This window comes from Amycolatopsis sp. NPDC051061, assembly GCF_040682935.1.
Classification (GTDB): Bacteria; Actinomycetota; Actinomycetes; order Mycobacteriales; family Pseudonocardiaceae; genus Amycolatopsis.
This window is the reverse complement of the sequence record NZ_JBFBBZ010000023.1, coordinates 113485-168859: the sequence shown is the minus strand read 5'-3', so window position 1 is coordinate 168859 and position 55375 is coordinate 113485. Positions and strand designations below refer to the sequence as shown.

Annotated in this window: 62 protein-coding genes (1 of these 62 cut by a window edge); 35 read left to right on the top strand and 27 right to left on the bottom strand. The window is 70.2% G+C overall.

Annotated features, from left to right (window positions below):
• From AB0N03_RS29140 to AB0N03_RS29125, 4 genes are all read left to right on the top strand, one after another.
• Positions 1-664 carry the 3' portion of an ATP-binding protein gene (locus AB0N03_RS29140; RefSeq protein WP_364377976.1) on the top strand. The gene continues 527 nt to the left of window position 1, outside the view, so 664 of the gene's 1191 nt are visible here — the last part of the coding sequence; the start codon falls outside the window, past its left edge; it ends in the stop codon at positions 662-664.
• Between the two features lie 261 nt (positions 665-925).
• Positions 926-1075, top strand: coding sequence for a hypothetical protein (locus tag AB0N03_RS29135; protein ID WP_167379635.1), 150 nt, complete (start codon positions 926-928; stop codon positions 1073-1075).
• A gap of 230 nt (positions 1076-1305) precedes the next feature.
• The gene (locus AB0N03_RS29130; protein ID WP_364377974.1) at positions 1306-2223 is read left to right on the top strand and encodes a bifunctional helix-turn-helix transcriptional regulator/GNAT family N-acetyltransferase; all 918 of its coding nucleotides are present in this window, start codon (positions 1306-1308) and stop codon (positions 2221-2223) included.
• Positions 2224-2323: 100 nt separating this feature from the next.
• A complete protein-coding gene (locus AB0N03_RS29125; protein WP_364377973.1) occupies positions 2324-2926 on the top strand; it encodes a hypothetical protein in 603 nt (200 codons plus the stop codon).
• Here the strand turns inward: AB0N03_RS29125 and mctP are convergent.
• Positions 2923-4581: a monocarboxylate uptake permease MctP gene (gene mctP / locus AB0N03_RS29120; protein WP_364377971.1), complete on the bottom strand. Its 1659-nt coding sequence runs from the start codon at positions 4579-4581 to the stop codon at positions 2923-2925. The genes AB0N03_RS29125 and mctP overlap by 4 nt on opposite strands.
• Positions 4578-4856, bottom strand: a complete 279-nt coding sequence (locus AB0N03_RS29115; protein ID WP_364377969.1) for a DUF3311 domain-containing protein — start codon at positions 4854-4856, stop codon at positions 4578-4580. Before AB0N03_RS29115 ends, mctP begins: the two co-directional genes overlap by 4 nt.
• 188 nt (positions 4857-5044) lie before the next feature.
• Here AB0N03_RS29115 and AB0N03_RS29110 point away from each other — a divergent pair, with 188 nt between their 5' ends.
• The 3 genes from AB0N03_RS29110 (at position 5045) to AB0N03_RS29100 (ending at position 7876) form a co-directional block, all read left to right on the top strand.
• Positions 5045-6664, top strand: coding sequence for an alpha/beta hydrolase (locus tag AB0N03_RS29110; RefSeq protein ID WP_364377967.1), 1620 nt, complete (start codon positions 5045-5047; stop codon positions 6662-6664).
• A 116-nt stretch (positions 6665-6780) separates the two neighbouring features.
• On the top strand, positions 6781-7044 hold the full coding sequence (locus tag AB0N03_RS29105) for a helix-turn-helix transcriptional regulator (protein ID WP_364377965.1): 264 nt from the start codon (positions 6781-6783) through the stop codon (positions 7042-7044).
• Positions 7045-7054: 10 nt separating this feature from the next.
• A complete protein-coding gene (locus tag AB0N03_RS29100) occupies positions 7055-7876 on the top strand; it encodes a GNAT family N-acetyltransferase (RefSeq protein WP_364377963.1) in 822 nt (273 codons plus the stop codon).
• Here AB0N03_RS29100 and AB0N03_RS29095 read toward each other — a convergent pair.
• The 13 genes from AB0N03_RS29095 to AB0N03_RS29035 form a co-directional block, all read right to left on the bottom strand.
• Complete coding sequence (locus tag AB0N03_RS29095) at positions 7873-8451, bottom strand: hypothetical protein (protein WP_364377961.1); 579 nt, start codon at positions 8449-8451, stop codon at positions 7873-7875. The two genes, AB0N03_RS29100 and AB0N03_RS29095, sit on opposite strands and share 4 nt — an antisense overlap.
• Positions 8452-8481: 30 nt before the next feature.
• Positions 8482-9759 carry a hypothetical protein gene (locus tag AB0N03_RS29090; protein ID WP_364377960.1) on the bottom strand — a complete coding sequence of 426 codons (1278 nt, stop codon included), beginning with the start codon at positions 9757-9759 and terminating at the stop codon, positions 8482-8484.
• Positions 9753-10358 carry an ATP-binding cassette domain-containing protein gene (locus AB0N03_RS29085; protein ID WP_364377958.1) on the bottom strand — a complete coding sequence of 202 codons (606 nt, stop codon included), beginning with the start codon at positions 10356-10358 and terminating at the stop codon, positions 9753-9755. The genes AB0N03_RS29090 and AB0N03_RS29085 overlap by 7 nt, the downstream gene beginning before the upstream one ends.
• A complete protein-coding gene (locus AB0N03_RS29080; protein WP_364377956.1) occupies positions 10355-11230 on the bottom strand; it encodes an LLM class F420-dependent oxidoreductase in 876 nt (291 codons plus the stop codon). The genes AB0N03_RS29085 and AB0N03_RS29080 overlap by 4 nt, the downstream gene beginning before the upstream one ends.
• A 13-nt stretch (positions 11231-11243) precedes the next feature.
• A complete protein-coding gene (locus tag AB0N03_RS29075; protein ID WP_364377954.1) occupies positions 11244-12086 on the bottom strand; it encodes a TIGR03621 family F420-dependent LLM class oxidoreductase in 843 nt (280 codons plus the stop codon).
• Positions 12087-12148: 62 nt separating this feature from the next.
• Entirely contained in the window at positions 12149-13969 is a 1821-nt protein-coding gene (locus AB0N03_RS29070; RefSeq protein WP_364377952.1) for a phosphoenolpyruvate carboxykinase (GTP), read from the bottom strand.
• Positions 13970-14264: 295 nt separating this feature from the next.
• Entirely contained in the window at positions 14265-14975 is a 711-nt protein-coding gene (locus AB0N03_RS29065; RefSeq protein ID WP_364377950.1) for a hypothetical protein, read from the bottom strand.
• A 104-nt stretch (positions 14976-15079) separates the two neighbouring features.
• A complete protein-coding gene (locus AB0N03_RS29060; RefSeq protein ID WP_364377948.1) occupies positions 15080-16918 on the bottom strand; it encodes a dynamin family protein in 1839 nt (612 codons plus the stop codon).
• Positions 16915-17370 carry a nucleotide exchange factor GrpE gene (gene grpE, locus AB0N03_RS29055; protein WP_364377947.1) on the bottom strand — a complete coding sequence of 152 codons (456 nt, stop codon included), beginning with the start codon at positions 17368-17370 and terminating at the stop codon, positions 16915-16917. The genes AB0N03_RS29060 and grpE overlap by 4 nt, the downstream gene beginning before the upstream one ends.
• Positions 17371-17418: 48 nt before the next feature.
• Positions 17419-18033, bottom strand: a complete 615-nt coding sequence (locus AB0N03_RS29050) for a TetR/AcrR family transcriptional regulator (RefSeq protein ID WP_364377945.1) — start codon at positions 18031-18033, stop codon at positions 17419-17421.
• Positions 18030-18509, bottom strand: coding sequence for a hypothetical protein (locus tag AB0N03_RS29045; RefSeq protein ID WP_364377943.1), 480 nt, complete (start codon positions 18507-18509; stop codon positions 18030-18032). The genes AB0N03_RS29050 and AB0N03_RS29045 overlap by 4 nt, the downstream gene beginning before the upstream one ends.
• Before the next feature lie 45 nt (positions 18510-18554).
• Positions 18555-19202, bottom strand: a complete 648-nt coding sequence (locus AB0N03_RS29040) for a hypothetical protein (protein ID WP_364377941.1) — start codon at positions 19200-19202, stop codon at positions 18555-18557.
• A gap of 58 nt (positions 19203-19260) precedes the next feature.
• The gene (locus AB0N03_RS29035; protein ID WP_364377939.1) at positions 19261-20865 is read right to left on the bottom strand and encodes a dynamin family protein; all 1605 of its coding nucleotides are present in this window, start codon (positions 20863-20865) and stop codon (positions 19261-19263) included.
• Between the two features lie 115 nt (positions 20866-20980).
• On the opposite strand from AB0N03_RS29035, the gene AB0N03_RS29030 reads away from it, so the two are divergent.
• Both AB0N03_RS29030 and AB0N03_RS29025 read left to right on the top strand, forming a co-directional pair.
• Positions 20981-22135, top strand: coding sequence for a sensor histidine kinase (locus AB0N03_RS29030; RefSeq protein ID WP_364377988.1), 1155 nt, complete (start codon positions 20981-20983; stop codon positions 22133-22135).
• Positions 22132-22788 (top strand): response regulator transcription factor, encoded by a 657-nt coding sequence (locus tag AB0N03_RS29025; protein ID WP_364377937.1) that lies wholly within the window; start codon positions 22132-22134, stop codon positions 22786-22788. The genes AB0N03_RS29030 and AB0N03_RS29025 overlap by 4 nt, the downstream gene beginning before the upstream one ends.
• Here AB0N03_RS29025 and AB0N03_RS29020 read toward each other — a convergent pair.
• Together AB0N03_RS29020 and AB0N03_RS29015 are read right to left on the bottom strand one after the other, a co-directional pair.
• Positions 22785-23696, bottom strand: coding sequence for an SDR family NAD(P)-dependent oxidoreductase (locus AB0N03_RS29020; protein WP_364377935.1), 912 nt, complete (start codon positions 23694-23696; stop codon positions 22785-22787). The genes AB0N03_RS29025 and AB0N03_RS29020 overlap by 4 nt on opposite strands.
• The gene (locus tag AB0N03_RS29015; protein WP_364377933.1) at positions 23693-24280 is read right to left on the bottom strand and encodes a TetR family transcriptional regulator; all 588 of its coding nucleotides are present in this window, start codon (positions 24278-24280) and stop codon (positions 23693-23695) included. Before AB0N03_RS29015 ends, AB0N03_RS29020 begins: the two co-directional genes overlap by 4 nt.
• Positions 24281-24477: 197 nt before the next feature.
• On the opposite strand from AB0N03_RS29015, the gene AB0N03_RS29010 reads away from it, so the two are divergent.
• From AB0N03_RS29010 to trmB, 6 genes are all read left to right on the top strand, one after another.
• Positions 24478-25416, top strand: coding sequence for an ABC transporter ATP-binding protein (locus AB0N03_RS29010; protein WP_364377931.1), 939 nt, complete (start codon positions 24478-24480; stop codon positions 25414-25416).
• 16 nt (positions 25417-25432) lie between these two features.
• On the top strand, positions 25433-26182 hold the full coding sequence (locus AB0N03_RS29005; RefSeq protein WP_364377929.1) for an ABC transporter permease: 750 nt from the start codon (positions 25433-25435) through the stop codon (positions 26180-26182).
• Between the two features lie 98 nt (positions 26183-26280).
• Entirely contained in the window at positions 26281-27204 is a 924-nt protein-coding gene (locus AB0N03_RS29000; protein WP_364377926.1) for an ATP-binding cassette domain-containing protein, read from the top strand.
• Positions 27201-27956 carry a hypothetical protein gene (locus AB0N03_RS28995; RefSeq protein ID WP_364377924.1) on the top strand — a complete coding sequence of 252 codons (756 nt, stop codon included), beginning with the start codon at positions 27201-27203 and terminating at the stop codon, positions 27954-27956. Before AB0N03_RS29000 ends, AB0N03_RS28995 begins: the two co-directional genes overlap by 4 nt.
• A gap of 178 nt (positions 27957-28134) precedes the next feature.
• Positions 28135-28686, top strand: a complete 552-nt coding sequence (locus tag AB0N03_RS28990; RefSeq protein WP_364377986.1) for a hypothetical protein — start codon at positions 28135-28137, stop codon at positions 28684-28686.
• Between the two features lie 62 nt (positions 28687-28748).
• A complete protein-coding gene (gene trmB, locus AB0N03_RS28985) occupies positions 28749-29456 on the top strand; it encodes a tRNA (guanosine(46)-N7)-methyltransferase TrmB (protein WP_364377923.1) in 708 nt (235 codons plus the stop codon).
• Positions 29457-29547: 91 nt separating this feature from the next.
• Here trmB and AB0N03_RS28980 read toward each other — a convergent pair whose 3' ends face one another.
• A complete protein-coding gene (locus AB0N03_RS28980; protein WP_364377921.1) occupies positions 29548-31797 on the bottom strand; it encodes an ABC transporter permease in 2250 nt (749 codons plus the stop codon).
• A complete protein-coding gene (locus AB0N03_RS28975) occupies positions 31794-32495 on the bottom strand; it encodes an ABC transporter ATP-binding protein (RefSeq protein ID WP_364377919.1) in 702 nt (233 codons plus the stop codon). Before AB0N03_RS28975 ends, AB0N03_RS28980 begins: the two co-directional genes overlap by 4 nt.
• A gap of 173 nt (positions 32496-32668) precedes the next feature.
• Here AB0N03_RS28975 and AB0N03_RS28970 point away from each other — a divergent pair, with 173 nt between their 5' ends.
• From AB0N03_RS28970 to AB0N03_RS28960, 3 genes are read left to right on the top strand one after another with little or no spacing between them, the layout of a single operon-like run.
• On the top strand, positions 32669-34456 hold the full coding sequence (locus AB0N03_RS28970) for a histidine kinase (RefSeq protein ID WP_364377917.1): 1788 nt from the start codon (positions 32669-32671) through the stop codon (positions 34454-34456).
• Positions 34453-35103, top strand: a complete 651-nt coding sequence (locus tag AB0N03_RS28965; RefSeq protein ID WP_364377915.1) for a response regulator transcription factor — start codon at positions 34453-34455, stop codon at positions 35101-35103. Before AB0N03_RS28970 ends, AB0N03_RS28965 begins: the two co-directional genes overlap by 4 nt.
• Before the next feature lie 23 nt (positions 35104-35126).
• A complete protein-coding gene (locus tag AB0N03_RS28960) occupies positions 35127-36431 on the top strand; it encodes an amidohydrolase (RefSeq protein WP_364377913.1) in 1305 nt (434 codons plus the stop codon).
• On the opposite strand, the gene AB0N03_RS28955 is transcribed toward AB0N03_RS28960, so the two are convergent.
• The 5 genes from AB0N03_RS28955 to AB0N03_RS28935 form a co-directional block, all read right to left on the bottom strand.
• A complete protein-coding gene (locus AB0N03_RS28955) occupies positions 36428-37105 on the bottom strand; it encodes an SDR family oxidoreductase (protein ID WP_364377911.1) in 678 nt (225 codons plus the stop codon). The two genes, AB0N03_RS28960 and AB0N03_RS28955, sit on opposite strands and share 4 nt — an antisense overlap.
• A gap of 13 nt (positions 37106-37118) precedes the next feature.
• Positions 37119-38714: an SdrD B-like domain-containing protein gene (locus AB0N03_RS28950; RefSeq protein ID WP_364377909.1), complete on the bottom strand. Its 1596-nt coding sequence runs from the start codon at positions 38712-38714 to the stop codon at positions 37119-37121.
• An 87-nt stretch (positions 38715-38801) separates the two neighbouring features.
• Positions 38802-40859, bottom strand: a complete 2058-nt coding sequence (locus AB0N03_RS28945) for a PhoX family phosphatase (protein WP_364377907.1) — start codon at positions 40857-40859, stop codon at positions 38802-38804.
• 108 nt (positions 40860-40967) lie between these two features.
• Complete coding sequence (locus AB0N03_RS28940) at positions 40968-42185, bottom strand: MFS transporter (protein ID WP_364377906.1); 1218 nt, start codon at positions 42183-42185, stop codon at positions 40968-40970.
• On the bottom strand, positions 42175-42633 hold the full coding sequence (locus AB0N03_RS28935) for a MarR family transcriptional regulator (protein ID WP_360665334.1): 459 nt from the start codon (positions 42631-42633) through the stop codon (positions 42175-42177). The genes AB0N03_RS28940 and AB0N03_RS28935 overlap by 11 nt, the downstream gene beginning before the upstream one ends.
• Before the next feature lie 65 nt (positions 42634-42698).
• Here AB0N03_RS28935 and AB0N03_RS28930 point away from each other — a divergent pair, with 65 nt between their 5' ends.
• A complete protein-coding gene (locus AB0N03_RS28930; RefSeq protein ID WP_364377904.1) occupies positions 42699-43394 on the top strand; it encodes an HAD family phosphatase in 696 nt (231 codons plus the stop codon).
• Positions 43395-43429: 35 nt separating this feature from the next.
• Here the strand turns inward: AB0N03_RS28930 and AB0N03_RS28925 are convergent, their stop codons facing one another.
• Positions 43430-43927, bottom strand: a complete 498-nt coding sequence (locus AB0N03_RS28925) for a hypothetical protein (RefSeq protein WP_364377902.1) — start codon at positions 43925-43927, stop codon at positions 43430-43432.
• 31 nt (positions 43928-43958) lie between these two features.
• Positions 43959-44423 carry a helix-turn-helix transcriptional regulator gene (locus tag AB0N03_RS28920; RefSeq protein WP_364377900.1) on the bottom strand — a complete coding sequence of 155 codons (465 nt, stop codon included), beginning with the start codon at positions 44421-44423 and terminating at the stop codon, positions 43959-43961.
• Between the two features lie 177 nt (positions 44424-44600).
• Between AB0N03_RS28920 and AB0N03_RS28915 the strand changes: the two genes are divergently transcribed.
• The 16 genes from AB0N03_RS28915 (at position 44601) to AB0N03_RS28840 (ending at position 55132) form a co-directional block, all read left to right on the top strand.
• Positions 44601-44840, top strand: coding sequence for a transcriptional regulator (locus tag AB0N03_RS28915; RefSeq protein ID WP_364377898.1), 240 nt, complete (start codon positions 44601-44603; stop codon positions 44838-44840).
• Positions 44837-45742, top strand: coding sequence for a lambda-exonuclease family protein (locus AB0N03_RS28910; RefSeq protein WP_364377896.1), 906 nt, complete (start codon positions 44837-44839; stop codon positions 45740-45742). The genes AB0N03_RS28915 and AB0N03_RS28910 overlap by 4 nt, the downstream gene beginning before the upstream one ends.
• A complete protein-coding gene (locus AB0N03_RS28905) occupies positions 45739-46545 on the top strand; it encodes a recombinase RecT (RefSeq protein ID WP_364377895.1) in 807 nt (268 codons plus the stop codon). The genes AB0N03_RS28910 and AB0N03_RS28905 overlap by 4 nt, the downstream gene beginning before the upstream one ends.
• The gene (locus AB0N03_RS28900; RefSeq protein ID WP_364377893.1) at positions 46542-46910 is read left to right on the top strand and encodes a hypothetical protein; all 369 of its coding nucleotides are present in this window, start codon (positions 46542-46544) and stop codon (positions 46908-46910) included. The genes AB0N03_RS28905 and AB0N03_RS28900 overlap by 4 nt, the downstream gene beginning before the upstream one ends.
• On the top strand, positions 46907-47173 hold the full coding sequence (locus tag AB0N03_RS28895; RefSeq protein WP_364377891.1) for a hypothetical protein: 267 nt from the start codon (positions 46907-46909) through the stop codon (positions 47171-47173). Before AB0N03_RS28900 ends, AB0N03_RS28895 begins: the two co-directional genes overlap by 4 nt.
• Entirely contained in the window at positions 47152-47499 is a 348-nt protein-coding gene (locus AB0N03_RS28890) for a hypothetical protein (RefSeq protein WP_364377889.1), read from the top strand. Before AB0N03_RS28895 ends, AB0N03_RS28890 begins: the two co-directional genes overlap by 22 nt.
• Before the next feature lie 161 nt (positions 47500-47660).
• Positions 47661-47903 (top strand): hypothetical protein, encoded by a 243-nt coding sequence (locus tag AB0N03_RS28885; protein WP_364377887.1) that lies wholly within the window; start codon positions 47661-47663, stop codon positions 47901-47903.
• Positions 47900-48889, top strand: a complete 990-nt coding sequence (locus AB0N03_RS28880) for a hypothetical protein (RefSeq protein ID WP_364377885.1) — start codon at positions 47900-47902, stop codon at positions 48887-48889. Before AB0N03_RS28885 ends, AB0N03_RS28880 begins: the two co-directional genes overlap by 4 nt.
• A complete protein-coding gene (locus AB0N03_RS28875; protein WP_364377883.1) occupies positions 48886-49401 on the top strand; it encodes a hypothetical protein in 516 nt (171 codons plus the stop codon). Before AB0N03_RS28880 ends, AB0N03_RS28875 begins: the two co-directional genes overlap by 4 nt.
• Before the next feature lie 16 nt (positions 49402-49417).
• Positions 49418-49750, top strand: coding sequence for a hypothetical protein (locus AB0N03_RS28870; protein WP_364377881.1), 333 nt, complete (start codon positions 49418-49420; stop codon positions 49748-49750).
• Positions 49747-50256: a WhiB family transcriptional regulator gene (locus AB0N03_RS28865; RefSeq protein WP_364377879.1), complete on the top strand. Its 510-nt coding sequence runs from the start codon at positions 49747-49749 to the stop codon at positions 50254-50256. Before AB0N03_RS28870 ends, AB0N03_RS28865 begins: the two co-directional genes overlap by 4 nt.
• Positions 50257-51006: 750 nt before the next feature.
• A complete protein-coding gene (locus AB0N03_RS28860; protein ID WP_364377877.1) occupies positions 51007-51855 on the top strand; it encodes a hypothetical protein in 849 nt (282 codons plus the stop codon).
• Positions 51856-51866: 11 nt separating this feature from the next.
• Complete coding sequence (locus tag AB0N03_RS28855) at positions 51867-52604, top strand: hypothetical protein (RefSeq protein WP_364377875.1); 738 nt, start codon at positions 51867-51869, stop codon at positions 52602-52604.
• Positions 52605-52758: 154 nt separating this feature from the next.
• Complete coding sequence (locus AB0N03_RS28850; RefSeq protein ID WP_364377873.1) at positions 52759-53265, top strand: helix-turn-helix domain-containing protein; 507 nt, start codon at positions 52759-52761, stop codon at positions 53263-53265.
• Between the two features lie 9 nt (positions 53266-53274).
• The gene (locus AB0N03_RS28845; protein ID WP_364377871.1) at positions 53275-53859 is read left to right on the top strand and encodes a hypothetical protein; all 585 of its coding nucleotides are present in this window, start codon (positions 53275-53277) and stop codon (positions 53857-53859) included.
• 82 nt (positions 53860-53941) lie between these two features.
• Positions 53942-55132, top strand: coding sequence for a PBSX family phage terminase large subunit (locus AB0N03_RS28840; RefSeq protein ID WP_364377870.1), 1191 nt, complete (start codon positions 53942-53944; stop codon positions 55130-55132).
• Here the strand turns inward: AB0N03_RS28840 and AB0N03_RS28835 are convergent.
• A complete protein-coding gene (locus AB0N03_RS28835) occupies positions 55092-55370 on the bottom strand; it encodes a hypothetical protein (RefSeq protein WP_364377868.1) in 279 nt (92 codons plus the stop codon). The genes AB0N03_RS28840 and AB0N03_RS28835 overlap by 41 nt on opposite strands.
• Positions 55371-55375: the final 5 nt, after the last annotated feature.

The window sequence follows — 55375 nt, the reverse complement described above, 5'->3', positions numbered from 1 at the left end:
GTTCATCGACGAAATCCAGGACCTCCAGCCCGACGACGTCTCCGCGCTCTGCGCCGCCTGCCACGAGCTGTCGCAGTCCGGGGCGCCGCTGGTCGTCGTCGGCGCCGGGCTGCCGCACGTGCCCGCCGTGCTCTCGGCGTCCAAGTCGTATTCCGAGCGCCTCTTCCGCTACGCGCGCATCGACCGGCTCGAGCGCGAGGACGCCGACTTCGCCGTGATGGCGCCGATCGAACGCGAAGACGCCGGCATCGAGCCGGAAGCGCTCGACGCGCTCTTCGACGCCTCCGGCGGCTACCCGTACTTCATCCAGGCCTACGGCAAGGCGGCCTGGGACGCGGCGCCGTCCGACCCGATCACGGTCAAGGACGTCCAGGTCGCGGCACCCGAGGCGGAGTCGGAGCTGGCAGTCGGCTTCTTCGGCTCGCGCTACGAGCGCGCGACGCCGGCCGAGCGGGAGTACCTGCAGGCGATGGCCGAGCTGACCCAGGGGCGCGACGAGCCCGCCGGCACCGCCGACGTCGCCGTGTTCCTCGGGCGCAAGCCGTCCTCGCTGTCGCCGGCCCGCGACAGCCTGATGAAGAAGGGCCTCGTCTACTCCGCCGAGCGTGGCCAGATCGCCTTCACCGTGCCGCACTTCGGCCACTACCTGCTCGGCCGCGACTGACCTGGGCTTTTCCGGCTGTCTCGCGGTCTATGAGCATCACTACGCTTCTATTGGATATTCGCTATATCCATGTAGAGAGCCTTATCGGGTTGCTTCGCCGTGACCGCCGCCACCCGCGATCTCTCCGGCTCTTACCCAGATTTGCCGACGATTCATCGGCGAGTGCGCCAAGTCACCGGATATTCGTTGGAATCTTTGTGAAAAAAGGTGCATACTAGAAGCACAAGCCACCAAGACCCTCCGAAGGGGATGCAGAAACCGATGAACAACATCGCCGCCAAGCTCCGTGCCCGTCGCGCCGAGGTTCGCACTCGCCGGGCGCTGAACCGGGCGATCGACACCGCCGCGACCGCGACGGTCCGTCAGGAACTCATCGCGATCGCGCAGGCTCGCTCGGGCTACATGCGCTGACCAAGCCCCACCTGTGGCGGTCGCCCATTCGAGTGACCTATGCCACAAAGTGCTGAAGCTGTAACGCCACACAAAGTGGCGTCGATACCCCCTACGACCCCGTGATGCTGGCGGACCCCCGACCTGGCAGCATCGCGGGGTTTCCCATGTCCGGGGTACGAAAATCTGCTTGCCGTCGCCGGCTCGTGCAGTATTCTTTGACTTCGTCAACGAGTTGTTTGAGGTGGTCAATGAACGACGCACGGGTGGCCGAGGTCCGCGCCTTCAACCGGCTCTACACCGGAGTCATCGGCGTGCTCGACGAAGGACCGGCGGACGCCGAGTACTCGCTGCCGGAAGCCCGGGTGCTCTTCGAGCTCGCCCACCAGGACCCGCTGCCGGTGACCGACCTGCGCAAGCGCCTCGACCTGGACGCCGGCTACGCCAGCAGGCTGCTCGCCCGCCTCGAGTCCCGCGGGCTGATCGAGCGCGAACGGTCCGGCGAGGACGCCCGCCGCCAGCTCGTGCGCCCGACGCCGGCCGGCCGGGACGCGTACGCCCTCCTCAACCGCCGTTCCAGCGAGCAGATCGGCGGCCTGCTGGGCCGCTTCGCCGACGAAGACCAGCAGCGCCTGCTGGCCGCGATGCGCACGATCGGCGACCTGGTCGGCGAGCGCCGTCGCGACCCGGTGCTCGTCCTGCGTCCGCCACGACCGGGGGACCTCGGATGGGTGGTCGAGCGACACGGTGCGCTCTACGGCCGGGAGTACGGCTTCGACGATCGCTTCGAGGGACTGGTCGCCAGGATCGTCGCTGATTTCGTCGAAACCCGCGACGACCCGCGCCAGGCGTTCTGGATCGCCGAGCTGAACGGCGAGCGCGTCGGCGGCATCACGTGCACCCGCGGACCGGACGCCGGCACCGCGAAGCTACGGCTGCTGCTGCTCGAGCCGTCGGCCCGCAGCCACGGTGTCGGCAAGCGGCTGGTCACCGAGTGCGTTTCCTTCGCGAAGGCGCACGGCTACCGCGGGATGGAGCTGTCGACGGTCTCCATCCTGACCGCGGCGCGCTCGATCTACCGCGCGGCCGGGTTCGAGCTCGTCCGCGAAGAGGATTTCGACGGCTGGGGCCCGAAGCTGACCGACGAGATCTGGCGCCTGGAGTTCTAGCGCGGCTTCCGGGGGGCGTGCCCTTGTCCAGCGGCCGGGGCTGTGGACAACCTGCTCGCGCCGCTCATGGGCTTCACGCCGGCCGTGGTTGGCTGTGCTCGTGACGGACTACGTCGACGGGTACTGCGAACGGGTCGCGCCCGGGCTCTGGGGTGAGCCGCTCAACAGTCTCAGCAATCTCGCGTTCCTCGTTGCCGCCGTGCTCGTCTGGCGGCTGGCCGCCGGCGACCGGGTCGGGCGGCTGCTCGCCGTGCTGATCGGGCTGGTTTTCGTCGCCAGTACGGTGTTCCACCTGGTCGCGACGCGCTGGGCCGCCACCGCGGACTCGGTGAGCATCCTCGTTTTCGTACTGGTCTACGTCGTGTTGTTCGCGCGCGTCTTCCACCACTGGCGGTGGGCCTGGCTCGCGGCGCCGGCGTTCCTGGCGCTCACCGTCGTCACGGCCTTGCTGGGCGGCGGGCTGTACCTGTCCGCGCTGATCGGACTCGGGATCTTCGCCGTGCTTCTGGCCTTTCGCCGTGACGTCTACTGGACGCACTTCGCCGTCGCGGGCGCGGTCTTCGCGCTTTCGCTGAGCTTGCGCACGCTCGACCGGGACGTGTGCGACTACGTCCCGGCCGGCACGCACTTCCTCTGGCACCTGCTCAACGGGCTGGCGCTCTACCTCGTCTCCCGCACGGTGATCCGCAGACGCACCGCCTAGTGGGCCGCGCCGATCGGGCGCAGGTCCTTGTCGTGCTCGTCGGCCAGGTAGTCGCCCGGGTTGGTGTCGTCGGTGCCGTTGAACACCTTCATCTGCCGCGCGATCACCGTGACGATCGCCGCGACCACCAGGTTGGCGATCAGTGCGACGAAACCGACGTAGATCTGGACCTGGGAGCCCGAGAACGGGTGCCAGCCGAAGATCGACATGTTGCCCAGGGCCAGCGCCGAACCGCCGAAGTGCTGCTTGCCGTTGGCCGGGTTGGGGATGCCGTACAGCATGATCAGGCCCCAGCCGATGCCGACGACCCAGCCCGCGATCAGGCCCCAGCGGTGGAACCAGCGCGTGTACAGCGCGAGCGCGACCGCCGGCAGCGTCTGGAGGATCAGCACGCCGCCGATGAGCTGGAGGTCGATCGAGAACTGCGGGTCGATCAGGATGATCACGGCCACCGCGCCGAGCTTCACGACCAGCGAAGCGAGCTTGGCCTGCTTCGCTTCTTCCGCCGGTGTCGCGTTCTTGCGGATGTACTCCTTGTAGATGTTGCGGGTCCACAGGTTGGCCGCGGCGATCGACATGATCGCCGCCGGCACCAGCGCGCCGATGCCGATCGCGGCGAAAGCGATGCCGGCGAACCACGAGGAGAACTGGCTGTCGAACAGCACCGGGACGATCGTGTTGCCGTCCGGCTTGCCGGTGGCCGCGTTCGTCAGCGGCTTGACGCCCGCCGTGATCGCGACGTACCCCAGCAGCGCCAGCAAGCCCAGCACCAGCGAGTACGCCGGCAGCGCGACCATGTTCTTCTTGATGACGCTGCGGCCGCGCGACGCCAGGACGCTGGTCAGCGAGTGCGGGTACAGGAACAGCGCGAGCGCCGAACCCAGCGCCAGCGTCGCGTACTGCAGCTGGTTGTTGGCGTTCAGCAGGATCGACCCGGCCGGCTTGCCGGTGGTCGGGCTCGGCGTGCCGAGCTTCTTCGCCGCCGCGTCGAAGATGTGCGACCAGCCGCCCAGCTTCGAGGGCAGGTAGATGATCGCCACGAGGATGACGATGTAGATCAGGATGTCCTTGACGAACGCGATCAGCGCGGGCGCCCGCAGGCCGGACTGGTAGGTGTAGACGGCCAGGATGACGAACGCGATCAGCAGCGGCAGGTGGCCGACGACGCCCGAGCCGTTGATGCCCATGGTGCGCAGCACGGCTTCGAGGCCGACCAGCTGCAGCGCGATGTACGGCATGGTCGCGACGATGCCGGTGATGGCGACCAGCAGCGCGAGGATCGGCGAGCCGAAGCGGCCGCGCACGAAGTCGGCCGGGGTGACGTAGCCGCGCACGCGCGACACCGACCACATCCGCAGCGCCGGGAGCAGGACGATCGGGTAGACGACGATCGTGTACGGCAGCGCGTAGAGGCCGAGGGCGCCGGCGCTGAACACCAGCGCGGGGACCGCGACGAACGTGTAGGCCGTGTAGAGGTCACCGCCGAGCAGGAACCAGGTGACCCACGAGCCGAACTTGCGGCCGCCGAGCCCCCACTCGTCCAAGTGGTCGAGGGCGCCGCCGCGCTGCCAGCGCGCCGCCATGAAACCGAGCACGGTGACCAGCAGGAACAGGATCGTGAAGATGATCAGTTCCGGCCACTGCAGGTTGCTCATCGAGCGTCCCCCTCGTCCAGGTCGTCGACGCTCAGCCGGTCGGGCGCGTCAGCGGTCGGCTTGTCCCGCGTCATCAAGTAGACGATCCAGGTGGACAGCACTCCGACCGCGACCATCAGGAATTGGAACCAGTAGAAGAACGGCATCCCGAACAGCCGCGGACCGTCCATGTTGAACAGTGGCGTGACCAGGACCAGCAGCGGAACGATCAGGAGCAGGTTCCACGGGTTGAACGGCTTCCCGCGGACCTTCCCGTCGTGCTTCACAGTCGACATCGGACCTCACCTAACACTCCCGTAACCGACCGCCTGACCTTAGAACCTCGGTGACGGCGCGTCACGTCTGTCCGATATCGATTTGATCGCCACGGTCCGCGTTGCCGACCAACGTCGGTTGCCCCGCCCCCACCCGGCCGATATCAATAGCCGGACTCCGCACGCGAAACCCGTTAAGAGGCAACTGTATGACACGACTCCGCTACGCGGTGGTGATCCCGGCGATCGCCGGGGCCCTGCTGGCCGGGTTCACGCCTGCGTTCGCAGGTCAGGAGATCGCGGCCGGCAAGCAGCCGCTGAACTCCACGAACATCCCGCAGCAGTACGCGAACCAGACGCTGAGCTGGCACAAGTGCGCCGTCCCGGACGAGCTGCCGACGGCCCCGCCCGCGGGCGCCGAGGACATGGAGTGCGCGACCTACAAGACGCCGCGCAACTGGTACCAGGCGAACGCCCAGATCGACCTGACCATCGCGGTCAGCCGCCTGAAGGCGACGAAGGACGCGACCGCCAGCGTCGTCACCAACCCCGGCGGCCCGGGTGCGCCCGGCCGCAACTTCCCGTCCCGGCTGCGCAACCAGCCGAAGCTGCGGGAGCACCAGGAGATCGTCGGGTTCGACCCGCGCGGTACCGGCAAGAGCACGAACATCACGTGCGGCGGCGCCATCGGCACCGGCTCGGACCTGGACCCGCGGGACCGCGACCGGCAGAACCTGAACCTGATCGTCGCGGCGACGAAGTACGCGGCGCTGTCCTGCCAGCAGAAGTCCGGCGAGCTGGGCCCGCTGATCAACACCGACCAGACGGTCAAGGACATCGACCTGCTGCGCGTGCTGCTCGGCCGCGACAAGATCAACTGGGTCGGCTACTCGGCGGGCACCTGGATGGGCGCGCACTACGCGCAGGCCTACCCGACGCGCACCGGCCGGTTCGTGCTCGACTCCTCGACGGAGTTCACGACGACCTGGCAGAAGTCGTTCGACTGGCAGCCGCTCGGCTTCGAGCGCCGCTGGCGGCAGGACTTCCTCCCGTGGATGGCGAAGTACGACAAGCTCTACCACTTCGGCACCACCGGCGAGGCCGCCCGCCAGACCTACGAGCAGGTCCGCTACGCCCTGACCCAGGGCGCGGTCACCCTGCCCGACGGCTCGAGCGTGTCGGCCAACGGCCTGGACGCCTTCATCGCGTCGAGCATCTACTCGAAGCGCTCCTTCCCCGGTCTGGCCGACTACCTCGTCAGCGTCCGCACGCTGACCCAGGGCACGGCGTCGGCGCAGGCCAAGACGTCGGCCGCGCAGAAGGTCAAGGCCGCCGACAAGAGCACCGACACCTCCGGCGCGCAGCCGCTGATGGTGCCGACCGACGGCGACTCGTACGACGCGTCGTTCTGGACCATCCCGTGCAACGAGGGCCCGTGGACCGGCTCGGTCACCAGCGCCATCAAGGACTCGCAGAAGCTGATCGACAAGCAGCAGCCGCTCCTGGGCGCCGGCTGGTTCATCCAGCCGTGCTTGTTCTGGAAGAAGACCCCGGCGCCGCTGCCCGTGCTGAACGGCAAGGGTGTCCCGCCGGTGCTGATCGTCGAGTCGGAGCACGACCCGGCGACCCCGATCGAGGGCGCGCGGCGCGCGCACAAGGCGTTCGCGAACTCGCGGATGCTGACGATCACGAACGAGGGTGACCACGGGATCTACGCCGGCGGCAACGCGGGTGTGGACAAGGTCGTGGAGGCCTACCTGGTCGACGGCGTCGTGCCGAACGACCAGAGCCTGCCGGGTGTGGCACTTCCGGTGCCTCCGGGCGCCTGACACCACAAGGGCTAGTGGGGCCCCGTCGGACTTCGGTCCGGCGGGGCCTTTTCCACACCTGTGCACAGAGTTGTCCACAGGCGGTGGACAACTCGGGTGGTATTAGAATCACGGTCATGGTGCGAGTGCCACTGACGGATGAAGAGCGCGATCGGGGCGAACGCCTCGGCCAGGCGTTGCGATCGGCGCGAGCCGGACGCAGCATGGTCGAGGTCGCCGGCGAGGCCGGGATCTCGGTCGAGACGCTGCGGAAGATCGAGACCGGGCGAATTCCCACGCCGGCGTTCTTCACGGTCGCGGCCATCGCGGACGCGGTGGGGCTGCCGCTGGAGGAGCTGCGGGCGGCGGTGGGGTCGTCACCGCTTTCCCAGGCGAGCTAGTCCCCCGGGTATGCGCTGGCACCTCACCGAGGACGTCGACGACTTCCTCGCCCGGGCCGGGGACTTCCTGCGCTCGCGTCCCGCCCTGCACACCTCGCAGCTGACCCGGCTCGAGAAGCTGCGGACGCACGAGGAGAAGGGCACCCTCTTCGGCCGGCTGGAGCAGGAGGGCGAGGTCCGCGCGATCTTCTACCGCCGTCCGTCGCAACGCCTGATCCTCACCGCGGTCTCACCCGAACAGGCCGACGTCCTCGCCGGGCACCTGGCCGGCCTCGGCCACCCCCTGTGCGGCGTGACCGCGGAAGACGACACCGCCACCGCTTTCGCCGAGGCGTGGCAACGGCGCACCGACACGGTGCCGGTACCCGGCGTGCGGGTCCGGCTGCACCGGCTCGGCACGCTCACTCCGCCGGAGCCGATGCCCGAAGGCCACGCTCTGGGCGCGCGGGATCGTTCGGAGGTCGTCCGCTGGTGCAGCGAGTTCGCCACCGCTGTCGGGCAGGCGCCCTTCGCGGACGCGCACGCCTGGGCCGCCTCGAACTTCGCCGACAAGGACTTCACGTTCTGGGAGACCGGGACTCCGGTCGCCATGGCGGGCTCGACCCCGATGCTGGCGGGCATGGTCCGGGTCGACCCCGTCTACACCCCGGCCCGGTTCCGCGGCCGCGGTTACGCGGGCGCCGTGACGGTCGCGGTGAGCCGGGCCGCGCTGGACGCGGGCGCGACGGACGTCGTGCTCTACACGGACCCGGCCAACATCACCAGCAACGCCCTCTACCGGCGGATCGGCTACGTCCCGATCGCCGGCTTCACCGGGTACGACTTCGCCTAGACCGGGCGCAGCTGGTTCAGGATGTGCTCGCGGTCGTTGAGGAACGCGCACGCCGGGACCGGGAGGTCGTAGCTGTTCAGCAGCTTCTCGAAGTCGGAGAACTCGTCCGCCGACAGCCCGAACCCGACCTTGACCGCGTGGGCCGCCAAGACGTCCGCCAGTTCCTCCCACTCGCCGGACCACAGCAGCGTCCGGTAGTGCGTGTACTGCTCCGGGGACAGCCGGTTCGCGAGGCTCGTCAGCACGCTGTCCGCGAAGAAGCTGATCCGGTTCTCCTTGAGGTCCGCCACCGTCGGGTTCGCCGGGTCGCGGGCCGCGTCGGGGTTGCGGGTCACTCCCGGGCCCGCCACCGGGTAGGCCGTGTGGACGTGGCCGTTCTCCTCGACCAGCACGACGAGGTGCACGGTGAACCGCTCGCCCGCGCAGCGCCAGCGGCCGTTCACCTGCTGCCACCGGGCTTCGCCCGGATCGTTCGCGACGTCCTTGACCACCGAAATGATGTGCTCGTCGCTCCAGCCAGGCGGGAACTCGCTGGTCGCCCTCCGCCCGACGCCCGGTGCGTGTCCGCCGCCCACCGCTGCTCCCTTCGTCGGAAAGAGCGTAGGTCAAACGGCGGCGGACAGCACCACGATGCCGACGACGAGCAGATCCGGACCGCGGAAGAGCTGCCGGGTGAGGTTGGCGGGCATCGGTCCGACCGGGGTGTCGATGAACCCGGGATTCGCGTAGTCGACGGCGGTCCGCGTGACCGTGCGCAGGATGGACAGCACCGCGAGCGGCACCGCCAGCCACGCCGACAGGGCGAACGAGGTCCCACCCGCGAGGGTGACCACGGCGAGGACACCGGCCCAGGCCGCGCCGGCGACGGCGAACACCACGCCGTGCGCCAGCACCAGCTCGCGGTTCGACGAGCCCACCCAGCGGCGACGGCCCGGGTTGCGCCACAGCTCGCCGAGCCCCGCGCCGAACGGCGTCAGCGCCACGTACGCGCCGAGGCCGGCCAGGACCGCACCCGGCAGGGTCGGCAACGCGATGTGCGCGACGACGACCGCGAAGCCGACCAGCACCGCCGCCCCCGCGTAGCGCGACCGGCCGAGCGTGCCCGCCACCGCCAGCCGCAGCACCGTCGGACGCCGCAGCGAAACCCCGATCGGCGCGGACGGCGGGAGCAGCATCATCGGATCGAGGAAGGTGACGGCGACCGAGCGCAGCACCCGGCCGTCCCACCCCGCGAGCAGCGTGGACCGGCCCGCGCGCGGCACCGGCTCGCCGCCGAACGCCAGCGGCAGCGCCGCGACCAGCACGCCCGCGGCGCCGAACTGGACCGCCACCGGGCCGACGCCGAACGCGGTGATCGCCAGCCCCAGGACCGCCAGCACCAGCGGGCCGAACGCGTCGAACCGCACCGACGTCCGCCGGGCCGACACGAACGCGACCACCGCGGTCGCGGCCACGACGGCGATGCCCGCGCGCCACTGGTCGAGCCCGGCCCCGCCGACCGCGAGCATCAGCGCGGCCAGGTAACCGGTCACCGCCACCACGCCGGTCCAGGCGCCGAGCAGCCGCAGCGTGACGACGCGGCCGCGGTCCACCGGCGCGAAGTCGAGCCAGGTCAGCTCGGCCGGCTCGACCCACACGAACCCGCGGCGCAGCAAACCGCGCCAGGCCACCGCACAGCAGAGCGTGAGCAGGCCGAGCACGGCCGGGAAGTCCACGTGGGACGAGCCGTAAACCGCCTGGCGCCAGGCGTCGACGTGGAAGAACGCGGTGAACAGGAACCCGAAGCCGAAGAGGAAGACGAACGAGGCGGTGTCTCCGCTGAAGATCCCGCCGAACCGCTTGCGACCCGGGATCCGCATCCGGCGCGGTGCCAGCGTCACCACAGTTCTAGGACACTGTCCGCGGCTTCGAGCAGCGGCGGGTGGTGCGTGGCCACCACGACCGCCGCGCCGGCCGCCGTCGACCGGGCGATCACCTCGACCAGCCACTCCTTGCCGGCCACGTCCAGCGCGCGCTCCGGCTCGTCGAGCAGCAGCACCCGGTGCGGGCGCGCGGTGACGCCGAGGAGCAGCAGCCGGCGCCGCTGGCCCGCGGAGAAGTGCCCGGACGTGATGCGCATGCGCATCCCCAGGCCCGCGTCGCGCAGCAGTTCCTCGTGGTCACCGAGGTCGGCGCCGAACGAGCCGGACAGGAGTTCGAGGTGCTGCATCGGCGTCAGCTCGGCGAAGAAGTCGGAGTCGTCGAACAGCACCGACACCTTGCGGCGGAACTCGACGTCGCGCTCGTCCGGCACCTTGCCGTCCACCAGCACGCGGCCCCGCTGCGGCTGCTGCATGCCGTAGAAGCAGCGCATCAGGGTCGACTTGCCGACGCCGTTGGGCCCGACGATCGCGGCGCATTCGCCGGGGTCGACGGTGAAGTCCAGGTCGTCGAACAGCCACAGTTCGCCGGCCCGGACGCCGATGCCCTTCGCGTCGATCATCGGAGTGCTTCGAGCACCGGAGCGAACTGCTCCATGTTCTGCTCCAGGACGGTGTAGTAGGACAGGCCGAACCGCTCGCGGTGCGCGTGGAGCTGCTCGGCGACCTCGGCGGGCGAGCCGATCAGCGCGGTCGGCAGTTCGGCGAGCTGCCCGGTGGACTGCTGACCGCCCACGAGCTTTTCGAGGTTTTCGAGGCCTGCTTTGCGGTCTTCGGTGATGTTCACGAAGTGGACGAGCAGGTTGAACTCCGCGTCGCGGCCGCCGAGCTTCGACCGGACGAACCCGACGCGCTCCTCGATGTCCTCGGCGGTGGCCAGACCGAGCGGGGCGCCGTCCGCCGTCTTCGCCGTGCCGGTGAAGCCGATGGTGTCGGCGTGCTCGGCGGCGAGCGTCAGGATCCGGTCGCCGCGGCCGCCGAGCAGCAGGGGCGGACCGGCCGGGCGCGTCGGCGCGGGCTTGTGCTCGGGATCGGCGTACCGCCGCTTCAGTTCAAGGATCGTCCGCTCGAGGTGGTCGACGCGCTCGCGCGCGGACGGGAACGGCATCCCGGCCGCTTCGAACTCCGCCTTGACGTACCCCGCGCCGAGCCCGAGCTCCAGCCGGCCGCCGGTGAACTGGTCGGTGCCCGTGACGTCGCGCGCGAGCAGCACCGGGTTGTAGAAGGGCGCGTTGAGCACGAAAGTGGTGAGCTTGACGCGCGAAGTGACCTCGCCGGCGAGGACGAGCGCCGGGAACGGCGGCGCCATGCCGAGGTGGTCGGCCGCGGACAGCACGTCGTAGCCGAGGTCCTCGACCTTGCGGCACTTCTCGACCCACGCCGCGCGCCCGTCCGGCACGACCATGTTGACCCCGAAGCGGAATTCCCCAGTCATACGAACAACGTACTCACCGGAGCTTTTCGATCACCGGGGCGAGCCTGGTCAGATCCTCTTCGATCACCGTGAAGTAGCTGACGCCGAGGGTTTCCCGCGTTTGCCGCAGCTGCTCGGCCGCCGCTTCCGCCGAGCCGATGACGACGGTGGGCAACGCGCCCAGCTCGTCGACGCCGAGGTGCGGCACGAGCCGGTGGGCCGCGTCGAGCGCCGCCCGCCGGTCATCGGTGATCCGGATGAAGTGGATCAGCAGGTTGAGCTCGGCGTCGCGGACGCCGAGCGCCCGTTTCACGAAGCCGACGCGTTCGGCGAGTGCGGCGGGGCCGGCCAGGGCCAGCCGCCCTTCGGCCGCGCCGGGCGCGGTGCCGGTGAAGGCGATGGTGTCGGCGTGCTCGGCCGCGAAGGTCAGCATGCGGTCGCCGCGGCCGCCGAGCAGCAGCGGCGGCCGGGGCCGGGACTCGTACGCGCGCTCGAGTTCGGTGACCGCGCGGACGACCCGCGCGAACCGCTGCCCCGGCGTGCCCCACTCGATCCCGGCGGCCTCGAACTCCGCGCGGACGTACCCGGCGCCGATCCCGACCTCGAGCCGGCCGTCGGTGAACTCGTCGAGCCCGCTGAGGTCGCGGGCCAGCAGCACCGGGTTGTGGAAGCTCGCGTTGAGCACGAAGGTGTTCAGCCGGACCCGCTCGGTGGCCTCGGCGGCGAGCAGCAGCGCGGGCACCGGCGCGACCCGCCCGAGGTGGTCGACCACGCCGACGACGTCGTAGCCGAGGTCCTCGGCCTGACGGCACTTCGCCACCCACTCGGCCCGTGAGCCGGGCGCCACCAGTGCCACCCCGAAGCGGAACGGTCTCATGGACCCGAAAGTACAGGCAGAAGGGGACGTCCTCGGGACGTCCCCTTCTGCTCAGGAGAGACTCAGGCGAGGCGCTGGGCCAGCGCGTCGAGCTCGTCACGCAGGGAGGTCGGGACCTCGCCGATCTTCTGGAACCACTCCTCGATGAGCGGCAGCTCCTCGCGCCACTCCTCGGGCTTGACGTCCAGGGCGGCCTGGATGTCCTCGATCGGCTCGGTGAGGCCCTCGGTGTCGAGGTCCTCGGCCCGCGGCACGAAGCCGACCGGCGTCTCGACCGCGTTGCCCTTGCCCTCGACGCGCTCGATGACCCACTTGAGGATGCGCGAGTTCTCGCCGAAGCCCGGCCACAGGAACCGGCCATCGTCGCCGCGGCGGAACCAGTTGACGTAGAAGATCTTCGGCAGCTTGTTCGCGTCCGCGTTCTTGCCCAGGTTCAGCCAGTGCTTGAAGTAGTCACCGGCGTGGTAGCCGAGGAACGGCAGCATCGCCATCGGGTCGCGGCGCACGTTGCCCACGGCACCCGCGGCCGCGGCCGTCGTCTCCGACGACATCGTGGCACCCATGAACACGCCGTGCTGCCAGTCGCGGGCCTCGTTCACCAGCGGCACCGTCGTCTTGCGGCGGCCACCGAACAGGATCGCCGAGATCGGCACGCCCTTCGGGTCGTCCCACTCCGGCGCGAGGATCGGGCACTGCGACATCGGCGTGCAGTAGCGCGAGTTCGGGTGGGCGGCCTTCTCGTCGGAGTCCGGCGTCCAGTCCTGCCCCTTCCACGACGTCGCGTGGGCGGGCTGGTTCTCCATGCCCTCCCACCAGATGTCGCCGTCGTCGGTCAGGGCGACGTTCGTGAAGACCGTGTTGCCCCTCTCGATCGTGCGCATCGCGTTCGGGTTGGTGTGCCAGTCGGTGCCCGGCGCGACGCCGAAGAAGCCGAACTCGGGGTTGACCGCGTACAGGCGGCCGTCCTCGCCGAAGCGCATCCAGGCGATGTCGTCGCCCAGGGTCTCGGCGCGCCAGCCCGGGATGGTCGGCTGCAGCATGGCGAGGTTGGTCTTGCCGCAGGCGCTCGGGAACGCGGCCGCGACGTAGTGGACCTTGTCCTCGGGCGAGATCAGCTTGAGGATCAGCATGTGCTCGGCGAGCCAGCCCTCGTCGCGGGCCATCACCGAAGCGATGCGCAACGAGTAGCACTTCTTGCCCAGCAGGGAGTTGCCGCCGTAACCCGAGCCGTAGCTCCAGATCGCGCGCTCCTCGGGGAAGTGCGAAATGTACTTCGTCGTGTTGCAGGGCCAGGAAACGTCCGTCTGGCCCGGCTCGAGCGGCGCACCCACGGAGTGGAGGGCGGGCACGAATTCACGCTCGCTGCCATCCCGCGCGACGAACTTGTCGAGGGCCGCCTTGCCCGCGCGGGTCATCACGCGCATCGAAGCGACAACGTAGGCGAAATCGGTGATTTCGATACCCAGCTTGGGATTCTCGTCGGCGAGGGGACCCATGCAGAAGGGGATGACGTACATCGTGCGGCCGCGCATCGAGCCCCGGAAGAGCTCGGTCATGGTGGCCTTCATCTCGGCCGGGTCCATCCAGTTGTTGGTGGGACCGGCGTCCTCGGGACGCTCCGAGCAGATGAAGGTGCGGTCTTCGACGCGGGCGACGTCGTTCGGGTCGGAAGTGGCCCAGAAGGAGTTGGGCTTGGACTTGAGCTGCACGAACGTTCCGGCCTCGACCAGCTCCTGGTTGATCCGGGCGGCTTCTTCGTCTGACCCGTCGACCCACACCACGCGGTCCGGGTCGGTCAGCTCGGCGACCTCCCGGACGAAGGACAGCACGCCGGTGTGCGTCGTCGGCGCGGTGTCCAGTCCGGGGATGGCGACTGCGGTCATCTCTACTCCTGACTTCCGACGACAAATGAGCCCGCACCGGGAACGACGCTGTTCCGGTGCGGGCTTCATTGCCTGCGGCCGAATGGCTTCGCACACCGGCTGACGACCGGTGTGCGGGTTTTGGGATTCTTCGAGAGTAACCGCATGACCAGCAGGTAACCGAGAGCTGACGTGTACGTTCTCTCACAGGACCGATAAGGGAATCGATTCAGATGGCGAATTCTCTTTTGTTGAAGACATGAAGAAAGCCCGAGGCCGGGAGCCTCGGGCTTTCAAACTGTGACCTGCGTAACTATCAGTTGGGCGAGATCCACTGGCCGGTGCCGGAGTCGATGCGCGCGACGCCCTCCAGCGTCTGCGTGCCGGCGGCGCCCCAGGCGGCGTCGTCGGCCGGGTCGCCGAGCTGCTGCTCGCCACCGGGGTCCAGCAGTCCACTCGAGACCTCGGTCCACTGGCCGGGGCCGCTGTGCTCGAACGTCGTGGTCGTGCCGTCCGCGTCGGTCTGCACCGCGATGTCCGCTTCGCCGTCGCTGTCCTTGTCGGTGAACGCGATCGTGCCGCCGCTCTTCGTCTCGACGATGGCGGTGTCGTTGTGCCCGTCGTGGTCGGTGTCGATCGTGGCGGCGCCGGCGTCGACCTCGCCGTCCGGCATGTCCGCGTGGATGTGGCCGCCGGAGCTGTCGTCGTGACCGCCCGTGCCCGAGTCGTCGTGGCCGCCGTCGCCGCTCTGCACCCATTCGCCGCTGGCCTCGTCGTAGACGGCCTGCTCGACGACGTGCCCGGTGTCGTCCAGCACCGCGTACTGGTCTGCTTCACCATCGTGGTTCGTGTCGATGAAGGCCTGGGCGGTGCCGTCGTCGTGCTCGACGATCGCGGTGTCGTTGACGCCGTCCTCGTTCACGTCGTAGTTGACCTCGGCCTGGTACTCCTGGCCGTCGACGTGGACGGTCATCGCCTCGGCGCCGCCGGCATCGGTGTCGCTGCCACCGCTCTCGTCGACCCACATGGGAACTTCCCCCTTTGAACCGGGTAATGCCGTCTCTGACCTGCTGTCGGAGGGTATGACTCACCGTAGGCCCGTTCGGTTCCGCTCCACAACCGGACGGGCGATCAGGCCGTCTTGTCCCGCAGTGCCCGGATCCGCGTCAGGAAGGTTTCGGCCCGCTCACGGCCGTCGCTGACCTCTTTGAGCCGCTTCGACACGATCGCGATCTTCTTGGCGCGCTCCTGGGCGCCCATTTTGATCGTCTTGTCGACTTCCTTCAGGTCGGCCTCGATCGCGTCGATGCGTCGGCCCAGCGCTTCGTCCAGCGCCATCGACAGCTGCTGCTCGGCCTCGATGAGCTGCTCGGCGACGAGCTGGTCGAGCGTCGAGCGGGCGTCCGCGATGGCCTCGACCAGCCACTGCTTCATGTGCTGCTTGTCGGCGGCGTGCTTGCGCGTGCGGGCCATCCACCAGCCGGCGCCGAGGCCGATGATGATCGTCGCGGGCAGCACGACGGGGTTGAGGATCGCGACGCCGGCCAGCGGCAGCGCGGCCACCTTGCCGGCGCCGACGCCGCCCGAGATGCCCATGAACACGAGCAGCTTGTCCTCGGCCGTCGGCGGTTTCTTGTCCGGCGGGCGCAGCACGACCGGCGGGCCGCCGGCCCGGGCGAACTGCGCGCGGATGACGTCGAGCTCCTCGGCGGAGAACAGCTCCGACAGCGAGACGTTGGTGACCTGGTTCAGGCGCTGGGAGAGCAGCATCGAGATCCGCTGCGACGTCGTCTGCAGCGCGATGTCGACCTGCTGCGGCAGCGCGGCCAGCTCGTCGCGCTTCGCCGCGTCGATCAGCTGGCGGAAGTGGGTCTGCGCGTCGCGCATCTGCCTGCTGCTTTCGTGCAGGACCTCGACGCGCGTGCGCTGTACCTCGCCACGCAGCTTCAGCTGCCAGCCGCGGGTCGAGGTCCGGCGTTCGGCCTGCAGCCGGTCACGGCGATCGCGCAGCTGCTCGGCCTCGGCCTCGCCCGCGGACAGCGCCCGGCTCTCGGCCTGCAGCTTCGCCTTCAGTTCGCCCAGCGCGCTGGAGAGCGCGCGCAGCGTGTTCGCCTCGCCGAGCATGGCCGACCGGCCGACGAGGAGTTCCTGCAGCGCCGTCTGCACCGCGGCGACGCCGGACTTCTCCCGCAGCATCGCGGCCATCTGCTCGTTGGGCGCCTTCGCCGCCGTCTCGAACATCCGCGCCGACACCGGGTGGAACACCGAGTCGGCGAAGCGCGGCGCGTAGTCGCGCAGCAGCTGCCGGTCGGCCTCCATGACTTCGCGCCAGCCGCGGAACATGTCCACCTTGGTCAGCGCGAACACCACGGTCTCGACGCGCTCGCCGACGTCGCGCAGGAACTGCAGCTCGGTGGAGGTGAACGGCGCCGACGCGTCCACGACGAACAGCAGCGCGGTCGCGCCCGCGGCGGCTTCCTTGGCGAGCTCGCCGTGCATCGAGTCGAGCCCGCCGACGCCCGGGGTGTCGACCAGCGAAAGCCGTTCGAGCAGCGGCACCGGCCCGGTGACCTCGACGTACCGCGGCGGGATCTGGCCGGCCGGCAGCTCGTGCGCGGCGGAGACCCAGTTGATCAGCTGGCCGAGCTCGATCGGCACCGGCGCGAGCTGGCCGGGGTAGCAGGCCTGCGCGCCCCACGCGTCGGCGTGGTCGAACACCAGGTAGGTCGCGGTGGCGACGTCGGCGTCCACAGGGGACAGTCCCGGCGTCGCGAGCAGCGCGTTGACCAGGGAGCTCTTCCCGCGGTTCGTCTCGCCGACCACCACGACGGCCGGCTTCTTCGGGCGGGCCCGCCGGACCGCGTCGACCCATTTGGCGGCGTCCGGGTCGGCGTCGCGGACGACGGTCAGCAGCTGCTCTCGCGCCGCCGCGACCTGCGCGGGCAGGCTCGGCGCGGTGGGTGCGCTCACGGGGTCTTCTTCGCGTAGACGGTGACGATCGGGGGCCGCAGCAGCCGGTCGTGGTCGGCGAACCCGGTGACCTCGGTTTCGGCGACGAAACCGTCGAGCGCCGGGTCTTCGGTGGGGATCGCGCCGCCGGCCTCGTGGCGGGCCGGGTCGAACCGCTGACCGTCCGGCCGCAGCGCTTGGACGCCGATGGCGGCGAGCCCTTCTTCGAGCCGTTGGACGACGCCGCCGCTGCGCGCGCGATCCAGCGCGTAGAGGCACATCTGGATCAGCGCGTGACGATCCGCGAGCGCGCGCTCCAGATCGGTGACCTGCTGCAAGGGGTGCACATCGGTGTCCGACGCACCTTCGGCGGCGCCGGTTCCCTTTTCGGCGCCGCCGATGCTCACCGCCGCGATCTGGCCGGTGGGGGTGTCGTCCGGATCGACGGATCCGTCCTTGCGGAACCACGCCATGAGCACCACCCCGTCCTCGTTGCGCCAGATTCCACCAGTTTGGCCGACTCAGGCGCCGGCCGGGGGCGAAACGGGACGAAGGAACCGGACCAGGATCGTCCGGAGGATCGCTTGCTCCGCCGGGAGATCGAGGTCCGGGTCGAGGCCGGCCCGCGAGATCATCGCGTCGATCAGCCCGGCGACCCAGCCGGCGGCCGCGCGCGGGGCGACGCCGGGGTCGATCAGCCCGGCGTCGGCGGCCCGCTCGACCAGCACGGCCAAGCCGTCGCGCAGGGCGCCGTCGTTGCGCTGGATCAGCCCGGCGAACTCGTCGTCGCGGGCGGCCTGCGCCGCGGCCTCCAGGACCAGCCGGGCGACGGCGGGGTGCGCGAGCTGGCCGGCCAGCTCGGTGACGACGTCGAGCAGCGCGGCCCACGGATCCTCCGCCGTCGCCGCGGTTTCGAGGCGTTCGGCCGTCTCGACGGCCTCGTCGGTGAAGATCGCCGTGAACATCGCGCGCTTGTTCGGGAAGTAGTGGAAGAGGCTGCCGGAGCTGATGCCGGCGGCCCGGCAGATGTCCGCCGTCGTCGTCCGCTCGAAGCCCTTCTCGGCGAAGCAGCCGGCGGCGGCGTCGACGATCGAGGCACGCTTGGCCGCGTGCTTGGCCGGGTCGACCGTCCTCATCGCTCGACCGGCGGCTCGTCGCGCCACGGGTAGCCGTGCTCGGCGAAGGCGGGCGCCAGCTCGTGGTTGCGCAGGTCGGTCTTCTCGCGAGCGATCTCCCGGCCGTCGGTCGTGCGCAGGACGAGCTCCTTGCCGTCGAGGTAGACGGCTTCGAGGTCGGCCTCGATGCGGCGGGTCTTGTCGCCGCGGACGAGCGCGACCCGGGTCGGCGACACCGTGACGACCAGGCGCTCGACCGCCCAGACCACGGCGAACACCAGCCCGAGGACGAGCCCGCCGGCGACCGCGGCGAGCGTCGCCCACGGCTGCGGCAGCTTCGTGAGGACCTTGAACACGCCCTGGAACGGGAAGGCGTCGAGTCCGCTGACCCACGCGGCAATCGCCCAGACGCCCACGCCGAGGGCGCCGCCGGCCAGCGGGCAGCCGATCCAGGACGCGGTGCGCAGCCACGACGGCTCGTCGACGGTCGTCTCCATGCCGCCTATTATTAGACCGCGTGCTCGGTTTATGAAAGCCGGGGCTCAGACCAGCTGGTCGATCACCTTGCGGAGCACGGCTTCGAGGCCGGGGCCGTCCTCGGCGAGCCGGGACGAGACGAGCAGCTGGTCCTCGGCCGTGCGCAGCCAGATCGACCCGGCGACGGAGATCTCGATGACGTTCAGCCGGAACGGGTACGCCCGCCGCCCCAGCCGCACCTCGGCCTCGCGCACCAGCTGGCCGAGCCGCTCGCCGGCCACGATCTGGCGGCGGTAGAAGCCGGGTGCCCACGGCGTGCCGCCCGACGGCTCACCCGCGCCGCGCAGGGCGGGGCCGCGCGCGTTGGCGAAGTGACGGGCCGCGACCGGACCGAAAGTCTCGAGCGCCTGCCGCATCGCCGACCCCTGCGCGAGCGCGGGCCTGCCGTAGCGGGAGCGCGGGCTGCGCGGGTCCGGGTCCTCACGGTTGCGGAGGAAGGCCAGGAGGTCGGTCCACCAGTCGGCCCACTGCGCCTGGACGGCCGCGCGGTCGACCCCGGCCGGGACGTGCACCGGGACCTGCGGCTCCACGGGCGGCAGCACCTGTCCTTCGGAAACGGACAGGGCCAGGGCGTCACGGATGTACAGCGCGACGTCGATCTCGTTCTCGCTGCTCCAGCCGGCTCGCCAGGATGTCGTGTTTTCTAGGCGCACGCCTCAACAGTACGCGGAAAGGGCGTCTACCAGCGGAAGTCGGCAAGCAGAAACAAACTCACGCTTCCCGGAGCAGTTGCCACATCAAGAAGTAGGCACGGTGCACGACGTGCGCTACGCGGCTCTGCGCCGGCGTCGCACCGAAGGACGCGAAGGACCGCCACCAGCCCGCGCGTTCGAGGGCGTGCGCGGCCAGCTCCGGCCGTGGTGCGCCGGGTTTGCCCAGCTGCGCGCCGATGTCGGCGTTGCTGCCCACCCGCAGCACCTCCTCCGACAGGTCCTCCGGCATGTCGACCGCGCCGGAGGCGACCAGCGTCAGCGCTTCGAGCAGCCGCAGCTGGTGGGCCTCGGGCTTGGCGAGCAGCACCTCGATGGCGTCGTGGACGCGCTGGCGTTCGCCCGGGTCGCCCGAGGCGTGCGCGAGCGCGGTGACCGACGCCAGCGCCGCGGCCGCCTTGATGCCGTCGGCGCGAGCGGCGAACACGATCGACAGCCGCTGCCGCACCGCTTCCAGCCCGGACGCGTCGAGCAGCGAGCGCCGCAGCGCGCCCGCCGTGAGCTCCGGTTCCTTGCGGATGGCCTCGACGGCGTGCGAGATGCCGAACAGGTCGAGCTTCTCCAGCAGCCGCAGCCGGGTGCCCGACGGGACGTCGCACTCCCAGCTGGTGAAGATGTCGGCCGAGATCAGCATGGTCTGCAGGACGTCGTCGTCGAGGTCGGCGAGCTGCCGCAGCGCCTCGGCGTCGGCGGAGGTGAAGCCGCCGGACTCGGCGGACTCGGCGATCAGCCCGATCACCGGCAGCACGTCGGCGACGCGCGGCTTCAACGTCGACGCCTGCTTCTCCGACAGGATCGTCGCGGCCTTCCAGATGTCGCCGTCGGCGCCTTCGACCGACTCCGGCGCGATGGTGTCGGCCTTGTTGAGCACGGCGATGGCGTTGACCGGGCCGGCCTCGCGGCTCGCGGTGGCCGCGGTGAAGGCGGCGAGGGCCTGCTGGTCGTCGGCGCGAACGCCCTGGGTGACGACGTAGAGCACGGCTTCGGCACCGGCGACGGCGTTGCGCGAGGTGTCGTCGAGTTCGTCGGAGCCTTCGTCGTCTTCGTCTTTGCGGTGCTTCGCGGCGCCCAGGAGCTGCTCGGTGCGAGACACCGAAGCGGCGTCGAGCGAACCGAGGCCGGGGGTGTCGATCACCGTCATGCCCTGGAGGACGGCGTTGGTCAGGTACGCCTCGATGTGCGACACCGTGGTGATGTCGACGCCCAGCTCCGCCGGGATCATCCCGTCGGCGGCGAAGGGGAGCACCTGCTTGCGGCCGTCGGTGAAGACGATCTCGACGCGGTCGACCGTGCCGTACTGGAAGCGGGTCACCAGCCGCGTGCACTCGCCGATGTCGGTCGGCGCGACCCGGCGCCCGATCAGCGCGTTGACCAGCGTGGACTTGCCCGACTTGATCCGCCCGGCGACGGCCACCTGCAGCGGCGCGCCGAGCCGGCGCAGCACCTCCGCGAAGCCGGCCGCGGTGCGCGCGGAGACCTGCGACTGCAGGCGGTGACACAGGTTGGCCACCGACATCGACAGCGGACCCGCGAGCCGGCCCTGCTCCGGTGACGTCACGGCCCCCAGCCCTCCCGTCGTAGGCGACAACCCCCTGAATCGTGCCATGCACGTCATCCGGAGGTCGCACCGAAGGTGGTACCGACGACCGACGCGCGTTCGCCGCCCCGCGACCTAGTGTTGTCTGGTGCGACGGCTGAGTCTCTGGATGCGTGCCCACCCCATGGCGGGCGACACGGTGCTCGCCGTCCTGCTCGGCCTGGTCGACATGCTGCTGTTCGTCGCCGACGGCTTCGCCGAGCTGCCGGAGCTGCCGCCCTGGTACATCGCCGTGCCGGTGAACATCGCCATGGTGGCGCCGCTGGTGTTCCGGCGGAAGTCACCGCTGTGGTCGGCCTACGTCGTGCTGGTCGTCAGCATCGTGCACGCGACGCTGACGCTCGGCATCGGCAGCGTCGCCGGGCTGGCGATGAGCATCTACTCGGTCGTCGTCTACGCCGGGCGCCGGCAGGGGTTGATCTTCGTCGGCGCGGTCGTCGTGTCGTCGGCCGTGCAGCTGGCGCTGGGCCCGGCCGACGAGCTCGTCATCTCGGTGCTGTTCCTCGCGTTCGGCATCGCCCTGTGCTGGACGCTCGGCGAGTTCGTCGGCGCCCGGCGCGCCTACGACGTGGAAGTGGAGGCCCGGTTGCACCTGCTCGAAACCGAACGGGACCAGGCCACCCGGATCGCGGTGGCCGAGGAACGCGGGCGGATCGCGCGAGAGCTGCACGACGTCGTCGCGCACGCGGTGAGCGTCATGGTGGTGCAGGCCGACGGCGCGTCGTACGCGATCGAGAGCAACCCCGAGCTCGCTCAGCGGGCCCTGCAAACGATTTCCGAGACCGGCCGCGGCGCGCTCGGCGAGCTGCGGCGCCTGCTCGACGTGCTCCGCAGCGACGACGCCGACGGCGAGCCCCGCGTCCCCCAGCCGGACGCGCACGCCCTCGCCGAGCTGGCCGACCGGATGCGCACGGCCGGGGTGCCGGTGGAGCTGGAGACCGACGACCTCGGCGACCTGCCCGCGGGCGTCTCGCTGGGGATCTACCGGATCGTCCAGGAGTCGCTGACGAACACGCTCAAGCACGCCGGCCGCGGCGCGACCGCGGCAGTGCGGGTGCACCGCACCGGCGACCTGGTGGAGGTGCTGGTGTCCGACGACGGCGCGGGCCGAATCCCGCAGCTGGCCGCGACCGTTTCTTCCCAGCGGCTCCCGGGCGGGAACGGCCTGATCGGCATGCGCGAACGCGCGCACGTGTACGGCGGGACCCTGGACGTGGGCCCGGCTCCGGACGGTGGGTGGCAGGTCCGCGCGGCCCTGCCGGTTAGGTTGGACAAGTGATCCGTGTCGTGGTCGTCGACGACCAGGAACTGATGCGCGTCGGGTTCCGGATGGTGCTGGGCGCGCAGGCCGACATCGACGTCGTCGGCGAGGCCGGCGACGGCGCGCAGGCCATCCGGATGGCCGAGGAGCTGCGCCCCGACGTCGTGCTGATGGACGTCCGGATGCCGGTGCTCGACGGCGTCGAGGCGACGAAGCAGATCGTCGCCGCCGGCACCGCGCGCGTGCTGGTGATGACGACGTTCGACCTCGACGAGTACGTCTACTCGGCGTTGCAGGGTGGCGCGAGCGGCTTCCTGCTCAAGGACACCCAGCCCGGCCACCTCGTGTCGGCGCTGCGAGCGGTCGCCTCGGGCGACGCGGTGGTTTCGCCGTCGGTGACCCGCCGGCTGCTCGACCGCTTCGTCGGCACGGGTGGCGCGCCGATGCGCGACACGGCGGAACTCGACGTGCTCACCGACCGCGAGCGCGAGGTGCTCGTGCTGATCGCCAAGGGCATGTCGAACCTGGAGATCGCGGAGTCGCTGTTCCTCTCGGAGGCGACGGTGAAGACGCACGTCGGGCGGATCCTGGCGAAGCTGGAGCTGCGGGACCGGGTGCAGGCGGTGGTGCTGGCCTACGAAACCGGTCTCGCGCGCCCCGGCTTGGCTTAGCGGAAGGCGTCCGGCGGGGTGGTCGCCGGGTCCTTGCCCGCGTTGCGGACCTCGGTGATCCAGCGGCCGAAGTCCGGGCGGTCGCCGTCGATGTCCGTGTAGCCGTACTCCTTCATCAGCGTCCAGGACGCCAGCGTCTGGCCCGCGAAGCGCGCGACGTCGCTGTCCTGCGCCAGCGCCGCGACACCGCGCGCGAGGAGGTACGGCGTCTCGGAGATCTTGAAGTCGACCGGCGCGATCTTGCCGACCGCGTCACGCCAGTTGTCCTCGGTCACCTCGAAGACGTCGAGCATCGACTCCGAGCGCAGGAAACCCGGCGTGACCGCGAGCCCCACGCAGTCGTTCTTCTTCAGCTCCACGCCCAGCGCCCGGCCGAGCGCGCGGATGCCGCACTTCGCCAGGTAGTAGGGGAGACCCGCGCCGACGTAATCGTCGTTGTCGCCGTCGGTCACCTCGAGCACGAGCCCGCGGCGGGCCACCACCAGCGGCAGCAGCTTGTGCAGCGCGATGAGGTGGGTGTCCAGCGCGTTGTGCGTCAGGTTCAGCGCGTCCTCCAGGGGCGTCTCCCAGAACGGCGCGTCGAAGTGGAAGAACATGTCGCCGCCCCAGACGTCGTCGACCAGGATGTCGATTCCGTCCACTTCGGACTCGATGCGCGCCTTCAACGCGTCCACATCGGACACCGACGTGAAGTCGCAGCGGACGACCACCGCGCGACCGCCGGCCGCCTCGACCAGTTCGCCCGTCTCTTCGATCGTTTCCGGGCGCTTCAGCGGCGACGCCGTTTCGCGCGTGGTACGGCCGGTGACGTACACCGTCGCGCCCGCGCGGCCCAGCTCCACCGCGATCGCCCGTCCGCAGCCCCGGGTCGCCCCCGTGACCACCGCGACCTTGCCTTCCAAGCTCATGCGTCCTCCCGTCCCCGCCACGCGGACAGCACCGCGTCGACGTCCTCCGCCAGCCGGTCGGCCAGCCGCCCGTGCGGCCGGATCGACCAGTCGATCGACACCCCGTTGATGATTCCGAGCACCGCCCGTGCGGCCCGCGGCACGCTCGGTGCGTGCGGCAACGCGGAAGCCGCCGCCCGCACCAGCCGCCGCAGCTCTTCCTCGACCGCCGTGAAGTGCTCGCCCAGCAGCGACCGCAGCACCGGGTCGCCGATGTCCACGCCGAGCTGGCCCAGGTGGTTCGCCGCCTCTTCGGCGTCACCCAGCACCGCGTAGACCGACACCGCCGCGGCGCGCAGGCCGTCGACCGGGTCGGCCGCCCGCTCGGCGCATTCGCGCATCTGCTCGACGGCCCGCTGGGTGTTCCGCCGGCTGACGGCCTGCAGCAGGCCGCTCTTCGAGCCGAAACGCTGTGCGACCGTGCCGACCGAGACCTCGGCCTCCTCGGCCACTTGGGCGAGGGTGAAACCGGGGCCGCAGCGGCCGATCGCGGTCTCCGCCGCACCCAGCAGCCGCTCGTCGGTGATGCTCTTCGGCCGGGCCATGGCATTATTGAACCACAGTTCATTAATTACCGCGAATCAGGGTCACCTCAGGGTCATCACCCATCGCGCATCGGCCGAAGAGCCAGCAAGGTACTACTCAGGTAGGGGGCCCGGTTCGGTCTCCAGGGTGACGCGCGAACCGGCTCCGACCCGCGACGATGAACACGTCGTAAGCGAGGGGCGGAAGAGGAGCAGTCATGATCGAGGCAACCGGCCTCACCAAGCGGTACGGAAAGACACTGGCGGTGAACAACCTGTCGTTCTCCGTGGCCGCGGGTCAGGTCACCGGCTTCCTCGGCCCGAACGGGGCGGGCAAGTCCACCACCATGCGCATGATCCTCGGCCTGGACAACCCCACGGGCGGCCAGGTCACCATCGGGGGCAAGAAGTACCACCAGCTCAAGGAACCGCTGCGCACCGTCGGCGCGCTGCTCGACGCGAAGTGGGTGCACCCCAACCGCTCGGCGCGCGCCCACCTGCAGTGGATGGCGAAGTCCAACCGCATCCCGGTGAGCCGCGTCGACGAGGTGCTCGGCACCGTCGGCCTCACGAACGTCGCGGGCAAGCGCGCCGGCGGGTTCTCGCTCGGCATGTCGCAGCGGCTCGGCATCGCGGCCGCCCTGCTCGGCGACCCCGAGGTGCTGCTGTTCGACGAGCCGGTGAACGGCCTGGACCCCGAGGGCATCCTCTGGATCCGGAAGTTCATGCACCGGCTGGCCGAAGAGGGCCGGACCGTCTTCGTGTCGAGCCACCTGCTTTCGGAAATGGCGCTGACCGCGAGCAACCTCGTGGTGATCGGCCGCGGGCAGCTGATCTCGCAGTCCTCCACCGAAGACTTCGTCTCCCGCGCCGCGGAGAACACCGTCAAGGTGCGCTCGCCGCAGCTGGCCGAGCTGCGTGAGGTCCTGCAGCGCGCCAGCGCCGGGGTCGCCGAGGAGGGGAACGCGCTCGTGGTGTCCGGGATGGACAGCGACAAGATCGGCGAGATCGCCGCGTCGAACCGGATCGTGCTGCACGAGCTGAGCCCGCAGACCGGCTCGCTCGAGCAGGCCTTCATGCAGATCACCGGCGACTCCGTCGAGTACCACACCGGTCTCGACGCCGAGGCGCAGCACGTGCTCGAGTCCGCCAAGTAACGGGGAAACCAAGATCATGAACCTGCTCGCGGTAGAACGCATCAAGCTGTTCTCCACTCGATCGCCGTGGTGGTGCGCGCTCATCACCCTGGCCCTGACCATCGGCTTCGCCGCCATCATCGCCGGCGCGACACCGTCCGACTCGCAGCTCACGCTGCCCGCCACCCAGTTCGGCGGCTCCCAGTTCGGCATCGCCGTCGTCATGGTGCTCGCCGCGCTCGCGGTGACCACCGAATACCGGTTCAACACCATCCGCACCACGTTCCAGGCCGTGCCGCACCGCTCGCCGGCGCTGATCGCCAAGGCGGTCGTCGTCGCGCTCGTGGCCCTGGTCATCGGTGAGATCGCCGCATTCGGCGCGCTGGGTCTCGGCATGCTCATGCGGCCGGACGACAACCTCGGCCTGCACACCGCGCAGGACTGGATGAACGTCGCCGGCCTCGGCCCGGTGTTCGCCATCAGCGCCGTGCTCGCCGTCGCACTCGGGATCCTCATCCGGCACAGCGCCGGTGCCATCGCCCTGCTGCTCATCTACTACTTGGCCGTAGAGGAGCTGGTGCAGCTGATCCCGAAGATCGGCGCCCACATCCACGAGTGGATGCCGTTCAACGTGGCGAACAAGTTCCTGCGCGGCTCCGCGGTCGTCGACGGCCCCGCGCCGTCGGACTCGCCGCTGAGCCCGGGCTGGGCGCTGGCGTACTTCGCCGGCATCGCCATCGTGTTCCTGCTCGTCGCGCTCGGGGTCGCGAAGAAGCGGGACGCCTAGGGGGAACAAGGGGAAAACGGGAATCCGGGTCGCGCTGTCGGGGGGCGACCCGGATTCCCGTTTCTCGGTAGGCTCCCCCGGACGGGACAGGGGAGCGCATGATCGAAGCGAACGCACTGACCAAGCGGTACGGCGCCACCACCGCGGTCACCGAGCTGACGTTCACCGCGCGGTCGGGGCGCGTCACCGGCTTCCTCGGCCCGAACGGCGCCGGCAAGTCCACGACCATGCGGCTGATCCTCGGCCTCGACTCGCCCGACGCGGGCACGGCGCTCGTCGACGGCGTCCCGTACCGGCAGCTGGAAGATCCACTCAGGACGGTCGGCGCGATGCTGGACGCCACCTGGCGCCACCCCGGCCGCAGCGGTCGCGACCACCTCCGCTGGCTGGCCGCGACCAACGGCCTCCCCGACAAGCGCGTCGACGAGGTGCTGGCACTGGTCGGGCTGACGAGCGCCGCCGGCCGCCGCGCCGGGCAGTACTCGCTCGGCATGCTGCAACGGCTCGGGATCGCCTGCACGCTGCTCGGCGACCCGCGGGTGCTGCTGTTCGACGAGCCGGTGAACGGGCTCGACCCCGAAGGCATGGCCTGGATCCGGCAGCTGCTGCACACGCTGGCCGCGGAGGGCCGGACCGTGTTCGTCTCCAGCCACCTGCTGCCCGAGATGGCGCAGACCGCGCAGGACCTGGTCGTGATCGGCCGGGGCCGGCTGATCTACCAGGGCACGATGGACGACTTCGTGGCGCAGACGAGTGAACACGGGGTACGCGTGCGCACGCCCCACACGGACGAGCTGCGGGCCGCGCTGACCGGGCAGGCGGAGTTCACCGAAGACGGCGGCGCCTTCGTGGTGTCCGGACTGGACAGTGACCGGATCGGGCAGCTCGCCTTCGACGCCGGGGCGACGCTGCACGAGCTGAGCCCGATCACCGGCTCGCTCGAGCAGGCCTACCTCGACCTCACCCGCGACGCCGTCGAGTTCGCGATGCCTGCCGCGTCTCCCTCGGAGGCCACCCGATGATCACCAATCTGCTCCGCGCCGAGCGCATCAAGCTCTTCAGCACCCGGGCGCCGTGGTGGTGCCTGGCGCTCGCGTTCGCCGCGCCGCTCGGCTTCACCGCGCTGTTCTTCGCGCTGGCCGGGCCGGAGATCCCGCCGACGGTCGGCAACACCCAGCTCGCGAGCGGCAACGGCCGGACCGTGCTGGTCGTCCTCGCGATCCTCGCGACGGCGTCGGAGTTCAACTGGGGCACGATGCGGCTGACGTTCCAGGCCGTGCCGGGCCGGGTGCCCGCGCTGCTGGCGAAGGTCGTGGTCATCGGCGCGGTCGGCGCCGGGCTCGGGCTGCTCGTCGGCTTCGGCTCGTGGGGCCTGGCGACGCTGGTGAACCCGGACGCCGACCTCGCGCTGCACTCGGGCGCGGAGTGGCGCTCGGTGCTCGGGCAGAGCCTGGTGTTCCTCCTCGCCGCGGTGGCCGGCGTCGGCGTCGCCCTGCTGCTGCGCAGCGTCGCCTTCGCCCTGACCGCGGTGCTCGTGTGGACGCAGGTGCTCGAAGGCGTGGTGGTCTTCATCCCCGGCGCCGGCAAGCACATCTACCAGTGGATGCCGTTCCACGCGGCCGACCAGTTCGTCGGGGCCGGCGGGTTCGGCGGGGGTGCGCTGCAGCTGCCCCCGGCCCCGCTCGGCCCGTGGGGCTACCTCGGTTACTTCGCGGCGATCTGCGTTGCACTGTTCGTGGCCGGGGTGCTCGTCACGGCACGGCGCGACGCCTGAGCGTGACCGTCATCTCATTACTGCAAAAAACTGCGTTAAGAGAAGATGAAGAGCCTGTGGCTTCTCTCACAGGCACCGGACATAATGCTATGACCAGGCAATATTCGTAAGAGAACGCACCGGAACCGTCTGAACTCCCCTCTGGAGGTGAATCTTGACGGTGGACACCGGGCAAGAATTGGGTGGCACGATTCCCCGGGCTCGCGTCGAAGACGACGCGCCCCGGCTCGAACCCATGCTGGACCTCGAATGGTCGCGGGCGATCGATCTCCCGCAGGCCGCCCTGGCGGCGACGACGCCGGCCGAACTCCGCCGCGCGTGGGTGCACCGCGCGCCCGAAGACCGGGTCCTGGCCCTGTTCCGCGCCTCGGCCGGGATGGCGGGGCAGGTCCCCGCGCCGTGGTGGCTGCGGGCGGTGGCCGACGGCACCCTCGATTCGCGGGAACAGGGTTTCCGCGTCGAGGACCGCATCGCGCAGCTGCTCGGCCGGCGGCCGGGGTGGGAATTCGTCCCGTGGGCGGCGGACGGCGAATCCGGCTACTGGGAGTTCATACCGTCCGAACGCGGGAAATCGGGACACGCGATTCCCACGACGGTGATGAACACCGACCGGCACCCCGGCTGGATCGACGTCCTGCCGGCGCACAACGGGCGCACGCCGGACCCGATCGCGATCGCCGGGCTCGCGGGGCTGCGGTCTCGTCTCGGGGAGCTCGAAGCCGTTCGTTAATCCATCCATGCCCCCACCACCACCCTCAACGGAGGCGCTGCGCACCCAGCTACATTCCGTCCGTGGAAAATCAAGACCAGCCCCGGCCGCGCAGCGTCGTCAGTTACGTGAAGCGCGGCGGCCGGATGACCGTCGGGCAGCAACGCGCGTGGGACGAACTGTGGCCGGAAGTGGGCCGCACCGTCGGTGAGCTGCCCGACGGAAAACTGGACTTCACCGCGTGGTTCGGCCGTGAGGCGCCGGTCCTGGTCGAGATCGGCTCCGGCATGGGCGAGACGACGTCGCAGCTGGCCGCCGCCGCGCCGGAGCTGAACTACGTCGCGGTCGAGGTCTACGACCCGGGTCTCGGGCAGCTGATGCTGCGCGCCGAAAAACTGGGCGTCGAGAACCTGCGGCTGCTGCACGGCGACGCCGTCATCCTGCTGACCGAGCACGTCGAGCCGGGGACGCTGCACGGCGTCCGGCTGTTCTTCCCGGACCCGTGGCCGAAGAAGAAGCACCACAAGCGGCGGATCGTGTCGCCGTCGTTCGCCGCGCTCGTGGCGTCGCGGCTCGCGCCCGGCGGCACCTTCCACCTGGCGACCGACTGGGAGAACTACGCCGAGCAGATGCTCGAGGTCTGCTCGGCCGAGCCGGCCCTGCGCAACCGCTACGCGGACGAGCCGGGTGGCTGGGCGCCGCGGCCCGAGTGGCGGCCGGTGACGAAGTTCGAGCAGCGCGCCGATATCGAAGGCCGTATTTCCCACGATTTGATCTTTGAGAAACGCTGAAGGGGACCCTCCCCGGATCCCCGCGGAGAAAGGTCCCCTTCAGCTCACTACCCCCGGTGCTCGCCCCTCCCCCGACAGAGGGGCGAACGTCCTATTCCTCGGCCAGCGGCTCGGCCTGGACCCGCTTGAGGGCGGGTGTGCAGACCGACGCGCCGAGCAGGGCCACCCCGACCCCGAGCACCACCGGCGCCAGGAGCCACGGGCTCAGCACGATCCCGCGTGGGTCGACCATGCTGTAGAGCCCAACACCGACCAGTACCCCGACGATTCCCGCGCCGATGGTGGCGACCAGCGCGGGCAGCGCGGCCTCCATCCGCAGCGCCCTCGCCAGCACCCGCACCGGCGTGCCGGCGGCCATCAGCGCCCCGAACGTCCGGCGGCGGTCCATCACCGAGCCCGCGGTCGCGACCGCGGCACTGCACCCGGCCAGGATCCCCGCCGCGACCAGCCCGATCACCGTGACGCGGCGCAGGTCGCCGAGCTCGGTCTGCTGGTTGTACAGGTACTGGTCGCGGCTGCCGACCTCCGCGCCGGCGGCCGGCCCGGCCAGCGCCGTCCGGACGACCTCGCGGTTCGCGTCGGTGGTCGGCGCGACCACGGTGACGTACTTCGGTGTGACGCCCTCCGGCACCGCGGCCGGGTCGATGATGAGCGAACCCGAGAGGTCGGAGTCGGGGAAGTGGACGGCTTCCACCCGCGTGCCCGACAGCGGGGCCACGCCCGGCGTGTCGTATTCGGTGGTGAGCTTGTACTGCGCCAGGTCGAGCGCCGAGTCGCTGTAGATCGCCGGCCCGCCGGCACACATCTCCGGCGTGATCCCGAACCGCGTCAGCTTGACCGCGTCCGCACAGCCCATGACCAGGCCCCGCTGGACCGTGCGGTTCCCGCCGTCGCCCTTGGCGAGGTAGATCTCGCCGACGGCGACGGCCTTTTCCGGCTGGCCGTACTTCTGCAGGGACGCGTTGGCCTGGCCGACGATGGTGCCCGCGTGCTGGGCGTCGGTGTCGACGTAGAGCACGGAGTCCTGGAAAGATCGCCCGCCGCCGGCCATCGACTCGAACGTCGGCAGCAGCGTCAGCGCCATCGACCCGGCGAACACCGCGAGCACGATCCCGGCGGACGCCCGGTAGGCGCTCTTCGGGTCGTCACGCAGGCGGCGCCCGGCGAGCAGCGAGGACGGCCGGCGCCAGATCCGGACGAACGTGCCGCCCACCGCCGACGTCACCCACGGCCCGACGATCGCGGCCGAGCCGACCAGCAGGAACAGTCCCGCCATGACCATCGTGATGCCGCCGGAGTCCTTCGCCGTCGTCACCGCGACGAGGAAGAACAGCCCGGCCGCCGGCAGGGCCAGCAGCCGCCACCAGTGCAGGGGTTTCTTCGTGTGGCCGCCGGTCGCGAACAGCGGGTTCTTGAGCACGCGGCGCAGGCCGAGGATCCCGGCCAGGACCACGAGCACCGGGATGGCCACGACGATGAACACCGTCAGGCCGACCGGCAGCGCGAAGTCGGACGCGAGCCAGGTACCGCCGGCCCACGGCACGAACGACGCGAGACCGCGCAGGGCCGGGCTCAGCACCAGGCCGAGCACCGCGCCGATGCCCGCGGACAACGTCGTCTCGGCGGCCACCATGTTCGTGACCTGCCCCGGCGTCGCCCCCGCCAGCCGGATCGCGGCGAGCCGCCGCTCACGCCGGGCCGCCGTCAGCCGCGCCGACGACGCGACCAGCACCAGGCTCGGCACCAGCAGCACGATGATCCCGACCCAGGACAGCAGCATCAGCAGGGCGTCCGGCCTCGCCTTCCCACCAGGGAAGCCCGCGATCGAGTAGGCGTTCTCCGGCATCGCGTCGGGCGTGTGCCCGACGAGCGCGACGAGCTGCTCCGGGAACCGGAGGCCGTCCTCGCCGAGCGCGCCGACGGGCTTGCCGAACCGGTCGCCGAGCTGGTCGGCCGGGTGGCCCTGCAGCAGCCGGCCGAGCGCCGGCGACACGACGGTCTCACCCGGTCCCGGCAGCTGCGGCACCCCCGCCGGCAGCGGGATGGACCCGGGCGTCGCGCCGCCGGTCAGCGCGACGTCGACGCGCATGATCTGCTGCCCGTCGAAGTAGTCCTTCGACGAGTTGAACAGCATCTTGGCCGGGGTGTCGGAGCCGCGGCTGTAGAACTGTTCGCCCTGCCAGAGGGCGCGCTGCTCGCGGTGCTGCGTGGCGAACGGCAGCGTCGCCAGCAACAGCACCAGCCCGGTCGCGACGGCCACCCCGATCGCGGTGAGGATCGCCGACGTCCGGGTCCGCCGGTCGACCTTCAGCACCCGCAGGGCGATCTGGAGCGAGTTCACGCCGCCTGCCTCGTCGCGATCAGGCCGTCGCGGATCGCGACGGTCTTCGGCATCGACTCGGCCAGCTCGCGGTCGTGGGTCACCACGAGCACCGCGGCACCCGTCTCGTGGGCGGCGCCGAGCAGGGCGTCCATCGTGTCGCGGCCGGTGCGCGTGTCGAGCGCGCCGGTCGGCTCGTCGGCGAAGATCACCTTCGGCCGGTGGGTCAGCGCCCGCGCGATCGCGACGCGCTGGGCCTCGCCGCCGGACAGCTCGCCCGGGCGGCGGCGCTCCTTGCCGGCCAGGCCGAGGCGCGACAGCCACTGGCGGCCGGCGTCGATGGCTTCCTTGCGGCCGAGCCCGGCCAGCAGCGACGGCAGCGCGACGTTCTCTTCGGCCGACAGCTCCGCGACCAGCATCCCCGACTGGAAGACGAAGCCGAACTCGGTGCGGCGCAGCTCGCTGCGCTTCTTCTCGCCGAGGTGGTCGATCCGCTGCCCGGCCAGGAAGATCTGCCCGTCGTCGGCCCGGAGGATCCCGGCCAGGACGTGCAGCAGCGACGTCTTGCCGGAGCCGGACGGCCCGACGATGGCGACGGCGTCGCCCGGCTGGATGTCGATGTCGATGCCGGCCAGGGCGTACTGCGCGCCGTAGCGCTTCACCAGCCCGCGGCCGGACAACACCGGTCCGTTCGTCCACTGTGGAGTGTTCGGGTCCACGAGGTTCTCCCTGTCGGTTCGGATCTTGATGCCGATGAGCTTCGCGGAGATCGAGGGGTGTCCACTTCGGGCAGACGGCCAGTCACGCGTGGTGCCGCATCGGCCGATCGGCCGAGGGAGCGCGAGCCACTCGGCCAAGGTGCGAACGGGGGCGGATCCTCTAACGTCACGTTGTGACCGCCGCGCCCCCGCCGAACAACCTCTACGCACGTACCGCCGCCCTGGTGCGGCGCATCGGCGTCCCCTCGGCCGTCCTGTTCGCCGCCCTGCTCTTCGACGTCGTCTTCACGACCCAGGCGGCGCTCGACGACAACGGCCCGAAGTTCGTCGACTTCGGGCTGCTCCCCGGCATGTTCGCGATGACGGCGTGCGCGGTGTGGGCCCAGAAGCGCGCGGCCGTCGCCGGGGTGACCGGCGCCGCCGTGCTGGTGTTCTCGACCCTCTTCATCCACGCGTTCCACGTCCCGCCCTACTCCAGCGTGCTGCCGAAGGTGACCATCACCGAGGTCGTGGCCGGGGTGCAGATGGTCTACTACGTGACCCGCCGGGCGCGGGCCGGCGTGGCGTTCTGCGTGGTCAGCGTCCTGGTCGTCGGGGGGCTCGTCGCTGTCTTCGGCCGGTACGCGGGCGTCAGCGACATCGACGGGGGCACGGCTTCCCAGGGGTTGCTGTTCGGCCTGCTGCTGCTCGCCGGGCCGCTGGTGCCCGCCATCGCGGCCCGCGACCGCAGCCCGAAGGCCGATCCGCGGGCGCGGCGGCTGCAGCGGGTGAACGAGCTGGCCATGGGGCAGTGGCCGTTGATCGGACTGCTCGGGTTCGCGCTGATCTTCGAGTTCGGCTACACGTACTCGAGCAACGCCCGCGGGTTCCCGATCCTGTTCTGCTCGCTCGTCGCGGCCGTCATCGCGGTGCTGTCCCCGCGGCGGCCGGCGGACGCGCTCCTCGGCATCGGCGGGATCCTGCTCGTCTCGGCGCTCGTCACGCCGTTCCTGCACCTGCGCTACGACTACCCGATGCCGGGTGGCGTGCCGTTCGTGCAGGTCATCGCCGCGATGGGCGTGATCGTCAACCTGACCCGCGCCCGCGGGCTGAGCCAGTCGTGGCCGCGGATCGGCCTGCTCGCGGCCGTCGTCGCGCTCGGCGCGATCCTCAACTCGGACAAGCCCCGGGGCCTGCAGAGCGACCCCCAGACCCTCGCCATCCTGGCCTTCGCCGCGGCGCTGCTGCTCGGCATCTCGATCGCCGTCGGCCTGATGCTGCGGTCGCGGGACTCCGAGCGCACCACGGTCGTCCAGTCGGCGGTGGCCGACGCGCAGACCGCCGAGCGGATGGCGCTGGCGCGCGAGCTGCACGACGTCGTCGCCCACCACGTCACCGGGATCGTGGTGCAGGCGCAGGCCGCGCGGCTGATGGCCGAGAAGGACCCGCAGATCGCGGTCGAGGCGATGGGCCGGATCGAAAACGCCGGCGTGGAGGCACTCGCGGCGATGCGGCGGCTGGTCCGCTCGATGCGCGGCGACGCGCCGGCCGGGTCGAGCGAGTTCAGCGAGCAGGCCACCACGGATCTCGGCGCCGACCTCCGGAAGCTGGTCGAGGGCGCCAACCACGGCGTGCCGACGTCGATGCACCTCGAGCTGCCGCCGGACCTGCCGCACGAGGTCGGCCGCTCGGCGCTGCGGCTGGTCCAGGAGTCGCTGACGAACGTCGGCAAGCACGCCTCCGACGCGACCGACGCGTTCGTGCTGGCCGAAGTGAGCGGCTCCGAACTGCACCTGCGGGTGACGGACAACGGGCACGAGACGGCGCGACGGCCCGCCGGCGGGTCGGGCGGCTACGGTCTGGTCGGGATGCGCGAGCGCGTCGCACTGCTCAAAGGACGGCTGTCGGCCGGGCGTGGCCCGGACGGTGGCTGGCGGGTCGAAGCGTGGCTGCCGCTGGCCGCCGGGGAAGGGGACGAGTGATCCGGGTACTGATCGCCGACGACCAGGAGATGGTGCGGATGGGCTTCCGCATGATCCTGGACGCCCAAGACGACATCGAGGTCGTCGCCGACGTCGCGGACGGCGTCTCGGCCGTCTCGAAGGCCCGCGAGCTGCGCCCGGACGTCTGCCTGCTCGACATCCGCATGCCCGGCCTCGACGGGCTCGAGGTCACCCGGCAGCTGGCCGGCCCGGACGTGAACGACCCGCTGAAGGTGGTCGTGGTCACCACGTTCGACCTCGACGAGTACGTGCACACGGCGTTGCGCAACGGCGCCCACGGCTTCCTGCTCAAGGACGCGGGCCCGGCGCTGCTGATCGAGGCGGTCCGCGCGGCCGACCGCGGGGACGCGCTGGTCTCGCCGCAGATCACCATCCGGCTGCTCAAGCACTTCGACGGCGGCTCGGCCCGGTCGCAGGCGGCGCCCCCTTCGGAGCCGCTGACCGCCCGGGAGATGGACGTCGTCAAGGCGGCGGCGAGCGGGCTGACGAACACCGAGATCGGCGCGGAGCTGTTCCTGTCGCTGTCCACGGTGAAGACGCACCTGGCGTCCGTGCAGGGCAAGATCGGCGCGCGCAACCGCGTGGAAATCGCCGCTTGGGCGTGGCGGAGTGGAGTCGTCTCGTAATCGAGGGTGCGTAGTATCCAGAGATGCAACGCCGTTTCCACGCCCCTGTCGTTCTCCCCGCCGACCCGTCGTGTTCGCTCCTGCGTGACGCGGTCGTCGATGTGGACAGCGCTGGGCGCATCTCCTACTGCGGACCGGCGGCCACCGCCCCCGAGTCCGCCGCACCGGTCACCACCCTGACCGGCATCCTGCTCCCCGGCCTGGTCAACACGCACGCGCACAGCCCGATGACGCTGCTGCGCGGCATGGGCGGCGACCTGCCGCTGCTGCCCTGGCTCAACGAGATCATCTGGCCCGCCGAAGCGAAGCTGCGGCCCGAGGACGTCCGCACCGGCATGCTGCTGGGCTCGGTCGAGATGCTGCGCCACGGCGTCACGACCAGCGCCGAGATGTACTTCGAAGGCGAGCAGCTGGTCGACGCGGTGCTCACGACGGGCGGCCGCGTGCTGGTCGCGCCGCCGGTGATGGAGCTGCCGGGCCTCGACTGGCGCGCCCAGCTGGCCGCGATCGACCGCTGGATTGACACCGACGGCCTCCGCTTCGGCCCGGGCGACCGCGTCGAGCTGGGTTACGGCCCGCACTCGGCGTACATGCTCTCCGAAGAAGGCCTGCGCGCGACGGCGGAGTCGGCTGCTTCGCGCGGCGCGCTGGTGCAGATCCACGTCGCGGAGGCGGTCGCGGAGGACCTCGTCGTCCGCGAAGCGCACGGTTCGGTGCCGACGCTGCTGCAGAAGCTCGGCATGCTCGGCGGCCGGGTGCTGGCGGCGCACGCGATCCACCTCTCGGACTCCGACATCGCGCTGTTCGCCCGGCACGGCGTCGGCATGGCGCACTGCCCGGGCTCGAACGCGAAGCTGGCTTCGGGGATCGCGCGGATCAAGGATCTGCGTGACGCCGGCGTGGCGGTCGGCCTGGGCACCGACGGACCGGCGTCCAACGACGACATCGACCTGTGGGAAGAGCTGCAGCTCTCGGCGATGTTCGCGCGCCTGGCGACCGGCGACTCGACGGTGCTGACCGCGGCCGACGCCTTCCTGCTGGCGACCCGCGGCGGCGCTTCGGCGCTGGGCCGGGACGACATCGGGGCGCTGGAGCCGGGCCGGTGGGCCGACCTGGTGCACATCGACCTGGACGACCCGGCCTTCGCGTGCGGCGTGGACGTGCCGGACGTGCAGCTGCTGTCGAACCTCGTCTGGGCGGCCGGGTCGCGGCGGGTGCGGGACGTGTGGGTCGCGGGCGAGCAGGTCGTGGCCGACGGCGAGTCGCTTCGCGTGGACCGGGCGAAGATCCAGGCCGGGGTGGCCGAGACCGCCGCGCGGCTGCGCTAGTTCGGCTTGAGGATCAGCTCGGTCAAGTGGGCGTCCGGGGTGGCTGACACCGCCGTCACCACCGCGGTCGCCACCGAGTCCGCCTTCAGCAGGTGCGACGCGTCGTAGTCGCGGCCTTCGCCCTTGAAGATCTCCTGCTGCATCTCCGTGTCCGTGCGGCCGGGGTAGACCGAGGTCACGCGGAGCTCGGGCTCCTCCTCGCGCAGGGCGTCGGCGAAGGCGCGAACGGCGAACTTGCTCGCGGCGTACGGCGACCAGCCCGGACGCGCGGTACGGCCGGCGCCGGAGTTGATCACGACCACGTGCCCACGGGCCGCGCGCAAGGCGGGGAGCAGGAGGCGGGTCAGCTCGACCACGGCCAGGGTGTTGACCTCGAAGTTGTCGCGCCAGGCGTCGGCCGACGCGTCCTCGATGCGGCCGAGGCGCGCAACGCCGGCCGAGTGCACCAGGACGTCGAGCGAGTCGATGCCCGCCACGGCTTCGGCGAGCGACGCGGGGTTGGTCAGCTCGACCGGCCACGGCTGCGCGCCCGGAAGCTCCTTCGCCAGTGTGCCCAGCGCTTCGGCGTCGCGGCCGCCGAGCAGCAAGCGGTGCGTCGGCGCGAGCTGGTGGGCGACCGCCGCGCCGATCCCGCGGGAGGCACCGGTGACGAGGGCGAGGGGAAGATCCGTCATGCCCCCACCGTAGCTAGGCGAACCCCACGTCGACCGTTTGGTCGTCGCGCTTGTCCTTGCCCAGCTGCCGCGGGTCCGCGCAGCCCGTCGCCGGGTCCGCGTCCGAGTCCTTCGCGTCGTCGCCCGCGTCCTTCTTCGTCGGCTTGTGGCCCGCCGACGTGAAGCAGACCTGGTAGCTGCCGTCCTCCAGGCCGGTGAAGGCGTAGGCGCCGTCCGGGCCGGTGACCACGCTCGTGCCGTTGTTCAGCGTCACCTTTACCCCGGCCAACCCCGGCTCGCCGGTGTCCTGCAGGCCGTTGCCGTCGGTGTCCGACCAGGCGAAGTCGCCGATCCGGTTCGTCGGCGGGGCCAGCCCCAGGTCCACCGTGAAGTCCTCGCGGGCCGAGCCACCCAGCGTGCGCGGGGCGGTGCAGCCGTCCGGGGCCGCGTCGGAGTCGCGGTCGTCGGCCGTCGCGTCCTCGCGCGTCACCGTGAACTCCGCCGGGACGGCGAAGCACACCTGGTAGGTGCCGTCCTTCAGCTTCTCGAAGCCGTACTTGCCCTTGTCGTCGGTGGTCGCGGTGCCGACCGTGCCGCCCGCGCCGTCCTTCAGCGTCACCTTCACGCCCGCGACGCCCGGCTCGTCCGGGTCCTGGATCCCGTCGCGGTTGCGGTCGTTCCAGACGAAGTCGCCGATCTTCGCGATCGCGGGCGGCGGCTGGACGGTGATCGTCGCCGACGCCGTCTTGTCGCCCAGCGTGCCGCCCTCGTACTCCACGCCCGTCACCTTCGCCGTGTTGACGTGCCCGGTGTCGGCGACCGTCAGGTCCGGGTGGTCGCAGGTCAGCTGCTTGTTCGCGCCCCCGGCCAGCGCGAACGGCTCGAACTTGCCGCTGCACCACGGGTCCTGGACGGTGACGCCGGTGAGGTCCTGCGTGCCTTCGTTCGTCACCGTGACGCGGTAGTGGGCGGTCTCGCCCGCGGTGACCGTCGCGAACGGGCCCCACGCGCCGGTCGCCGGGTTCTGCACTTCCTTCTTCACCGAATACGCCGCGAGCTGCAGGCCGACGCAGTCCCAGTGCAGCTGTTCGACGCTCGTCGTGGCGAAGAACTTCACCGTCGCCGCCTTCGCCGGGGCGGTCGCCGCCGGGAAGTCCTGCTTCACCAGGCGCCCGTCGCCCGCGTCGTGGTCGGCGACCAGCTTGGTCTCCTGGACCTGGGCGCCGTTCACGTCGTAGAAGCGCAGGCCCGTCGCCGGTCCGGCGGCCGGCACGTACGAGCCGGTCGACACGCTGAGCGTGTACACGCCGCCGGGGACGAACTTCTCGGTGGAATAGGCGGTGCTCGCCTTGCCGTCCGGCGTCTGGATCACCGCCGCCCGCTGCCCGTCGACGGCGAACGCCTGCTCGGTGAGCAGCCTGGGCGCCTTCGCGGCCGGGGTGCCGGGAGGGACCGGCGCGGCCGGGGTGAAGACGTAGCTGTCCGGGGCGCCGTTGCGCGCCGTCTCCTCGACGCTCGGGTTCGCCGCGATCCCGCCGCACGCGGGCGCCGGATCCGCGGCGGCCCCGGGTACGACCGTCCCCGAAAGCGCCACCACCGCCACTGCCACCACGCGCGCCGAACGGACCATGTCTCGACTATGACGCGAGGCCGGGGCCCGCACCGGCCGAGAACCGTCCACTTAAGAGTGAACCTCGGCCGGCGCGGGCCCGGCGCGTCAGCGTTCGCCGATGCGGCCGGGCCGCCCGGAGCGGCCCTTCTTCCACACCGAGACGAGCGAGGGCCGCGGCTGCGCGGTGCCGCCGTCGGGCCAGTGCGACGTCGGATTCGCCGAACTCGCCGCGTTCTCGCCCGGGTGCTGCACCGCGACGAGCACCACGTGGTCGGTGACGTTCGGACCGCACGTCTCGGCACCGGGCGGCACCGACAGGAACTGCTTGACGTGCCCGCGCTCCGGCCCGGTCACCGGGACCGAGAACAGGCCGTCGTTCGCGCCGAGCGCGTTGCCGTCGGTGGAGATCCACAGGTTGCCGTGGCGGTCGAAGGTCACGTTGTCCGGGCAGGAGATCGGGCTGACCTTGCTCTTGTCGAAGCCGCCGTAGTAGGTGTCGGCCGCGGCCGGGTCGCCACAGACGAGCAGGAGCCGCCAGGAGAACTTCGTCGAAGCCGCGTCGCCCCGGTGCTCTTCCCACTCCAGGATCTGGCCGTTCTTGTTGGCCACGCGCGGGTTCACCTCGTCGACGCCGGCCTTGCCCGCCGCGCCGCGGTCGGAGTTGTTGGTCAGCGCCGCGTAGATCCGGCCGTTGACCGGGTTCGGCTCGATGTCCTCCGGCCGGTCCATCTTCGTGGCGGCGACCCGGTCCGCGGCCTGCCGCGTGAAGACGTAGACCTCTTCCGCGGTGAATCCGTCCACAAAGGACTTGTTCCCGCTCGCCAGCGGGATCCACTCGCCGGCGCCGTCGAACTCGCCGTCGGCCGGGAGCTTGCCGGTGCCGTCGATCTCACCCGAGCTGTCGCCGGTGAAGCGGGCGACGTACAGCGTGCCGTCGTCGAGCAGCGCCGAGTTGTGCCGCCGCGCGTGCGCGCTCTTGCCCGGCTTGTACTTGCCCTTCGAGACGAACTTGTAGATGTACTCGAACCGCTCGTCGTCCCCGGTGTAGGCGGCGACGCGGCCATCGGTGGTGATCTTGATGTTCGAGCCCTCGTGCTTGAGCCGGCCGAGCGCGGTGTGCTTGATCGGCGTCGACGTCGGGTCGTTGGGGTCGATCTCGACGACCCAGCCGAACCGGTTCGGCTCGTTCGGCTCCTGCGCGACGTCCCAGCGCTTGTCGAACCGCTCCCACCTGCGGGTGCTCGTGCCGGTGCCGATGGCGTAGCGCTTCAGCCGCGCGGCTTCGACGGGGTCGGTGACCTTCTCGGAGTTGGCGAAGTACTGGTGGATGTTCTCCTCGCCGGAAAGCACGGTGCCCCACGGCGTCACGCCGCCGGAGCAGTTGTTCTGCGTGCCACGGACCTTGCGCCCGCTCGGGTCGGCCGACGTCTTCAGGTACTTCGAACCGGCGGCCGGGCCGCGGACCTCGAAGATCGTGTCGAGGGTGATCCGGCGGGCGAACCGGCTCGGCACGATCTCCAGCCCGCCGCGGACCGGGTCACGCCGGGCCTGCAGCACCGACAAGCCGTGCGCGGCCCAGGCGATCTTCACCTGTTCCTCGGTCGGGTTGGCCGGGTCGTACTGGTCGGCCGGGAACAGGTGCACCTCCGCCGTGTACTCGTGGTTCACGACGAGCAGGTTGATCAGGCCCAGCGGGTCCTGGGGGATCAGGCCGACGAAATCGTTGTTGTAGCCGAACTGCTTGGCCTGTGCGGCCGCCGTCTGCCGGGTGAAGTCGAACTTCGGGGCACCGGCGACGACCGGGTCGCCCCAGCGGATGACGACGCGCTGGGCGTAGCCGTCCGGGACGGTGACCGCGTCGAGCTTGTTCGGCGGGACCGGGTCGAAGTCGGTGCCGGGCACCGGGCGCGAGGGCGGCCGTTGAGCCGGCGCGGCGGCCGCGGTCCCGGACAGTGCCGCGAACCCGCCCGCGGCGGCGGCCAGCACGGCCCCGGCCTTGAAGGCCCCGCGGCGGGAGAGGTCCTTCACGACGTCGCCGAAGTACTCGTTCCCGGACTCGTTCGGCTCGGGGTGGGCACAGGCGTTGCCGCAGCGGTATTCGCAGGTGATCGGGGAGCGGCCGCCCGGGTGGACGGGCAGCAGCGGGAGCAGACGGTCGGGCACGAGGCCTCCAGGGTGGGAGTTCGGGAACGAACCGACCGTAAGCCTCCCAAACCAGCCATTCCAGACATACAGGTGAACGGCGGGTGTACTGCTAGCCCGAACGGCGGGTCAGAACTCCTCGCCGACGAGCGCCGCTTCCTTCGGCACCGTGTGCGGGTCGGTCTTGCGCTCCCGCAGCGAGAGCAGCCCACCGGCGATCACGCACAGCACGGCGGAGGCGACGAACGGCGCCTGCGGGGAGCCGAACCACTCGGCCACGTGCCCGACGAGTGTCGCGGCGACGGCGCCACCGAGCCAGCGGCAGAAGTTGTAGCCCGCGCTGGCGACCGGGCGCGGCGCGTCGCTGATCGACATCGCGGTGCCGGTGAACAGCGTGTTCAGCAGACCGGAGACCAGACCCGAGACGATGATGCCGGCGACGAGGACCGGCTTGCTCGGCACGGCCAGCACCAGCATCAGCACGGCGTACCCGAAAACGGCGGCCGCGGCGGCGTGCCGCTCACCGAGCTTGGCGGCGAGCCTCGGCGCGAGGGCGACCCCGGCGACGGCGACGCACAGGCCCCAGCCGCAGAAGATCAGGCCGACGGCGATGGCGCTCCAGCCGAGGACGAACGGCGACCAGGCCAGTACCGCGAAGAACGCGGCGGTGTACAGCGCGGACGCGACGGAGGTGCGCAGCAGGCCGGTGTGCTTCAGCGCACGGATCGGGTCGAGCAGCTTGATCGGTTCGCGCTTCTCGTGCTTGTCGCTCTTCAGGAACACCGCGCACAGCACGAGCGCGCCCGCCATCAGGACCGCGGTGCCGAGGAACGGGCCGCGCCACGAGATGCTGCCGAGCAGCGCGCCCAGCAGCGGGCCGACCGACAGGCCGACGCCGAGCGCGGCCTCGTAGAGCAGGATCGCGCCGGACTGCCCGCCGGTCGCCGCCCCGACGATCACCGAGAGCGCCGTCGCGATGAAGAACGCGTTGCCGAGGCCCCAGACCGCGCGCAGCCCGACGAGCTGCTCGATCGAGCCGGCGGCCGAACACAGGGCGGTGGCGGCGACGATCAGCGTCAATCCCACGATGACCGTGCGCTTCGGGCCGAACTTGGCGCTCGCTGCGCCGGTGACCAGCATCGCGAGGACCTGGACGCCGAGGTACGACGAGAAGAGCAAGGTGACCTGGGACGGCGTCGCGTCCAGGCCCTTGGCGATGGAGAGCAGGATCGGGTCGACCAGGCCGATCCCCATGAAGGCGATGACCGCGGCGAACGCGGTGATCCACACCTGCTTGGGCTGGCCCTTGACGGCGTCCAGCAGGCTCGAGTGGTGTTCAGCGCTCATCGCTGATCAGTTCCTCCTTCTTGGTGTCAACGAGCAACTTGGCGAGGGCCGGGAGGGCGGCTTCGATCGCTGCGCGGTCGGCGTCGTCCATGGCGATGAGCCGCTCGCGAAGGAATTCTTCGCGGGCTGCGACCATCTCGGCGTAGAAGCGACGACCCTCGTCGGTGACGTCCACGAGCACCGCCCGCCGGTCGGCGGGGTCCGGCGTGCGGGTGGCCAGGCCGAGGCGCTCGAGGCGGCTGACGACGTCGGTCATCGACGGCAGCTTCACCCGCTCGAACTCCGCCAGGGCGCTCATCCGCCGCGGCCCGCCGTTGACGAGCTCGCTCAGCACCGAACCCTGCGTGAGGGTCAGCGTCAGCTGCGGGGTCTGGCGGCGCACCTGGTGGTACAGCCGGAAGACCAGCGGCCGCAGCCGGTGGGCGAGATCGGCGATCGCGGAAGTCACTTAGCTATGCTAACAAATTTGGTAAGGGTAGCTAAGTAATTCGGCTCACAAGCTAGGCTCGGGGTATGGACGCGGTGATCTTCGACCTCGACGGTGTGCTGGTGGACTCGGAGCGCATCTGGGACGAGGTGCGCCGCGCGGTGGTCGCCGAGCACGGCGGCACGTGGCGCGAGGAGGCGACACGGGCGCAGCAGGGGATGAGCACCCCCGAATGGGCCCGCTACCTGGTCGAAGAGCTGGGTGCGCGGCTCTCGCCGCCGGAGATCGCGACGCTCGTGGTCAAGCGGATGGCGGCGCGGTACGCCCAGGAGCCGCCGCTGATCGACGGCGCGGTCGACGTCGTGCGCCAGGTCTCGAAGCGGTGGCCGGTGGCGATCGCGAGCTCGTCGCCGGTGATCCTGATCAAGGGGTTCCTCGACGTGACGGGCCTGCCGGTGGGGGCGGCGGTGTCGTCCGAACAGGTCGGCGCGGGGAACACGAAAACCGGGAAAGTACACACCAACGGAGTAACGCTCGAAGGCAAGGGCAAACCCGCTCCAGATGTGTACTTGTACGCGGCTGAGCTGCTAGGAGTCGCCCCCGAAGACTGCGCCGCGGTCGAAGATTCGACGAACGGCCTCAAGTCGGCACTGGCAGCGGGGATGACGGTCTACGCGATCCCGAACCCTCACTTCCCGCCGGACCCCGAAGTGCTGAAGCGGACAAGAGTCCTGAACAAGATCACCGACCTGCCGGCCGCCCTTGGGTTGGTCTCGGGTTGAACTAAGCGTCGCCGACGTGTCGAGCTTTCACCAGATCAGCTCGGCGTACGCGGCAGAGGTAGGCGCCGCGCCGCGTAGACGTGCAAGTCGTCGAGCGCGCGGCGCTTGTGGCTGCCGAGACGCTTGTGCAGCTCGTCGTACTCTGCGGACTCGAGGTCGAGAACGCGCGCGTAGAGCGTGCGGGTGTCGACGACGAGCTGTTCGGCGATCTCGTTCACGTCGTCCGACCAGAGCAGGGCGTCGGCGAGTTCAGGAACGATGATCAGCCGGCGCGCCGCGGTCGCGTGCACTTGGCGCTCGAGCCGGGTGTCGAGCCATCCGACGCCGCAGTAGCCGAGGATGTCGTCGCGGTGCTCGTGGTGCACGATCTCGTGCGCCAACGTGCATCGTGACTCGGCCTGTACGAGCGTCGTGTGCACACGGATCACGCCGTCCCGATAGTCACCCCAGCCGCGGACCGAGTCGGACTCGACCACCTGGACGCCGAGCGCTTGAGCGTGCTTGCACGGTTCGTAAGCTCTTCCCCATTCCAACGTTCCTCCCCTTGCCGTGCGGGGGGAGGTGTCAGGCACCCGTCTCCGGGCCGGGCGGGTCGGGCAACTCAGAGTCGCTCACCCACGCGCGTTCCTGTTGAATCCTCAACGGCTCCCCGTCCGGGTTGTCGGCAACCAACTGGAACCGGTTAGCCGCCTCGGATATGGGATGGATCACATCCCATTCGGGGGCATGCGCCCTCTCTGTCCGGAATCTGAGGCTGATCTCCTCAAGAAGTTCGTCAACGGTGTAGGCAGCGAGCGACTGCCGGGCCTCGTCGGCGGTGAGCACGCCGGCCGCCGCCAACAGCGGAACGAGGGGGATGTCGAGCGCATTGGCGACGGCGCGCGCGTTCGGTATTGCTGGTGGTGAGCCGCGTTTTCGCCAGTCAGACAGCCGACTTTCGGCGACTCCGGAGGCCCGGGATAGGTCGGCCGGTTTCCAGCCGCGCGCCATGAGGCGCACGTCGATGTAGCGCCACCACGTGTTGTCCACGCCGGTGACTCTACTTCCATGAACGGAAGTAGTGACACATTGACCTTCGTACGTCTTACCTGCTACTTCCGCGCACGCAACCGTTGAAACTCGTTCGCATTCGCCCCTAAGGTCGATCTTCCGGGCAGAAATCTTCTGCCCACGGAAGTAGGTCAGGGGAGGCCAATGTCCGTCCGTGTGCGCATCCGTGTCGATGCGCTCGACAAGATCGCTACCGGCCAAGGTCTGAGAACGCGCTACGCCATCGCGAAGCGGCTCGGCGTCTCGCAGTCCACGGTCGGCCGGGTACTCGACGGCGAGCAGCTGCCGGGTAACCCGTTCATCGCTGCCACGTTGAGCACGCTCGCCGTGCAGTTCGACGAGGTTTTCGAGATCGAAGACAGCGACGAACCCCTCGCACACGGGGCCGTCGCGTGAGTGCCGCCGCGAAGCGCGTCGGCACGTTCGAGCCCGGCTCGCCGGCCTGGCACGCCGCCCGCGCGTCCGCGCTCGGCGGGTCCGAGGTCGCCGCAGTGCTCGGACTCTCGCCGTGGGAGAGCCGTTTCTCGCTGTGGCACAAGAAAAAGGGCTACGCCGGCATGGAGGACGACAACGCTGTCATGCGTTGGGGCCAGTGGCTCGAGGAACCGATCGCCCGTGCGTTCGCCGACCTGCACCCCGAGTACCGGGCGCGCCGGACGGGCACCTGGGCGAGCCGCTCTCGGCCGTGGCAACTCGCCACGCCCGACCGGCTGCTATCCACCTTGACCGGGCGGGCGCTGCTCGAGGTCAAGACATCGCACAACGCCGACGAGTGGGGCGAGCCCGGTACCGACGAGGTACCGATCTACTACCGGACACAGGCGCTGTGGCAGCTCGACACGCTCGGCCTGTCCCGCGCGCACATCGCCGTGTTGATCTTCGGGTCGGACTACCGCGAGTACGTCGTCGACTGGAACATCGCCGAGGTCGCCGTGCTCCGCGAGGCCGGCCGCGAGTTCCTCGACACCCTCGAGCGCGACCAGCGCCCGGACATCGACGAGCACACCGCGACCTACCGCACGGTGCGCGCGCTACACCCGCTCATTGACGACATCGAGGTCGAGATCACCCCGGCGCTCGCCGCGCGCTACCGGGCCGCGGTCGCCGAGCACAAGGCCGCCGAGGACGACAAGCGGCAGGCCGCGGCCGAAGTGCTCGACGCGCTCGGCACCGGCCGCCGCGCCGTCGTCGCTGGCGAGTCGATCGCCATCCGCGTACCGGGCAGCGGCGACGCCTTGCCGTTCCTGCGCCCGTCTTCTATCCCTTCGACACCGCAGAAGGTGACCGCCGCCGCATGACCACTCAGACCGTGACATCCGCCGTCGCCCAGCGTGACAACTCGCCGGCCGCGCTCGTGCGCAGGTACCGCGCCGACTTCGCGACCGTGCTCCCCAGCCACATCCGCCCCGACACGTGGTTGCGCATCGCTACCAGTGCCCTGCGTCGGAGTCCCCAGCTTGCGAACGCCGCCGAGAAGAACCCGACGTCGTTGCTTGTCGCGCTGCTCGACGCCGCGCGCAAGGGGCTCGAGCCGGGCACGGAGCAGTACTACCTCGTGCCCCGCAAGACCAAGCGCGGTCCCGAGGTCCTCGGCATCACCGGATATCAGGGCGAGGTGGAACTCATGTACCGGGCCGGCGCGGTGTCGTCGGTCAAAGTCGAGGTGGTGCGCGAACACGACACGTTCACCTACAACCCGGGTGAGCACGACCGGCCGGTGCACGAGATCAACTGGCGTGCCGACCGCGGCGACCTGGTCATCGCCTACGCCTACGCGAAGATGCGCGACGGCGCGACGAGCAACGTCTCGGTGCTCTCCGCCGAGGACATCGCCGTGATCCTGTCCAAGGCCGAGGGAGCCGACTCGCCGTTCTCGCCGTGGCAGTGGAACCCGAAAGCGATGTGGCTCAAGAGTGCGGCGCACCAGCTCGCGAAGTGGGTGCCGACCAGCGCCGAGCGCGTCTGGCAGCCCGACGGGCCGCCGCCCGAGACGCCGCCGGCCGCGCCGGTCACCCTGCCTACCGCCGAGAACGTCGTCGACGCCGAAGTCGTCGAGGACTGGCCGACCGCGCCGGCGGACGCCGCGGACGGTGAGCGATGACCGCGACCAGCGCGAAGGGGCTCGAGGTGATCGCCGATGAGCCGACCGAGGCACCCATGCGCGCCAAGGGTGGCGCGCCGGTGCTCTGGCGGCAGACGCGAACGCTGCTGCTCGCCGACGGCTCGACGACGTACGGGTGCGTCCATTGCGACTACACCTCGGACAACATGCACTCCATCCGGCCGCACCTGAACAAGCACCGGACCACGCCGGCCGCCGAGGTCGAGGCCGACCCGCTCGACGGGCTCACCCTCGGCGAAATCCGACAGCGACTCGCCGCAGCCGACGGGTGGCAGGCGCGCGCCGTGCGCGCCGAGCAACACCTGTCGATGCTGCGCTCGGCCCTGCGGGAGGTGACCGCGTGACCGCGGCCGCGCTTGTGCCGACCGGCCGCGTTGTCGTCTGCTGCGCTGAGCACCTCGGTGCCGGCTGCTGCGACCTGACCGACTGCTCGCCGTGCTGCCCGGAGTGCCCGACGTGCCCGGTGGTCGCCGACCGGACGCCAGGCCAGCGGGTCTACGACATGTCCGGGCACCGCGAGCTGCTCGCCTACCTGGCCGAGTGGGCGCGTGAGATCCGGTCGCGTTCGTGGGAGGGGGCCAAGCCGTGGCCGACCAGCTCGCCCTAGGGTTCGCCGATCGGCACGCCGGCCAAGAGGCCAACCTCGCCGCCGCGGTCGCCGTGAACCGCAACTACCGTGCCGCCGCCGAGGCTGCACTCGCTGCGCTGGTGCGCGAGGGTCGACCGTTCACCGCCGAGGACGTCCGCAACGCCGTTCCGGACAGCGTCGAGCCGCACTCACCGAACGTGCTCCCTTCCGTGCTTGGCACGTGGGCCGCGCGCCGGCTCATCGTGCCGTGCGGCGAATACCGCAGCCGACGGCGCAGCCGCCGCGCCAGCCGCAACCGTGTGTGGATCGCATGTCCGTCTCCCGTCATGGACCGATCGACTTAGGCCGTCGAACCTCGACAAGAGGGCACCTTTAGGGCCCCTTCAGCGCTCAAATCCGCTCTAGCGTTCAGCCCAGCAAATTGCCAATTCAAGCACGTCACCGACCAGTGGCGGGCGCGGTGAAGCGCGCCCGCGTCCGCCACTGCACCACCTCAGGGGGACCCATGATCATCGAATTTCCCAGCGGCCGAATCGCGGCCGCGCCGGCGCGCAAGCTCGACGCACTCGCCGTCGAGGCCGCGCTCAACGGCCGACGCACGTACGACGAGCTACACCAGCGCGAGGTGTTCGAGGTCGTCCGGATCGCTCGCCGACGGGGCGACACCCTCGATCAGGTCTCCGCGCTGCTCGACGTGGATTTCTTCATGATCACCGAGGAGTACGAAGCCGCAGCGGGGGCGCGATGAACGCTCGCGCACAGGACCGGCGCGAGTACATCCGGCTCTCCGTCGACCTGCCGTTGCACCCGAAGCTCGTCGAGATTGACGACCCGGCCGCCGGCTGGTTGTACGTGACCGGGCTCTGTTACGCCGGCCAACACCTCACCGACGGGGAGATCCCGCCAGCCGCCGTCGTCCGGCTCGCCGGCGTGCACAAGCGGCTCGCCGACCGACTCGTCGAGGTCGGGCTCTGGCACCGCCCGGGGCACGACTGCCCGGACTGCCCGCAGCCGCGTCGCGGACACGTCATCGTGCACGACTACCTCGAGCACCAGCGTTCCGCCGGCGAAGCGAAGGCCCTGCGCGACGCTCGCCGAGAGGCCGGCAGCAAGGGCGCGGCCAAGCGATGGGCCAAGCAGCGCGACGTCGCCGAGGACCAGCTCGAGCAGACCAAATCCGAGGGCAAACCAGTAGCCGAACCGATAGCAAGTGCCATAGCCGACGCCACGCATGAGCCAGGGCAAACCGGTAGCAACCCGATGCCAGAGGTAGAGGGAGAGGGAGAACTACTACCCCCTAACGGGGGTAGTAGCCGTGCGCGTGGGGGCGCGCGTACGCGAGGCATGACCACCGCGACCGAACTCGCCGCCACCGCGTCACGTCCCGATGCATATCGCCTGGTCACGGCATGGCGTGACCAGACCGGCGCCGCCTACCGGCCGGCGACGATTCGTGCTCTCGCTAAGCAGGCCGATCTCATCCTGCGCGACGGTGGCGCGCTGGTCCCGCTGCGTGCCGCGCTCGACGAGTGGAACCGCCGAGCCGGTGCTCGGCCTGGTCTGTTGCCGCACCTGTACGACGACGCGGTCAAGTCCGCTCAGCTCGCCGAGCAGCCGTCCGCGCGTCCGCCGGTGCGCAGTGCTCGAGGCGAGAAGGTCCGCGGGTGGCTCGCGCTCGCCGCCGAGCCTGTGCCCGTCGACGCCGAGCAGCTCGTCGACGGGGTGCGCGCGTGAACCGGGCCGAAGTCGCGACCCTGCTCGGCGCCGCCTCTGCCGTCGACCCGAAGGTGCCGCAACCCGATCCGGACGTACTCACGATGTGGGCCGGCATCCTCGACGACGTCCCGGCCGACATCGCCGGCGCCGCCGTGCGCGCGCACTACCGGCACAACGGCGAGACCGTCATGCCGGCCAACATCGTCGAGTACTGGCGAACGATCCGTCGCGACATCGCCGAGCGCGAACACAACGCGCAGTTGCGAGCCCGTGCCATCGAGCGGCCGCCGAACCTGCGCGCCATCCGCGACGGTGTCGCCTGGGTCACCGCGGCACTCGCCATCACCCGCGGAGTCGATCCCGAGTATGCCGAGGCCGAAGTCGAGGCCCGCCGCGCCTACCTCGCCGTGGCGTGCACCTGGTGCAAGGCCCGACCGGGCGCACCGTGCACCGGCCCCGGTGGCAAGCCGCTCACCAAGCAGCCCGCGCACGACGCCCGGCTCGCCGACGCGCTCGCGTCCACACGCTGAACACCAGGGGGAACCAATGAACAACCACGACGAGACCACCGCGGCGACCGGTCGCCGGCGCCACCGCGCGCACGCGCGCGTCGACGCCGGCTCGGCGGACGCCTCCGGTGCGGGTCACCACCGACCCGCGACGGTCGACTCGTCGGCGCTCGACCAGTTCGCCGCGTTGCTGCGCCAGGCCGGCGAGCACGTAACGGCCGTCGTCGAGGGCGACCTCGGCCGCGGACTCGGCATCGCGCTCGAGGGGCTCGCGCGGCAACCGGGTACGGGGTTGCTGCCCTACCGGCTTCGTCGGCTCGCCGATGCCGTACTCGCCGCGCCGCTGCTGGTCGACAAGGCGCCACAGTGACGCCCCGGCCGTCGTGGCGCGAGCGCGCAGCGTGCCGCGGACGCCTCGACCTCGATTTCATCGACCCGGCCGACGAACAGGGCGACCAGTGCCGGGCCGTGTGCGCTGAGTGCCCGGTGCGCGAGCTATGCCTCGCCGAGGCGCTCACCTCCGGGGAAGCGTGGGGGATCTGGGGAGGGCTCGACGCCGACGAGCGGACCGCGGTCGCCGAGCAGAAGGGGCACCCCTCGCCGACGGTTCGGCCGGCGCACGGCACGAACGCCCGATACGCAAAACACCGGTGCCGCTGTGCGGTGTGTACCGCCGCACACGCCGAGTACGAACGCGAACGCCGCGCCCGTCTGCGGGCTCGCCGGCGCGGCACGGTGCAGCGCGCGTACGTGCTCGCCGAGCCAGTCCGGTGCGGCCGCACGTGGGTCGGCGCCGGTCAGTACGTGCTTGCGCTGCCCGGTCTCCCGATCCCGGCCGAGGCCGAACTAGACGAGCCGCTCGGCGCGGCCGCGTGACGGCTTTGCCGTACGTTTTCCCAGCTCGCAAACAGCTGGAGGGTTTGATAGTTCGTGTAGCCTTCACCCCGTTCGTAAGTGCCTTGCCACTTACGCAAAGAGGCAGCCGAACCGGCGGTGCTGTGAACACCAACCGACCCGGCCGCCAAAGTGGGCTACCTCCGCCCGCGTAGCGTCCTAGCAGCCAAGCGGAGAATCCCGGCGAGCGGCCTTGTCCATGTGGCAAGGCCGCTTATGCCGAGGGTGTCAGCCGTCCAGCCGACTGCATCCACCCCCAACGCCCACCCGTCCAGCAAGTCGGGCAGGTCACGCCGTGGTTTTCCGGGAGGCATCCCGGACCGGTCGTGCATCGCATCCTTCCTCGTTCCCGCACAGCACTTCGGATGTCGAAGAAACCACTCTGCGCAGGAGCGTCGATGCACCTCCCGTGCGGGAAAGCTGCGACACGATCGGCTGTCGCAATTAAAGGGCGCACGATCGACTCGGCGCAAACCGCAGGAAAGTCGGGGGGACGCCGCGCGCGAGCGCGCGCACGCGCGCGTCTTCGCTAAGAAATACCAGGGCCGGCGGGGAAGAAACACCAAAACTCTTGTGATATTTATCTCTTTTCCTGCCGTGAAGACAGCCCGAAAACGCAGGTCTTAGCGAGCAGACCCCGCGACTAGGACCACGCTCGTCAACCACGTGCTCGTAGCCGTCGCCCAGTGATACATCTCGGCCGGTGACACTGCCGACCCAAGGCTCGAGTGCATGACCGACACGTGCGCCGCCCCGTTCTGCGCCAACGCCACCACCGGCGGCACGGTGTGTCCGTCGTGCCTCGGCCGGCTCCGGGCCGACCTGGTCGACGTCGCCGAGCTGGCCGACTACCTCGAGGACACCGTCGCCCGGCTCGCCAATACCGGGCCGCCGCGGGTCGGCTCGCGGCCAGCCGAGACCGGTCTGCCGTTCAATGTCGGCGCCGCCGAGGTCCGTGACATCGCGCATAACGTGCTCTCGACGTGGGTGCGGGACCTGTGGGAGACGCACGGCCTACGCCGGCCCGTGCCCACCGGCGAGACCGCGCCGGACGGCTCGCCCCTCACTGTCGCCGAGCTGGAACCGCTCGACCTCGACGACACCGTGCCCGAGATGGCCGCGTGGCTGCGCCGACACCCGTCATGGGTCGAGTACCACCCGGCCAGCGGCGAGCTGGTCGACGAGATCGGCGACGCCGTCGAGCAGGTCCGCCGGGCCGTCGACCTTCCGCCGGCGCGCGTGTACTGCGGGCCTTGCCCGGACTGCTCGGCCGACCTCTACGCCCGACCCGACCGGGCCGTCGTCGCCTGCCGCGAGTGCGGGACGCATCATGACGTCGAGGCTCGGCGCGAGAAGCTGCTCGACGCCGCCCGGGACGTCGAGGCGACCGCGGCGGAGATCGCCCGCGCGTTGCCAAACCTGCTCGGCCGCGAACTGTCGGCAAACACACTGCGCACGTGGAGGCGCGCCGGCAAGCTCGCCAAGCGCGAGCCCGACGAGCACGGGCGGCCGCGATACCGGGTCGGTGACGTCATCGACCTCGCGTTGACTACTCGGCGGCGGAACCGACGTGCCGTTTAGAATGCCGAGCTATGACGATAAAAGCCCGACTTTCGGGTGATGATTTCGACTTACAGACACTTGCCCGAGCCCTAGGCTCTGACACAGAGCCGACCGTCGCCCAAGACGAAGTTGGTTTTTATCTGACGTCACCTGCACTCGACTCCTTGTTCGCCGACGGAGGGAAGATGTATGAAATTGCCTCCCGACTCCTGACACGAGCAAACGGAATCGGCCGCCTCAGCGACTCGTCATTTCGTCCTGCGCAACTATCAGGAGATTTCAACGACGGCAGTCGAAGTCACCGGGTCGTCCAAGCAGGGGTAGCCGAAGCGAGATTTCACCTAACAGCAACTGCGACCGTCGTCAGCAGCAGCGGAAGCACGCAGGCTCCACCAGCCAAGCCCAAGGGACAAAAGGTCGCCGAATCCGCTGCCGCAAATAAGGACGTCGATGAGGCCCTGTCATGGCTGGCGAAAGCGCAAGGTGAAAGCGTCTGGTTTCACCTCAACAAATCATATGAGGTAATCCGCGAAGGCGTCGGCGGTGTTCCACCGGCCGTCGCTACGCAAAAGCTTGTCGCAACGGGTTGGACGACTCAGGCGGAGATCGATGCGTTTGCAAATTCCGCCAACACTCAAAGTGTCAGCGGTGAGCTAGCTCGCCACGCCCGCGGAAGGCCCAAGAACTCGAACACAATGACATCCACTGAAGGTATCGAATTGATCGGCAGACTCCTAGCCGCCTGGGCGGCGACGCTAGCTCCATAGAACCACGGGTCGCTGACGACGGGTGTAACCACCCGCCCGGCAGGTTTCGTTTAAACTGGCGCTCAGCAGCGGGTGAGCTGTACCCGCACCACGATCGGACAGCCCCGGGCTACCCTTCCCCTCGGTCCAGGGCTGTCTGCTGCCTGGGGGCGAGGTGACCACCTTGCCGCGCAACCTCATCACCGACGCCGACCGGGAACGCGTGCGCGAACTGCACGCCGAGGGCAAGACCCGCAACGACATCGCCCGGGAGATCAACCGCTCGCCGTCCACGGTGACCGGCATCGCCCGCGCGCTCGGCCTGTACTTCGACCGCTCGGCCACTGCCGCCGCGACGCACGCCCGCCAGGTTGACAATCGCGCCCGCCGCACCGACATCGTCGGCCGACTCTATGGCCGTGCCGAGCGCATCCTCGGTCGACTCGAGGCCGACCAGTACACGTTCACCGCGACCACGATCAACGGCATTGAGTCCAAGGTGCTCGACCACGTGCCGGCGCCGGACGAGAAGGCGCTCGCGTCGGCGATGTCGACGCATCTCGGCGCCGCGGCCAAGCTCGAGCAGGTCGACGCCGACACCGGCGCCGAGGGCACTCGGTCGATGCTCGGCGGGCTCGCCGCGGCACTGGGCATAACGAATCTGCCGCCCACTGCGCCTTAGAATGGTTTCGTGGAACTTGACGAATCGAGAAGCGAAGACTACTGGGCCGCGTTGCGCCTTGCCCGCCGATGGTCACACGGCACGCTCCGCCAAGCGGAACGGCTCCGCACAGAGCTGAACCGTGCTTCACGCGCATACGAAGCACGAAAGACCCCGGAGTTTCTTACCTCAGATCTCCTCGATATTGAGGATATTCTTGACGCAGCCTGGATTGAGCAGCATCTACTCATGGTCGCGGCCCATCAGTTCGACAAGTGGGCAACCCGAATGCTCGAAGCTAGGGGCGATATCAGCCCCAAAGAAAACGATCTACATAGGCTCGTACGCAACAGTCTGGAACACCTCGACGAAGCAGTCCTCGCCGACAAAGAGGCCCTGCCTGGCCCTACTGGCAACAGCTCCCTACGACGCCTTCCAGATAGCCGCCTCCCACTAGGCGTGACAGTGGGAGAAGACAAAGTAATGATATGCGACCTTGTGGAAGTCGACGAGATCGAGAAAAGGTGCATTGATCTCGCCGAAGAAATCTTCGACGAAGAATTCGACATCGACGCAGCGGTCGACAACTACCGCGATATGCAACGCGGTCTCTAGACAAGAACGAGGTGAGTCTGTGCTCACCTCGTGTCCGCTTTCGTCAGCGCAAGTCGAGTCGATGCGGGAGTCACGTGCCCGAGTGAACATCTGGTCGGGCGCCATCCGGTCCGGCAAGACCATCGCGAGCCTGTTGCGCTGGTTGATCTACGTCGCGCACGCGCCCCGCGGCGGGCAACTCGTCGTCGTCGGGCGCACCCGCGACTCGGTCGCGCGCAACGTGTTCGCGCCGCTGCAAGACCCGACCCTCTTCGGCGCGGTCGCCGACCACGTCCGCTACACCGCGGGCGCGCCGTCCGGCTGGATTCTCGGCCGGCAAGTGTTCGTGCTCGGCGCCTCGGACAGCAAGGCCGAGAAGGTCCTGCGTGGGCTCACCTGCGCCGGCGCGTACGTCGACGAGGTCACTGTCGTTGCTCGTGAGTTCTTCAAACAATTACTAGGCCGCATGTCCGTTCCGGGCGCGCAACTGTTCGGCACCACCAACCCGGACAACCCGGCGCACTGGCTGAAACACGACTACCTCGACCGGCTCGCCGAGCTGCCCGACTGGCGTTCGTTCGCGTTCACCCTCGACGACAACCCCTCGTTGTCTGCCGAGTACCGCGCGAGCATCCGCCGTGAGTACACCGGCTTGTGGTTCCGCCGATTCATCCTCGGCGAGTGGGTCGCCGCCGAGGGCGCCGTGTTTGACATGTGGGACCCCGACCGGCACGTCGTGCCGTGGGCCGAGCTGCCCGACCTGCGGCGCCTGCTCGCCGCCGGCGTCGACTACGGCACCACGAACGCAACCGCGGCGCTGCTGCTCGGCCTCGGCACCGACGACCGGCTCTACCTGGTCGACGAGTGGCGCCACGACCCGGCGCACGCGCGGACGCGGCTCACTGACTCCCAGCTCGCCGCCGGCCTGCGGGAGTGGCTCGACCTCGACCACCACCCACGCCAGCAGGGCCGGCCCGAGTTCGTCGTCGTCGACCCCGCCGCGGCGAGCTTCCGTGTGCAACTCCAGTCCGACGGCGTGCTCACGCAAGCCGCCGACAACGATGTCGCCTACGGCATCCGGACCGTGTCGAGCCTGCTCGCCGAGGATCGGCTACGGGTCGCCGACCGGTGCCGCGGCTTCATCGCCGAGGTACCCGGCTACTCGTGGGACGACAAAGCGACCGCCGCCGGCGAGGACAAGCCGATCAAGATCGCTGATCACTCGCTTGACGGCGGCCGCTACGCCGTGACAACTACCGAGGCGCTCTGGCGCCCGGCGCTGGCCGCCGCCTGAACAGCGGGTACGCCTCCGGCTTGCCGTTCTTGTCCTGCGCGACTGACCAGTCGACCATTTGCCACCCCTGTGCCTCGATCGACTCGATCATCTCGGCCCATCCGGCGATTGAGCCGGACATCGTGTGTTGCGTCGCGGGCGTGTTCAGCCGCGGCGTAAACACGGTCCGACCTTCGGCGATCGCTCGGCCCGCTTCCTCGGCGACCATGTTCGCCTTGGCGTTCTTGATGAATCCCACGTTTC

What these genes read in the sequence shown, in the direction of transcription:
- AB0N03_RS29135 (WP_167379635.1), top strand. Translation starts at nt 926, where the DNA reads ATGAACAACATCGCCGCCAAGCTCCGTGCCCGTCGCGCCGAGGTTCGC.
- AB0N03_RS29130 (WP_364377974.1), top strand. Translation starts at nt 1,306, where the DNA reads ATGAACGACGCACGGGTGGCCGAGGTCCGCGCCTTCAACCGGCTCTAC.
- mctP (WP_364377971.1), bottom strand. Translation starts at nt 4,581, where the DNA reads ATGAGCAACCTGCAGTGGCCGGAACTGATCATCTTCACGATCCTGTTC.
- AB0N03_RS29115 (WP_364377969.1), bottom strand. Translation starts at nt 4,856, where the DNA reads ATGTCGACTGTGAAGCACGACGGGAAGGTCCGCGGGAAGCCGTTCAAC.
- AB0N03_RS29110 (WP_364377967.1), top strand. Translation starts at nt 5,045, where the DNA reads ATGACACGACTCCGCTACGCGGTGGTGATCCCGGCGATCGCCGGGGCC.
- AB0N03_RS29105 (WP_364377965.1), top strand. Translation starts at nt 6,781, where the DNA reads ATGGTGCGAGTGCCACTGACGGATGAAGAGCGCGATCGGGGCGAACGC.
- AB0N03_RS29100 (WP_364377963.1), top strand. Translation starts at nt 7,055, where the DNA reads ATGCGCTGGCACCTCACCGAGGACGTCGACGACTTCCTCGCCCGGGCC.
- AB0N03_RS29085 (WP_364377958.1), bottom strand. Translation starts at nt 10,358, where the DNA reads ATGATCGACGCGAAGGGCATCGGCGTCCGGGCCGGCGAACTGTGGCTG.
- AB0N03_RS29080 (WP_364377956.1), bottom strand. Translation starts at nt 11,230, where the DNA reads ATGACTGGGGAATTCCGCTTCGGGGTCAACATGGTCGTGCCGGACGGG.
- AB0N03_RS29075 (WP_364377954.1), bottom strand. Translation starts at nt 12,086, where the DNA reads ATGAGACCGTTCCGCTTCGGGGTGGCACTGGTGGCGCCCGGCTCACGG.
- AB0N03_RS29070 (WP_364377952.1), bottom strand. Translation starts at nt 13,969, where the DNA reads ATGACCGCAGTCGCCATCCCCGGACTGGACACCGCGCCGACGACGCAC.
- AB0N03_RS29065 (WP_364377950.1), bottom strand. Translation starts at nt 14,975, where the DNA reads ATGTGGGTCGACGAGAGCGGTGGCAGCGACACCGATGCCGGCGGCGCC.
- grpE (WP_364377947.1), bottom strand. Translation starts at nt 17,370, where the DNA reads ATGGCGTGGTTCCGCAAGGACGGATCCGTCGATCCGGACGACACCCCC.
- AB0N03_RS29050 (WP_364377945.1), bottom strand. Translation starts at nt 18,033, where the DNA reads ATGAGGACGGTCGACCCGGCCAAGCACGCGGCCAAGCGTGCCTCGATC.
- AB0N03_RS29045 (WP_364377943.1), bottom strand. Translation starts at nt 18,509, where the DNA reads ATGGAGACGACCGTCGACGAGCCGTCGTGGCTGCGCACCGCGTCCTGG.
- AB0N03_RS29035 (WP_364377939.1), bottom strand. Translation starts at nt 20,865, where the DNA reads ATGGCACGATTCAGGGGGTTGTCGCCTACGACGGGAGGGCTGGGGGCC.
- AB0N03_RS29030 (WP_364377988.1), top strand. Translation starts at nt 20,981, where the DNA reads ATGGCGGGCGACACGGTGCTCGCCGTCCTGCTCGGCCTGGTCGACATG.
- AB0N03_RS29020 (WP_364377935.1), bottom strand. Translation starts at nt 23,696, where the DNA reads ATGAGCTTGGAAGGCAAGGTCGCGGTGGTCACGGGGGCGACCCGGGGC.
- AB0N03_RS29015 (WP_364377933.1), bottom strand. Translation starts at nt 24,280, where the DNA reads ATGGCCCGGCCGAAGAGCATCACCGACGAGCGGCTGCTGGGTGCGGCG.
- AB0N03_RS29010 (WP_364377931.1), top strand. Translation starts at nt 24,478, where the DNA reads ATGATCGAGGCAACCGGCCTCACCAAGCGGTACGGAAAGACACTGGCG.
- AB0N03_RS29005 (WP_364377929.1), top strand. Translation starts at nt 25,433, where the DNA reads ATGAACCTGCTCGCGGTAGAACGCATCAAGCTGTTCTCCACTCGATCG.
- AB0N03_RS29000 (WP_364377926.1), top strand. Translation starts at nt 26,281, where the DNA reads ATGATCGAAGCGAACGCACTGACCAAGCGGTACGGCGCCACCACCGCG.
- AB0N03_RS28995 (WP_364377924.1), top strand. Translation starts at nt 27,201, where the DNA reads ATGATCACCAATCTGCTCCGCGCCGAGCGCATCAAGCTCTTCAGCACC.
- AB0N03_RS28960 (WP_364377913.1), top strand. Translation starts at nt 35,127, where the DNA reads ATGCAACGCCGTTTCCACGCCCCTGTCGTTCTCCCCGCCGACCCGTCG.
- AB0N03_RS28955 (WP_364377911.1), bottom strand. Translation starts at nt 37,105, where the DNA reads ATGACGGATCTTCCCCTCGCCCTCGTCACCGGTGCCTCCCGCGGGATC.
- AB0N03_RS28950 (WP_364377909.1), bottom strand. Translation starts at nt 38,714, where the DNA reads ATGGTCCGTTCGGCGCGCGTGGTGGCAGTGGCGGTGGTGGCGCTTTCG.
- AB0N03_RS28940 (WP_364377906.1), bottom strand. Translation starts at nt 42,185, where the DNA reads ATGAGCGCTGAACACCACTCGAGCCTGCTGGACGCCGTCAAGGGCCAG.
- AB0N03_RS28930 (WP_364377904.1), top strand. Translation starts at nt 42,699, where the DNA reads ATGGACGCGGTGATCTTCGACCTCGACGGTGTGCTGGTGGACTCGGAG.
- AB0N03_RS28905 (WP_364377895.1), top strand. Translation starts at nt 45,739, where the DNA reads ATGACCACTCAGACCGTGACATCCGCCGTCGCCCAGCGTGACAACTCG.
- AB0N03_RS28900 (WP_364377893.1), top strand. Translation starts at nt 46,542, where the DNA reads ATGACCGCGACCAGCGCGAAGGGGCTCGAGGTGATCGCCGATGAGCCG.
- AB0N03_RS28885 (WP_364377887.1), top strand. Translation starts at nt 47,661, where the DNA reads ATGATCATCGAATTTCCCAGCGGCCGAATCGCGGCCGCGCCGGCGCGC.
- AB0N03_RS28880 (WP_364377885.1), top strand. Translation starts at nt 47,900, where the DNA reads ATGAACGCTCGCGCACAGGACCGGCGCGAGTACATCCGGCTCTCCGTC.
- AB0N03_RS28870 (WP_364377881.1), top strand. Translation starts at nt 49,418, where the DNA reads ATGAACAACCACGACGAGACCACCGCGGCGACCGGTCGCCGGCGCCAC.
- AB0N03_RS28860 (WP_364377877.1), top strand. Translation starts at nt 51,007, where the DNA reads ATGACCGACACGTGCGCCGCCCCGTTCTGCGCCAACGCCACCACCGGC.
- AB0N03_RS28855 (WP_364377875.1), top strand. Translation starts at nt 51,867, where the DNA reads ATGACGATAAAAGCCCGACTTTCGGGTGATGATTTCGACTTACAGACA.